The 54,940-nt window shown below is 63.5% G+C and carries 64 protein-coding genes and 1 pseudogene (1 of these 65 cut by a window edge); 22 read left to right on the forward strand and 43 right to left on the reverse strand.

Annotation, left to right across the window (positions count from 1 at the left end; all coding sequences use genetic code 11):
- From AC1DD3_RS16245 to glmS, 8 genes and pseudogenes are all read right to left on the reverse strand, one after another.
- Window positions 1-218 (reverse strand): annotated as a pseudogene (locus tag AC1DD3_RS16245) (inositol-3-phosphate synthase); the annotation flags it as partial.
- Between the two features lie 85 nt (window positions 219-303).
- Window positions 304-1,344 (reverse strand): L-glyceraldehyde 3-phosphate reductase, encoded by a 1,041-nt coding sequence (gene mgrA / locus AC1DD3_RS16250; RefSeq protein WP_230118151.1) that lies wholly within the window; start codon window positions 1,342-1,344, stop codon window positions 304-306.
- 103 nt (window positions 1,345-1,447) lie between these two features.
- Window positions 1,448-3,256: a malto-oligosyltrehalose trehalohydrolase gene (gene treZ, locus AC1DD3_RS16255; protein ID WP_230118150.1), complete on the reverse strand. Its 1,809-nt coding sequence runs from the start codon at window positions 3,254-3,256 to the stop codon at window positions 1,448-1,450.
- Window positions 3,253-5,586, reverse strand: coding sequence for a malto-oligosyltrehalose synthase (gene treY, locus AC1DD3_RS16260; protein ID WP_476882092.1), 2,334 nt, complete (start codon window positions 5,584-5,586; stop codon window positions 3,253-3,255). Before treY ends, treZ begins: the two co-directional genes overlap by 4 nt.
- A complete protein-coding gene (glgX, locus tag AC1DD3_RS16265; RefSeq protein WP_476882093.1) occupies window positions 5,583-8,009 on the reverse strand; it encodes a glycogen debranching protein GlgX in 2,427 nt (808 codons plus the stop codon). Before glgX ends, treY begins: the two co-directional genes overlap by 4 nt.
- Before the next feature lie 72 nt (window positions 8,010-8,081).
- The gene (locus AC1DD3_RS16270; protein WP_476876044.1) at window positions 8,082-9,653 is read right to left on the reverse strand and encodes an NAD(P)H-hydrate epimerase; all 1,572 of its coding nucleotides are present in this window, start codon (window positions 9,651-9,653) and stop codon (window positions 8,082-8,084) included.
- A 20-nt stretch (window positions 9,654-9,673) separates the two neighbouring features.
- Window positions 9,674-10,021, reverse strand: coding sequence for a holo-ACP synthase (locus AC1DD3_RS16275; protein ID WP_018776647.1), 348 nt, complete (start codon window positions 10,019-10,021; stop codon window positions 9,674-9,676).
- 4 nt (window positions 10,022-10,025) lie between these two features.
- Window positions 10,026-11,918, reverse strand: a complete 1,893-nt coding sequence (gene glmS, locus AC1DD3_RS16280) for a glutamine--fructose-6-phosphate transaminase (isomerizing) (RefSeq protein WP_476876045.1) — start codon at window positions 11,916-11,918, stop codon at window positions 10,026-10,028.
- A 180-nt stretch (window positions 11,919-12,098) separates the two neighbouring features.
- On the opposite strand from glmS, the gene coaA reads away from it, so the two are divergent.
- The 3 genes from coaA to mscL all read left to right on the forward strand — a co-directional run bounded on the left by coaA (window position 12,099) and on the right by mscL (window position 14,527).
- Window positions 12,099-13,064 (forward strand): type I pantothenate kinase, encoded by a 966-nt coding sequence (coaA, locus tag AC1DD3_RS16285; RefSeq protein ID WP_230118145.1) that lies wholly within the window; start codon window positions 12,099-12,101, stop codon window positions 13,062-13,064.
- Window positions 13,065-13,069: 5 nt separating this feature from the next.
- On the forward strand, window positions 13,070-14,068 hold the full coding sequence (locus AC1DD3_RS16290) for a M15 family metallopeptidase (RefSeq protein ID WP_476876046.1): 999 nt from the start codon (window positions 13,070-13,072) through the stop codon (window positions 14,066-14,068).
- Window positions 14,069-14,131: 63 nt separating this feature from the next.
- Window positions 14,132-14,527 (forward strand): large conductance mechanosensitive channel protein MscL, encoded by a 396-nt coding sequence (mscL, locus tag AC1DD3_RS16295; RefSeq protein ID WP_230118144.1) that lies wholly within the window; start codon window positions 14,132-14,134, stop codon window positions 14,525-14,527.
- Window positions 14,528-14,621: 94 nt separating this feature from the next.
- On the opposite strand, the gene glmM is transcribed toward mscL, so the two are convergent.
- The 3 genes from glmM to rplM all read right to left on the reverse strand — a co-directional run bounded on the left by glmM (window position 14,622) and on the right by rplM (window position 17,178).
- Complete coding sequence (gene glmM / locus AC1DD3_RS16300) at window positions 14,622-15,995, reverse strand: phosphoglucosamine mutase (RefSeq protein ID WP_476876047.1); 1,374 nt, start codon at window positions 15,993-15,995, stop codon at window positions 14,622-14,624.
- Between the two features lie 194 nt (window positions 15,996-16,189).
- A complete protein-coding gene (gene rpsI / locus AC1DD3_RS16305; RefSeq protein ID WP_230118142.1) occupies window positions 16,190-16,696 on the reverse strand; it encodes a 30S ribosomal protein S9 in 507 nt (168 codons plus the stop codon).
- 38 nt (window positions 16,697-16,734) lie between these two features.
- On the reverse strand, window positions 16,735-17,178 hold the full coding sequence (gene rplM / locus AC1DD3_RS16310; protein WP_015937805.1) for a 50S ribosomal protein L13: 444 nt from the start codon (window positions 17,176-17,178) through the stop codon (window positions 16,735-16,737).
- Window positions 17,179-17,493: 315 nt separating this feature from the next.
- Here rplM and AC1DD3_RS16315 point away from each other — a divergent pair, with 315 nt between their 5' ends.
- The 18 genes from AC1DD3_RS16315 (at window position 17,494) to AC1DD3_RS16400 (ending at window position 33,258) form a co-directional block, all read left to right on the forward strand.
- Window positions 17,494-18,150, forward strand: coding sequence for a prepilin peptidase (locus AC1DD3_RS16315; protein WP_476882118.1), 657 nt, complete (start codon window positions 17,494-17,496; stop codon window positions 18,148-18,150).
- Between the two features lie 270 nt (window positions 18,151-18,420).
- Entirely contained in the window at window positions 18,421-18,627 is a 207-nt protein-coding gene (locus AC1DD3_RS16320) for a Flp family type IVb pilin (RefSeq protein WP_476876048.1), read from the forward strand.
- A 93-nt stretch (window positions 18,628-18,720) separates the two neighbouring features.
- Window positions 18,721-19,110, forward strand: a complete 390-nt coding sequence (locus AC1DD3_RS16325) for a TadE/TadG family type IV pilus assembly protein (RefSeq protein ID WP_476882094.1) — start codon at window positions 18,721-18,723, stop codon at window positions 19,108-19,110.
- Complete coding sequence (locus AC1DD3_RS16330) at window positions 19,098-20,099, forward strand: pilus assembly protein TadG-related protein (RefSeq protein WP_476876050.1); 1,002 nt, start codon at window positions 19,098-19,100, stop codon at window positions 20,097-20,099. Before AC1DD3_RS16325 ends, AC1DD3_RS16330 begins: the two co-directional genes overlap by 13 nt.
- 19 nt (window positions 20,100-20,118) lie before the next feature.
- Window positions 20,119-20,883 (forward strand): Flp pilus assembly protein CpaB, encoded by a 765-nt coding sequence (gene cpaB / locus AC1DD3_RS16335; RefSeq protein ID WP_476876051.1) that lies wholly within the window; start codon window positions 20,119-20,121, stop codon window positions 20,881-20,883.
- Window positions 20,880-22,085: a CpaE/TadZ family protein gene (locus tag AC1DD3_RS16340; protein ID WP_476876052.1), complete on the forward strand. Its 1,206-nt coding sequence runs from the start codon at window positions 20,880-20,882 to the stop codon at window positions 22,083-22,085. The genes cpaB (AC1DD3_RS16335) and AC1DD3_RS16340 overlap by 4 nt, the downstream gene beginning before the upstream one ends.
- Window positions 22,082-23,578, forward strand: a complete 1,497-nt coding sequence (locus tag AC1DD3_RS16345) for a CpaF family protein (RefSeq protein ID WP_476876053.1) — start codon at window positions 22,082-22,084, stop codon at window positions 23,576-23,578. The genes AC1DD3_RS16340 and AC1DD3_RS16345 overlap by 4 nt, the downstream gene beginning before the upstream one ends.
- A 2-nt stretch (window positions 23,579-23,580) precedes the next feature.
- Window positions 23,581-24,525, forward strand: a complete 945-nt coding sequence (locus AC1DD3_RS16350) for a type II secretion system F family protein (RefSeq protein ID WP_476882095.1) — start codon at window positions 23,581-23,583, stop codon at window positions 24,523-24,525.
- 16 nt (window positions 24,526-24,541) lie between these two features.
- Window positions 24,542-25,420, forward strand: coding sequence for a type II secretion system F family protein (locus AC1DD3_RS16355; protein ID WP_476882096.1), 879 nt, complete (start codon window positions 24,542-24,544; stop codon window positions 25,418-25,420).
- Between the two features lie 306 nt (window positions 25,421-25,726).
- The gene (locus AC1DD3_RS16360) at window positions 25,727-25,942 is read left to right on the forward strand and encodes a Flp family type IVb pilin (protein WP_476882097.1); all 216 of its coding nucleotides are present in this window, start codon (window positions 25,727-25,729) and stop codon (window positions 25,940-25,942) included.
- 107 nt (window positions 25,943-26,049) lie between these two features.
- The gene (locus AC1DD3_RS16365) at window positions 26,050-26,430 is read left to right on the forward strand and encodes a TadE/TadG family type IV pilus assembly protein (RefSeq protein ID WP_476882098.1); all 381 of its coding nucleotides are present in this window, start codon (window positions 26,050-26,052) and stop codon (window positions 26,428-26,430) included.
- On the forward strand, window positions 26,427-27,329 hold the full coding sequence (locus tag AC1DD3_RS16370; RefSeq protein WP_476882099.1) for a pilus assembly protein TadG-related protein: 903 nt from the start codon (window positions 26,427-26,429) through the stop codon (window positions 27,327-27,329). The genes AC1DD3_RS16365 and AC1DD3_RS16370 overlap by 4 nt, the downstream gene beginning before the upstream one ends.
- 11 nt (window positions 27,330-27,340) lie before the next feature.
- Complete coding sequence (cpaB, locus tag AC1DD3_RS16375) at window positions 27,341-28,078, forward strand: Flp pilus assembly protein CpaB (RefSeq protein WP_476882100.1); 738 nt, start codon at window positions 27,341-27,343, stop codon at window positions 28,076-28,078.
- Complete coding sequence (locus AC1DD3_RS16380; protein WP_476882101.1) at window positions 28,075-29,283, forward strand: CpaE/TadZ family protein; 1,209 nt, start codon at window positions 28,075-28,077, stop codon at window positions 29,281-29,283. Before cpaB (AC1DD3_RS16375) ends, AC1DD3_RS16380 begins: the two co-directional genes overlap by 4 nt.
- A complete protein-coding gene (locus tag AC1DD3_RS16385) occupies window positions 29,280-30,773 on the forward strand; it encodes a CpaF family protein (protein WP_476882102.1) in 1,494 nt (497 codons plus the stop codon). The genes AC1DD3_RS16380 and AC1DD3_RS16385 overlap by 4 nt, the downstream gene beginning before the upstream one ends.
- Window positions 30,773-31,726: a type II secretion system F family protein gene (locus AC1DD3_RS16390; RefSeq protein WP_476882103.1), complete on the forward strand. Its 954-nt coding sequence runs from the start codon at window positions 30,773-30,775 to the stop codon at window positions 31,724-31,726. Before AC1DD3_RS16385 ends, AC1DD3_RS16390 begins: the two co-directional genes overlap by 1 nt.
- Window positions 31,727-31,756: 30 nt before the next feature.
- Window positions 31,757-32,638 carry a type II secretion system F family protein gene (locus AC1DD3_RS16395; protein ID WP_476882104.1) on the forward strand — a complete coding sequence of 294 codons (882 nt, stop codon included), beginning with the start codon at window positions 31,757-31,759 and terminating at the stop codon, window positions 32,636-32,638.
- Between the two features lie 158 nt (window positions 32,639-32,796).
- Window positions 32,797-33,258 carry an Hpt domain-containing protein gene (locus tag AC1DD3_RS16400; RefSeq protein WP_476882105.1) on the forward strand — a complete coding sequence of 154 codons (462 nt, stop codon included), beginning with the start codon at window positions 32,797-32,799 and terminating at the stop codon, window positions 33,256-33,258.
- Between the two features lie 30 nt (window positions 33,259-33,288).
- Here AC1DD3_RS16400 and AC1DD3_RS16405 read toward each other — a convergent pair whose 3' ends face one another.
- Complete coding sequence (locus tag AC1DD3_RS16405) at window positions 33,289-34,089, reverse strand: response regulator transcription factor (RefSeq protein WP_476882106.1); 801 nt, start codon at window positions 34,087-34,089, stop codon at window positions 33,289-33,291.
- Between the two features lie 262 nt (window positions 34,090-34,351).
- Here AC1DD3_RS16405 and AC1DD3_RS16410 point away from each other — a divergent pair, with 262 nt between their 5' ends.
- Entirely contained in the window at window positions 34,352-36,007 is a 1,656-nt protein-coding gene (locus AC1DD3_RS16410; protein ID WP_476882119.1) for a sensor histidine kinase, read from the forward strand.
- A gap of 23 nt (window positions 36,008-36,030) precedes the next feature.
- On the opposite strand, the gene AC1DD3_RS16415 is transcribed toward AC1DD3_RS16410, so the two are convergent.
- From AC1DD3_RS16415 to rplD, 31 genes are all read right to left on the reverse strand, one after another.
- Window positions 36,031-36,513: a sensor histidine kinase gene (locus AC1DD3_RS16415; protein WP_230118124.1), complete on the reverse strand. Its 483-nt coding sequence runs from the start codon at window positions 36,511-36,513 to the stop codon at window positions 36,031-36,033.
- Window positions 36,514-36,611: 98 nt separating this feature from the next.
- A complete protein-coding gene (locus AC1DD3_RS16420; RefSeq protein ID WP_476882107.1) occupies window positions 36,612-37,400 on the reverse strand; it encodes a response regulator transcription factor in 789 nt (262 codons plus the stop codon).
- Window positions 37,401-37,505: 105 nt separating this feature from the next.
- Entirely contained in the window at window positions 37,506-38,396 is an 891-nt protein-coding gene (gene truA / locus AC1DD3_RS16425) for a tRNA pseudouridine(38-40) synthase TruA (RefSeq protein WP_476882108.1), read from the reverse strand.
- A 31-nt stretch (window positions 38,397-38,427) separates the two neighbouring features.
- Complete coding sequence (gene rplQ / locus AC1DD3_RS16430; RefSeq protein ID WP_476882109.1) at window positions 38,428-39,015, reverse strand: 50S ribosomal protein L17; 588 nt, start codon at window positions 39,013-39,015, stop codon at window positions 38,428-38,430.
- A 77-nt stretch (window positions 39,016-39,092) separates the two neighbouring features.
- The gene (locus tag AC1DD3_RS16435; RefSeq protein ID WP_230118120.1) at window positions 39,093-40,103 is read right to left on the reverse strand and encodes a DNA-directed RNA polymerase subunit alpha; all 1,011 of its coding nucleotides are present in this window, start codon (window positions 40,101-40,103) and stop codon (window positions 39,093-39,095) included.
- A 131-nt stretch (window positions 40,104-40,234) separates the two neighbouring features.
- Complete coding sequence (rpsK, locus tag AC1DD3_RS16440) at window positions 40,235-40,636, reverse strand: 30S ribosomal protein S11 (RefSeq protein WP_011692779.1); 402 nt, start codon at window positions 40,634-40,636, stop codon at window positions 40,235-40,237.
- 52 nt (window positions 40,637-40,688) lie between these two features.
- Window positions 40,689-41,063, reverse strand: a complete 375-nt coding sequence (gene rpsM / locus AC1DD3_RS16445; RefSeq protein ID WP_230118119.1) for a 30S ribosomal protein S13 — start codon at window positions 41,061-41,063, stop codon at window positions 40,689-40,691.
- Window positions 41,064-41,246: 183 nt separating this feature from the next.
- Window positions 41,247-41,360 (reverse strand): 50S ribosomal protein L36, encoded by a 114-nt coding sequence (gene rpmJ / locus AC1DD3_RS16450; RefSeq protein WP_009358722.1) that lies wholly within the window; start codon window positions 41,358-41,360, stop codon window positions 41,247-41,249.
- A gap of 70 nt (window positions 41,361-41,430) precedes the next feature.
- Window positions 41,431-41,652, reverse strand: coding sequence for a translation initiation factor IF-1 (infA, locus tag AC1DD3_RS16455; protein ID WP_011775571.1), 222 nt, complete (start codon window positions 41,650-41,652; stop codon window positions 41,431-41,433).
- 170 nt (window positions 41,653-41,822) lie between these two features.
- A complete protein-coding gene (locus tag AC1DD3_RS16460; protein ID WP_476882110.1) occupies window positions 41,823-42,800 on the reverse strand; it encodes a P1 family peptidase in 978 nt (325 codons plus the stop codon).
- A 140-nt stretch (window positions 42,801-42,940) separates the two neighbouring features.
- The gene (gene map, locus AC1DD3_RS16465) at window positions 42,941-43,768 is read right to left on the reverse strand and encodes a type I methionyl aminopeptidase (RefSeq protein ID WP_476882111.1); all 828 of its coding nucleotides are present in this window, start codon (window positions 43,766-43,768) and stop codon (window positions 42,941-42,943) included.
- A gap of 124 nt (window positions 43,769-43,892) precedes the next feature.
- Window positions 43,893-44,462, reverse strand: coding sequence for an adenylate kinase (locus AC1DD3_RS16470; protein WP_230118152.1), 570 nt, complete (start codon window positions 44,460-44,462; stop codon window positions 43,893-43,895).
- A gap of 5 nt (window positions 44,463-44,467) precedes the next feature.
- Window positions 44,468-45,778: a preprotein translocase subunit SecY gene (gene secY, locus AC1DD3_RS16475; RefSeq protein WP_476876070.1), complete on the reverse strand. Its 1,311-nt coding sequence runs from the start codon at window positions 45,776-45,778 to the stop codon at window positions 44,468-44,470.
- A gap of 196 nt (window positions 45,779-45,974) precedes the next feature.
- Complete coding sequence (gene rplO, locus AC1DD3_RS16480) at window positions 45,975-46,472, reverse strand: 50S ribosomal protein L15 (RefSeq protein WP_230118115.1); 498 nt, start codon at window positions 46,470-46,472, stop codon at window positions 45,975-45,977.
- Window positions 46,473-46,679 carry a 50S ribosomal protein L30 gene (gene rpmD / locus AC1DD3_RS16485; RefSeq protein WP_056626615.1) on the reverse strand — a complete coding sequence of 69 codons (207 nt, stop codon included), beginning with the start codon at window positions 46,677-46,679 and terminating at the stop codon, window positions 46,473-46,475.
- A gap of 3 nt (window positions 46,680-46,682) precedes the next feature.
- A complete protein-coding gene (gene rpsE, locus AC1DD3_RS16490; RefSeq protein ID WP_214968822.1) occupies window positions 46,683-47,411 on the reverse strand; it encodes a 30S ribosomal protein S5 in 729 nt (242 codons plus the stop codon).
- The gene (rplR, locus tag AC1DD3_RS16495; protein WP_011692796.1) at window positions 47,408-47,791 is read right to left on the reverse strand and encodes a 50S ribosomal protein L18; all 384 of its coding nucleotides are present in this window, start codon (window positions 47,789-47,791) and stop codon (window positions 47,408-47,410) included. The genes rpsE and rplR overlap by 4 nt, the downstream gene beginning before the upstream one ends.
- Before the next feature lie 2 nt (window positions 47,792-47,793).
- Window positions 47,794-48,330, reverse strand: a complete 537-nt coding sequence (rplF, locus tag AC1DD3_RS16500; RefSeq protein WP_230118114.1) for a 50S ribosomal protein L6 — start codon at window positions 48,328-48,330, stop codon at window positions 47,794-47,796.
- 18 nt (window positions 48,331-48,348) lie between these two features.
- The gene (gene rpsH, locus AC1DD3_RS16505) at window positions 48,349-48,747 is read right to left on the reverse strand and encodes a 30S ribosomal protein S8 (protein WP_230118113.1); all 399 of its coding nucleotides are present in this window, start codon (window positions 48,745-48,747) and stop codon (window positions 48,349-48,351) included.
- Window positions 48,748-48,829: 82 nt separating this feature from the next.
- Window positions 48,830-49,411, reverse strand: coding sequence for a 50S ribosomal protein L5 (rplE, locus tag AC1DD3_RS16510; protein ID WP_230118112.1), 582 nt, complete (start codon window positions 49,409-49,411; stop codon window positions 48,830-48,832).
- On the reverse strand, window positions 49,411-49,770 hold the full coding sequence (gene rplX, locus AC1DD3_RS16515) for a 50S ribosomal protein L24 (protein WP_230118111.1): 360 nt from the start codon (window positions 49,768-49,770) through the stop codon (window positions 49,411-49,413). Before rplX ends, rplE begins: the two co-directional genes overlap by 1 nt.
- Window positions 49,771-49,773: 3 nt before the next feature.
- Window positions 49,774-50,142, reverse strand: a complete 369-nt coding sequence (rplN, locus tag AC1DD3_RS16520) for a 50S ribosomal protein L14 (protein WP_024366126.1) — start codon at window positions 50,140-50,142, stop codon at window positions 49,774-49,776.
- A 433-nt stretch (window positions 50,143-50,575) separates the two neighbouring features.
- A complete protein-coding gene (rpsQ, locus tag AC1DD3_RS16525; RefSeq protein ID WP_230118110.1) occupies window positions 50,576-50,884 on the reverse strand; it encodes a 30S ribosomal protein S17 in 309 nt (102 codons plus the stop codon).
- On the reverse strand, window positions 50,881-51,210 hold the full coding sequence (gene rpmC, locus AC1DD3_RS16530; protein WP_290369733.1) for a 50S ribosomal protein L29: 330 nt from the start codon (window positions 51,208-51,210) through the stop codon (window positions 50,881-50,883). Before rpmC ends, rpsQ begins: the two co-directional genes overlap by 4 nt.
- Before the next feature lie 2 nt (window positions 51,211-51,212).
- Window positions 51,213-51,629, reverse strand: a complete 417-nt coding sequence (gene rplP / locus AC1DD3_RS16535) for a 50S ribosomal protein L16 (protein ID WP_013601829.1) — start codon at window positions 51,627-51,629, stop codon at window positions 51,213-51,215.
- Complete coding sequence (rpsC, locus tag AC1DD3_RS16540) at window positions 51,630-52,475, reverse strand: 30S ribosomal protein S3 (RefSeq protein WP_230118109.1); 846 nt, start codon at window positions 52,473-52,475, stop codon at window positions 51,630-51,632.
- A complete protein-coding gene (gene rplV / locus AC1DD3_RS16545; RefSeq protein ID WP_003803798.1) occupies window positions 52,476-52,841 on the reverse strand; it encodes a 50S ribosomal protein L22 in 366 nt (121 codons plus the stop codon).
- Between the two features lie 38 nt (window positions 52,842-52,879).
- Complete coding sequence (rpsS, locus tag AC1DD3_RS16550; protein ID WP_011692805.1) at window positions 52,880-53,161, reverse strand: 30S ribosomal protein S19; 282 nt, start codon at window positions 53,159-53,161, stop codon at window positions 52,880-52,882.
- 12 nt (window positions 53,162-53,173) lie between these two features.
- Window positions 53,174-54,013 (reverse strand): 50S ribosomal protein L2, encoded by an 840-nt coding sequence (gene rplB, locus AC1DD3_RS16555; protein ID WP_078027238.1) that lies wholly within the window; start codon window positions 54,011-54,013, stop codon window positions 53,174-53,176.
- A 29-nt stretch (window positions 54,014-54,042) separates the two neighbouring features.
- Window positions 54,043-54,348, reverse strand: coding sequence for a 50S ribosomal protein L23 (gene rplW / locus AC1DD3_RS16560; protein WP_230118108.1), 306 nt, complete (start codon window positions 54,346-54,348; stop codon window positions 54,043-54,045).
- Window positions 54,345-54,940: the 3' portion of a 50S ribosomal protein L4 gene (rplD, locus tag AC1DD3_RS16565; protein WP_230118107.1), read on the reverse strand. The gene runs 25 nt beyond the window's last position; only the last 596 of its 621 coding nucleotides appear in the window; the start codon falls outside the window, past its right edge — the gene reads right to left on this strand; its stop codon occupies window positions 54,345-54,347. Before rplD ends, rplW begins: the two co-directional genes overlap by 4 nt.

Below are 54,940 nucleotides of genomic sequence, written 5' to 3' on the forward strand. Positions count from 1 at the left end.
TTGCCGAACTCAACATGCATCAGACCCGGGATCGTTGCCTGGGGGTCGGCATCCCGGTAGTAGTGGACACCCTGCACCAGGGAAGCAGCGCAGTTACCCACGCCGACAATGGCAACACGAATCGGATTTGAAGACACGGAACTCCTTTGAGAACAAACTTCAGTGCCCTGCGCGTCGGTACCCTGTTGTACGACGGCGGCTGACGGACACAGCGCCACGCGGCGCCCTAACAGTCTAACCAACTGCGCCGGGGCCGGCTTTGTTCCCGCCGGCCCCGGGCAGTTCATTACATTTGCGTGAGCGTCACACCTTCTGCGCCCAGAGATTGATGTCAGACTCGACGGCGAACTCGTCGATCGCGGTGAGCTCCTCCGAGCTGAACTCCAGGTTGCTGATCGCCGAGAGGCTGTCTTCAAGCTGTTTGACGCTGGACGCTCCGACCAGTGCCGAGGTGACCGGCGTGCCCCTCTGCTGGTCGCGGAGAATCCAGGCGATGGCCATCTGGGCCAGGGTCTGGCCGCGGCCCGAAGCAATCCGGTTCAGCCCGCGGACCCGGTCCAGCTTGTCCTCGGTAATGGCCGATTCGGACAGGAACCGGTCCTTGGCCGCACGGGAATCCGCCGGTATGCCGTGGAGGTAGCGGTCGGTCAGCATGCCCTGGGCGAGCGGCGAGAAGGCGATGGAGCCGGCGCCCACCTGCTCAAGTGCCTCGTACAGGTTGGGGCTGCCGTCCTCGGTCCACCGGTTCAGCATGGAGTAGCTGGGCTGGTGGATGAGCAGCGGAGTGCCGAGTTCTTTGAGGATGCGCGCGGCCTCCAGCGTCTGTTCCGGGGTGTAGGAGGAGATGCCCGCGTAGAGGGCCTTGCCGGAGCGCACGGCGTGGTCCAGGGCGCCCATGGTTTCCTCCATCGGCGTCTCGGGATCCGGGCGGTGGCTGTAGAAAATGTCCACATAGTCCAGGCCCATGCGCTGGAGCGACTGGTCCAGGCTGGAGAGCAGGTACTTGCGTGAGCCCCACTCACCGTAGGGGCCGGGCCACATGTAGTAGCCGGCCTTGGTGGAGATGACCAGCTCGTCGCGGTAGGGCTTGAAGTCGTCCTGCAGGTGCCTGCCGAAGTTGGTTTCCGCCGATCCGTCCGGCGGGCCGTAGTTGTTGGCGAGGTCGAAGTGGTTCACGCCGAGGTCGAAGGCACGGCGCAGGATGGCGCGCTGCTCGTCAAAGCGCTTGTCGTCACCGAAGTTGTGCCAGAGCCCCAGCGAGACGGCGGGAAGCTTCAGGCCGCTGCGTCCGACGCGGCGGTACGGCATGGTTTCGTAGCGGTTGTCCGCTGCCAAATAAGTCATACGATCCATCCTGCCAGTTGTGACGCAGGCTACAGCCCGCAAGTCCGTTGTTACGCCGCGGGCTGACAGAATCAGCCCGCGGCGCACGATAAGGCCGCCTGTGTCAGTCGCTAAGGACGACGGCGCTCAGCGCCGGCAGCTCCACCTTGCCCCCGTCGACGCGGACGGCATCATCGGTGGCCAGCAGTACGCTCGCTCCCGGCCGGTCCAGGGTGACGGCCTGATCGCCGAAGTTCAGCAGGACCTGAACCGCTCCGCGCCGGTACCGCAGCCAGCGGGCGTCGTCGTCGAACTCCACTGCTGTGTCTTCGAAGCCCAACTTGGTGAGATCCGGACTCGAGCGCCGCACCGCAATCAGGGAGCGGTACAGCTCCAGCAGCCTGGCGTGCTCCCCGTCTGACGCTTCCGCCCAGTTCAGTTTGGAGCGGGTGAAGGTTTCTGGATCCTGCGGATCGGGCACGACGGCGGGGTCCCACCCCATGCGCTCGAACTCCTTGATCCGGCCCTCGGCCGTGGCTTTGCCAAGCTCCGGCTCCGGATGGGAGGTGAAGAACTGCCAGGGCGTGGTTGCCCCGTACTCCTCGCCCATGAACAGCATGGGCGTGAACGGCCCGGTCAGGGTCAGCACCGCGGCCAGGGCAAGGCTGCCGTACGGGAGTGTCTGGGACAGCCGGTCGCCGGTGGCCCTGTTGCCGATCTGGTCATGGTTCTGTGAGCAAACCACCAGTGCGGACGGAAGGACGGCGCTGAAGTCGATGGGCCTGCCGTGGTGGCGTTCCCGGAAGCTGGAGTAGCTGCCGTCGTGGAAGAACCCGTCCTGCAGCACCTTGGCCAGCGCCCCGAGCGAATCGAAGTCGCTGTAGTAGCCGGTGGTTTCCCCGCTGACGTTGACGTGGACGGCGTGGTGGAAGTCATCGCTCCACTGGCCGGCCAGCCCGTAGCCGTTGGCGTCCCGGGGGTACAGCAGGCGCGGGTTGTTGAGGTCGGATTCGGCGATGAGGGTCAGCGGACGCCCGGCCTCGGCCGACAGTTCGTCGGCCAGTGCACCGAAGTCCTCCAGGATGTGGACGGCCCGCTCATCCTTGAGGGCGTGCACGGCGTCCAGGCGGAGGCCATCCACCCGGTAGTCGCGCAGCCACATGGTGAGGTTGTCCAGGATGTACTTGCGCACGTGGTCCGATCCCGGACCGTCAAGATTGACCGAGTCACCCCATGTGTTGCCCTCGCCGTGCTTGAGGTACGGCCCGAATCTGGGCAGGTAGTTCCCGCTCGGGCCGAGGTGGTTGTAGACCACGTCCTGGATGACGCCGATGCCCGCGGCGTGGGCGGCGTCCACGAACCGCTGGTAGGCGGCCGGTCCACCGTAGCCCTCGTGGACGGCGAACCACTGCACGCCGTCGTAACCCCAGTTGTGGGTGCCATTGAAGGCATTCACCGGCAGCAGTTCCACAAAGTCGATGCCCAGCCCGGCGAGGTAGTCCAGATTCCCGGCGGCGGCGTCGAGCGTCCCTTCCGGCGTGAACGTTCCCAGGTGCAGTTCGTAGATCACGGCACCCTGGAGCTCCCGGCCCTGCCACGCGGCTTCCTGCCAGCTGTGGGCACTGGGGTCGAAAGTGCGGGAAAGGGCGTGGACGCCGTCGGGCTGGCGGCGGGTCCGGGGGTCGGGCAGCGGCGTTTCGTCGCCGTCGAGCAGGTACCCGTAGTCCACGTCGGCGCCGGTCGGTGCGTCCGGGGCCGTCCACCAGCCCTGGTCCGCCGGCGCGTTGCCGGGCCGGCGGCTCATCGGGTAGCGCTCCCCTCCGGCCAGCAGCGTGACGGCGCCCGCCTCCGGCGCCCAGACGTCGAACCTTTCTGCTCCCCGCACGGGTTTGGCGGCTTGGTGGGGCTGTGCTGCAACGTTGGTCTGTGTCATGGCTTTGCTCCTGTCTCGGGAACCAGCAATGCCACCGGGTAGGCCCGGAAGACCTCCGAAAGCGGCGCCGGGCCCGGTCCGTAGCTGGTACCGGTCAGTTCGTCCTTCATAGCCGTTTCAAGTTCGACGGCGGTGTCCCGCCAGCCGCCCGACTGTTCCAGTCCGTAGGGAAGCCGGGTTGCCAGGGTGAGTGCTCCCGGGCCTGCAGCCCCGCCGGCCCCGCGGCCGAACGCCAGCAGGTGGGAGACAGCGGGACCGCTGGCCTGCAACGGACGGTAACCGGCGAAGAGCTCCGGCCGTTCGCGGCGCAGCCGCAGGGCACGGGACGTCACCAGCAGCTTGGCCCGCTCGTCGAGGAATGATTCCGGACGGGATCCGGCATCCAGCTGTTCCAGGGCCTGCTTGCGGTCCTCGAAACTGAACGGGCGGCGGTTATCGGGGTCCGTCAGTGAACGGTCCCAGAACTCGGTTCCCTGATACACGTCGGGTACCCCCGGCATGGTCAGCTGCACGAGCTTTGCTGAGAGTGAGTTCGATGCCCCGTACGGTTCCAGCAGCGCCACGAGGGCTTCCAGTTCCGTGCGGACCTCCGGATTGTCGAAGGCGGAGTCTACGGCGGCCGCCAGTTTCTCCTCGAACGCGGGATCGGGATCGGTCCAGTTGGTCGAGTTCCCGGCTTCGCGTGCGGCCTTGAGGGCGTACGACTGGAGGCGTTCCCGGTCGGCGGGCCACGCGCCGGCGACGGCCTGCCAGAGCAGGACGGACAGCGGCCCGTCAGGCAGCGGCGCCAGGGCGCTCAGCCTGTCGAGTGCCTTTTCCCATTCAGGCGCCACCTCGGAGATGACCGAGATCCGGGCCCGGGTGTCCTCGCTCCGTTTGGTGTCGTGGGTGCTGAGCGTGGTCATGGACAGCGGAAGCTCCGCCTGGCGGCGGGCCATCCGGGCATGGAACTCCTCCGGTTCGAGCGCGAACTCGGTGGGGTCGGCGCCCACCTCCGTGAGGGTTCCCAAGCGGTTGTACCGGAAGAACGCGGTGTCCTCCACGCCCTTGGCCATGACCATTCCGGAGGTCTGCTGGAAGCGGCGCGAGAGCTCCAGGTCGGTATCCAGCAGCAGCGGATGCAGAACCTCAATGGCCTGGTCCAGCTCCGGGCGCCACCGGGCTGCCAGCTCGCAGGCTTCCTTCTGGACTTCCGCACCCTCGGGCAGGTACGTGCGGTAAACCGGGAAGGCGGCGATGATTTCCGCGATGGCATCCGCTGCCGCCTCCTGCGGGATTCCGGCGTCGCCAGGCACCAGCCTGGCGAGCCGCAGGATCTCCGAGTGGAGGATGCCGTCGGTGATCCGCCGCTTGGTGCCGCGGATCATGGCCTGGTAATCCGCAGCTTCGCCGCCGCGGAGCTGTGCGTCGAGCCGGTCCAGCGCTTCGCGTCCCTGCGGATCGACGAAGATCCGGTCGACGTCGGCGAGGGCGTCGTAGCCGGTGGTGCCTTCGCACTCGAAACCGGCAGGCAGCTGCTCTCCCGGCTCCAGGATCTTTTCGATGAGCAGGTACGCTCCCCCGGTGGCTCTGCGGAGCCGTTCGAGGTATCCCTCCGGATCGGCGAGGCCGTCCGGGTGGTCGATCCGCAGTCCGTCCGCAAGACCCTCTTTGAACCAGCGCACCACTTCCTCATGTGCCTCGTCAAAGACGGACGGCACCTCGACGCGAATGCCGGCCAGCGTGTTTACCGCGAAAAACCGACGGTAGTTCAGCTCATTGTCTGCACGGCGCCAGCCGATGAGTTCGTAGTGCTGCCGGCCATGGACGTCCCTCGGCGAGTCGCCCTCGGCATAGCTGCCCTCGGCCAGCGGGAAGCGGTGGTCGTAGTACCGCAGCTCGCCGTCCTTGATCTCGAGCTGGTCCAGATCGTCATCGCTGCCCAAGACGGGGATACGGATTCGGCCCCCGGCCAGGTCCCAGTCGACGTCGAACGCCTCGGCATAGCGGGACCCGCGGCCCTCCTTGAGCAGCGACCACCACCAGGGGTTCTGCACCGGCGAGGCCACGCCCACATGGTTGGGCACGATGTCGATCAGGACACCCATGCCCGCTGCGCGCGCTGCCTTCGAAACCGCCGCCAGCCCCTCCGGGCCGCCGCGCTCCGGATCCACCACGGACGGATCCGTGACGTCATAGCCGTGGTCGGAACCGCTCTCCGCCTTCAGGATGGGCGACAGGTAGACCCAGTCCACGCCGAGCGACTTCAGGTAAGGCACCGTTTCGGCGGCATCAAACAGCGTGAACCCCTCCCGGATCTGCAGCCGGTAGGTGGAGACGGGCGTCCTCATGAGCGCGTCCCGCCCTGCTTGCCCGCCGGCTTGCGGCTCCGCTTGGTTGCCGGCTTCTGTACAGGAGCCTCCGCCGGCTTCTGTTCAGGATCTGCCGGCTTCTGTTCAGGAGTCTCCTCAACAGGAGTCACGTCCGGCTCGTCAACAGGAGTCTCTTCCGGCTTCTCATCCGGAGTCTCTTCAGGATTGGCCCAGGCTTTCTTGGTCTTCTTCGGTTCCGGAAAGGTGGGTGCCGTGAGTGCCGCAGTCTCGGTCGTCGCCGTCTGCGTCAGCGCCGCAAGGGAGGCGGCCACCGAGTGGTCCGGTTCCTCCTCCGGCGCGCTGTGGGCACGCAGCACCACGAGCGATTTCGCTGCGACGTTGAGCTTGCCGCCAGCCTGCACGGGTTCGGAATCGGCACCCGCGCCGGCGGTGTCGATGATGACGTCCCAGGCCGGGGCGTATTCATCCGACGGGAGTCTGAACACGACGTCGCCGTCGTGCGCGTTGAAGTACAGCACGAAGTTGACATCCGTGATGCGGCGCCCGCGGTTGTCCTTGCCCTGGATGCCGTCACCGTTGAGGAAAACGCCTACGGACCGCCCGAACCCGCTGTCCCAGTCCTCCGGCTGCATGGTGTTGCCGTCCGGGTCCAGCCATTCGATGTCCGGCAGACGTTCGCCTTCACCGCGCCGGACGGGCCGGCCGTCGAAGAACCGGCTGCGCCTGAACGTGGGGTGCTTGGCCCGCAGCGAGTTTACGGCGGCCGTGAACTCGATCAGCGGCTGGTCCACGTTGTCCCAGTTGATCCAGGTCAGTTCGGAGTCCTGGCAGTAGCCGTTGTTGTTTCCGCGCTGGGTGCGGCCCAGTTCGTCGCCGTGCAGGAGCATGGGCACGCCCTGCGAGAGCAGCAGCGAGGCGATGAAGTTCCGCTGCTGCCGGGCGCGCAGTCCCAGCACCTTCGCGTCCTCCGTGGGGCCTTCGGCTCCGCAGTTCCAGGACCGGTTGTGCGATTCGCCGTCGTTGTTGCCTTCGCCGTTGGCGTCGTTGTGCTTCTCGTTGTAGGAGACCAGGTCCGCGAGGGTGAAGCCGTCGTGGGCGGTGACGAAGTTGATGGAGGCGACGGGGCGGCGGCCGGAGTGCTCGTAGAGGTCTGCGGATCCGGTGATGCGCGAGGCGAATTCGCCCAAGGTGGCTGGCTCGCCGCGCCAGAAGTCACGGACGGTGTCGCGGTACTTTCCGTTCCATTCCGTCCACTGCGGCGGGAAGTTGCCCACCTGGTAGCCGCCGGGGCCGACGTCCCACGGCTCCGCGATGAGCTTCACCTGCGAGACAACGGGGTCCTGCTGGATGAGTTCGAAGAAGGTGGACAGTTTGTCGACGTCGTAGAACTCGCGGGCCAGCGTGGACGCGAGGTCGAAGCGGAACCCGTCCACGTGCATCTCGGTCACCCAGTAACGCAGGGAGTCCATGAGCAGCTGCAGGGAGTGCGGCTGGCGGACGTTCAGCGAGTTGCCGGTGCCGGTGTAGTCCATGTAGTGCTTTTCATCGCCGTCCATCAGACGGTAATAGGCGGCGTTGTCGATGCCCTTGAAGGACAGCGTGGGCCCGAGGTGGTTGCCCTCTGCGGTGTGGTTGTAGACCACGTCGAGGATGACTTCGATGCCGGCGCGGTGGAGCGAGCGGACCATCGCCTTAAAGTCCTGCACCTGCTGGCCGGTGTCGCCGGTGGAGCTGTAACTGTTGTGCGGGGCGAAGAACCCGATGGTGTTGTAGCCCCAGTAGTTGTTCAGCCCCTTGTCCTCAAGGATGCCGTCGTTGACGAACTGGTGCACCGGCATGAGCTCGATGGCGGTGATGCCGAGCTTCTGCAGGTGGGAGATGACCGAGGGGTGGGCCACGCCGGCGTAGGTGCCGCGCTGCTCCTCGGGGATCTCGGGGTGGAGCTGCGTGAGGCCCTTGACATGGGCTTCGTAGATCACGGACTGGTGGTACGGGATCCGCGGGAGGTGGTCGCCGTCCCAGTCGAAGAACGGGTTGATGACCACGCCCATCATCATGTGGGGCGCCGAGTCCTTGTCATTGCGGGAGTCGGGGTCGCCCATGTTGTACGAGAACAGGGCGGGATCCCAATCGATCTGGCCGTGCACTGCCTTGGCGTACGGGTCCAGGAGGAGCTTGTTCGGGTTGAAGCGGTTGCCTGAGTCCGGGTCATAAGGGCCGTGGACGCGGAAGCCGTATTTCTGGCCGGGCTGGACCTGCGGCAGGTAGCAGTGCCACACATACCCGTCCACTTCCCCGACCTCTACGCGGGTTTCAGTGCCGTCCTCCTCGAAGAGGCACAGCTCGACTTTCTCTGCCCTTTCGCTGAACAATGCGAAGTTGGTTCCGGTTCCGTCGAAGGTGGCGCCAAGGGGGTACGCCGTTCCGGGCCAGATTTCCATTCGTGCTCCTATTACGTTGTCCAACACTTGTGTCCGGCCGGTATGTCGTGCGTCACCGCCGGGAACTAGGTCTTACCGTAGCCGGTAGGTGTGACTATTACGATTACCGGCCGGCTGATTACTAAGCGTGCTGACTTTATCCCAGATTCCGGGGAGGGCGTCGGCAATCCGCCCCGAGGTCAGCGGCGCGCCGTCCGATGCGGCGGCTCCGGCGCGGCCGTGCAGGCTGGCTCCCATGGCGGCGATCGCCGCCCACCGCTCGTCCGGGTCGATGCCAAGTTCCCTGAAACGGCCGACGTCGGACCCCACCTGGGCGAGCAGCGCACCGATAACCCCGGCCAGCACGTCGCCGCTGCCGGCCGTTGCCAGCCACGGCGTACCGTCGGCCTGGCTGTAGAAGTCCTGGTACGGCGATGCCACCAGCGTTGTGGCGCCTTTCAGCAGCACGGTGGCCTCGGTGAGACCTGCGGCCTGGCGGGCCGCTGCGAGCGTCGAGGCCTCCACGGCGGCGCGGTCCAGGCCGGCTCCGAGGCGCGTCAGCAGCGTTGCCAGCTCGCCGGCGTGCGGGGTGAGCACCACCTGCGGCGCGAGGACGTCAGGCAGTGCGGGCAGCGCTCCGGCGTCCGCCACGGTAGGCAGGCCTGAATCCGCGGCGTCACGGACCCGCTGCATCTGCTCGTCATCCGAGCCGTCCATGCCTGAACCCACGAGCCACGCCTGGACGTGGGTTTCGGCCACGGTCCCGGAGCTGCACACCACCTCGGGGCAGGTGTGCCGGATGAGGTCGGCGACGTCGGGCGGGCCGACATACCGGACCATGCCGGCCCCGGCGGCGAGGGCCCCGCGGCAGGCGAGCACGGCGGCGCCCGGATACGCCGGGGACCCGGCAACCACCCCGAGGACGCCCCGGGAATACTTGTGTGAGCGGCGACCGGGTTTGGGCAGGAGCGCGGCCAGATCGGAAGCTTCCAGGCGCCGCAGCGCCGGCCAGGGAAGCCCTTCCTCGATCCCGATCGGGATCACTCGGACAGTCCCGGCAAAGTCGGCGCCCGGGTCCGCCAGCAGGCCGGCCTTGGCGCCGCCGAACGTGACGGTGAGATCGGCCGGGAGCACCGGTTCCGCCGCTTCCCCGGTATCGGAGTTCACGCCGCTCGGCACGTCGCAGGCCACCACCAGGCCATGCGGACCGGCGGCAAGCAGGGATACGAGCCCGGCGGAGGCTCCGCGGAGCCCGCCCTGCGCGCCCGTTCCCAGCAGGGCGTCAATCACGACGTCGGCCCTGCCGGTTTCCGCTGCCAGCTCGCCGAGGTTGGCGTCGGTCAGGTGCCGGACCCGGCCACCGGCCCGCTCGAAGGCCGCCAGCGCTTCGGGATGGGCGCTGCCCGAGGCGAGGACCGCCGTCGTCCGCATGCCCCGTCCGGCAAGGCCCGCGGCCGCGAAAAGGCCGTCGCCGCCGTTGTTCCCCTTGCCGGCCAACACCACAACGCTGGAACCGTAGAGCCGGCGGCCCCCGGAGCGCAGCTCCCCGATGACCGCATTGGCAAGGCCGTGGGCTGCCCGCTGCATGAGAACAGCGCCCATTCCTGAATCCAGTAAAGGCTTTTCAGCCTCTCGTATCTGGGTTCCGGTATAGGCGCTGATCATTCAGTCCAATCCGTCCGGTATCAGCCCTCGGCCAGGACAGTGGCAGTGGCGATGCCGCCGTCGTGGCTCATGGACAGGTGCCAGCGCTTGACGCCCTTAGCCTCCGCCACGGCCAGCACGGTGCCCTTGACCTGGATTGTTGGGCCGTTCTGGTCCAGCCCGATCCAGCAGTCCTGCCAGTTCATGCCGGCCGGGGCCCCGAGGACCTTGGCCACGGCTTCCTTGGCGGCAAACCTGGCAGCCAGGGAGCGGGTGTTCAGCTCGCGCTCGGCCGGAACGAACAGCCGGTCGCGCAGCCCGGGGGTGCGCTCCAGCTGACGGCCGAAGCGCTCAATGTCCACGACGTCTACGCCGATGCCAACAATCATGGGCTTACTCTACGGTGACGCTCTTGGCCAGGTTGCGTGGCTGGTCCACGTCGTATCCCTTGGCCGTGGCGAGTTCGAGGGCGAAGATCTGCAGCGGCACGGTGGCCAGCAGGGGCGCCAGGAGGGTGGGGGTCTCCGGGATGTAGAAGACGTGCTCGGCGTAGGCCTTCACGGCCTCGTCGCCTTCCTCGGCGATGACAATGGTCTTCGCGCCGCGGGCCCGGACTTCCTGGATGTTTGAAACCACCTTGGAGTGCAGCGAGTCGCGCCCGCGCGGGGACGGGACCACCACGAACACCGGCTGACCTTCCTCGATCAGCGCGATCGGGCCGTGCTTGAGCTCACCGGCGGCGAAACCCTCGGCGTGGATGTAGGCGAGCTCCTTGAGCTTGAGGGCGCCTTCCATGGCCACCGGGAACCCGACGTGCCGGCCCAGGAACAGCACGGACTTCGCGTCCGCCATGGCCCGGCCGAGTTCCTTGATCTGGCCCTCGTTGTCCAGGATCCGCTGGATCTTGGCCGGGATCTTGCCCAGGTCGGCCAGGATGTCCTTGATCTCGCCCTGGAACTTGTTCCCGCGCAGCTGTGCCAAATACAGGCCCAGCAGGTAGGCGGCCGTGATCTGAGCCAGGAACGCCTTCGTGGACGCCACCGCGATCTCCGGCCCGGCGTGCGTGTACAGCACGGCGTCAGACTCACGCGGGATCGTGGAACCGTTGGTGTTGCAGATCGACAGGGTCTTCGCGCCCTGTTCCTTCGCGTAGCGGACCGCCATCAGCGTGTCCATGGTCTCCCCGGACTGGGAGATCGACACGATCAGGGTGTTCGCGTCCACGATCGGGTCGCGGTAACGGAACTCATGGGAGAGCTCCACCTCGGTGGGGATCCGGCACCAGTGCTCGATCGCGTACTTCGCGACCTGCCCGGCGTACGCGGACGTCCCGCAGGCCAGCACGATGATCTTGTCCACGCTCTTGAGCAGCGCCGGGTCGATCCGCAGCTCATCCAGCGTCAGCTTCCCGTGAATGTCCGACCGTCCCAGCAGGGTCTGGGCCACGGCGTCGGGCTGGTCATGGATTTCCTTCTCCATGAAGGACGGGAAGCCGCCCTTTTCCGCCGATTCCGGGTCCCAGTCCACGTGGTATTCCTTGCCCTCCGCGGGCGCGCCGAAGAAGTCGGTGATCACCACGGAATCCGCGGTGATCGTCACGATCTGGTCCTGGCCGAGCTCCACCGCCCGGCGGGTGTAGTCGATGAACCCGGACACGTCCGAGCCCAGGAAGTTCTCGCCCTCGCCCAGGCCAACCACGAGCGGTGAGTTGCGGCGGGCCGCGACCACCACCTCGGGCTGGTCCGCGTGCACTGCCAGCAGCGTGAACGCACCATCGAGGCGCTGGCAGGCCAGCTCCATGGCCTTGGTCAGGCCGCCGTCGGAGACGTCGCCGCCGAGCTTGTTGCGGAAGATGTCGCCCAGCAGCGCCGCGGCCACCTCGGTGTCGGTCTCGGAAGCGAACTCCACACCCTTGGCCACGAGCTCAAGCTTGAGCTCCGCGAAGTTTTCAATGATGCCGTTGTGGATCAGCGCCAGCTTCCCGCCATCAGACAGGTGCGGGTGCGCGTTCTGATCCGTAGGGCCGCCGTGCGTGGCCCAGCGCGTGTGACCGATCCCGGTCATCGACTCCGGCAGAGGCCGCGCCTCCAGTTCAGCGAGCAGATTGCTCAGCTTCCCGGACTTCTTCCGCGAGGAAATCTCCCCGCCGGCAACCACGGCGACGCCCGCCGAGTCATAGCCCCGGTACTCCAGGCGGCGCAGACCCTCAAGAACAACATCCAGCGCAGTGTGCCCGGCATCAGCCCGGCCCGACGTACGCCCTACATAACCCACGATTCCACACATGGGTATAAGCCTAACCGGCTTTGGGGAGACCGGACGTCGGACAACCTCCGCCGCAGCATGCCGGAAGGGCGCCAAACGGCCGCCGACAAAGCACACGGGCGGCCCCAACCGGCCCGTCATCAGGCAGTTTACGTCCGGACGCATTTCGCTCTCGGCGTCGCGGAGGGCAGAATCTCTAGGGTGACTTCGCAACGCAATGAAGCGAACGGGGAGGGTGTCTCGCCGTTCGTGGAGCTGGACCGGCAGACCTGGTCCCGGCTCGCAGCCCAGATGGAACAGCCCCTTAACGAAGAGGATGTGCTGCGCCTTCGTGGGCTCGGTGACCCCCTGGACATGAAGGAGGTCCGGGAGGTCTACCTGCCGCTGTCCCGGCTGTTGCACCTGTATGTGGAGGCGGCAGGCCAGCTGCACGCGGCCACCACAACGTTCCTGGGGGAGCAGACCCAGCGGACCCCGTTCGTCATTGGTGTCGCCGGTTCGGTGGCCGTGGGCAAGTCCACCATCGCCCGTGTGCTCCGGGAAATGCTGCGGCGCTGGCCGGGCACCCCCAACGTTGAGCTGATCACCACCGACGGGTTCCTGTACCCGCTCGCCGAACTCAAGCGCCGCCAGTTGCTCGAGCGCAAGGGCTTTCCGGAGTCCTACGACCGCAGGGCGCTGCTGCGTTTCGTGAGTGAGATCAAGGGCGGCGCCGAGGAAGTCCGGGCTCCCTGGTACTCACACGTCACCTACGACATCGTGCCCGGCAAGGAAGTGGTGGTCCGCCGCCCGGACGTCCTCATCGTTGAAGGCCTGAACGTCCTGGCGCCCGCGCGTCCCCGGCATGACGGCCGGCAGGGACTGGCACTGAGCGACTTCTTCGACTTCTCCATCTACGTGGATGCCAAGACCTCCTACATCGAGGAATGGTATGTGGACCGGTTCCGGAAGCTGCGCTCCACCGCGTTCGCCCAGCCGGAGTCATACTTCCACCGCTACGCCACCCTCTCCGATTCCGAGGCCGAGACCACGGCCCGCGAAATCTGGAAGCGGATCAACGAGCCGAACCTTGAAGAGAATGTGCTGCCCACGAGGGGACGGGCCCAGCTAGTGCTCACCAAGGAAGCCGACCACTCCATCCGCCGCATGCTGCTGAGGAAGGTCTAGCACAGGTGTGCTACGACTGCTCCCCCACGCCGGGCCAGGCGGCACAGGACGCGGGGACACAGGAAGCCGCGGCCCCTGAAGCGGCTGCGCCGGGCCGCCGCATTGTCACCCGACTCCTCCTCGCCGGCGCCGGCCTGTCCGCGCTGGCGGCCTGCACACCCGCAGGTCCTGCCGCGGCACCTTCCGCTACGGGAAGTACGACGCCGGCACCCCCGTCAGCGTCCGGGTCTCCCGGCGCTTCTGCCGGCAGCTCCTCGGCGCGGGCTTCCGCCACCGCGTCGCCCTCTGCCACCGCTGCTTCCAGCGGTTCAGCCGCTGCGTCCGCGTCAGCACCGCCGTCGGCAGCCACCGCCCCCGCGGCAGCGCCGGCGCCGCCGTCGGCCGCCTCCCGGCTGCCCAAGCAGCACTCACTGACCGACCCAACCAGCCCCTGGGTGGTGGTCAACAAGCGGCGCCCGCTGAAGCCGGCCAACTTTGTTCCGCGGGATCTTGTCCAGCCGAGCGTTGCCCTTGCCGTTTCCGGCGAGGCAGCGCTGCTGAACCGCACCACGGCGGCCGCCGCGGAAAAGATGTTCGCGGCAGCGGCGGCGGACGGCGTGACCATGACGCTGGCCAGCGGCTACCGGTCCTACGCCACGCAGACAGCCACCTACAACGGCTACGTCAGCGCGCGGGGGCAGGCCGCGGCCGACACCGCCTCGGCGCGGCCCGGGCATTCCGAGCACCAGACGGGCTGGGCGTTCGACATCGGCGACGGCGGCGGCGCGTGCAGTTTCCAGCCCTGCTTCGCCGAACAGCCGGCCGCTGTGTGGGCCAAGGCCAACGCGTACCGGTTCGGCTTCGTGGTGCGGTACCCGTGGATGCTGCATCCGATTACGGGGTACTACTACGAGTCGTGGCACTTAAGATATGTCGGCGTCGAGGCGGCCAACGACATGCGGAAGCGCGGAATCGCCACCCTCGAGGAGTACTTCGGGCTCGAAGCCGCACCGGGTTACCCGTAACCGCTGCCCGCCGGCCCCGTAACCGCTGCCCGCCGGCGACGGCCGGTGCGATAGTTTGGACCCATGCTTACCGGATTCAAAAAGTTCATTCTCAAAGGCAATGTCATTGACCTGGCCGTGGCCGTGGTCATCGGCGCAGCGTTCAGCTCCGTGGTGGACGCGCTGGTCAAGAGCGTCATGATGCCCCTGATCTCGCTGCTCGTCGGACAGCCCAACTTTGATGATTTCCTGGCCTTCGGCGACGTCCGGATCGGCGTCCTGCTTACCGCTGTGGTCAACTTCCTGCTGGTTTCGGCCGCGATCTACTTCGTCATCATCCTGCCGATGAACCGGCTGATCGAGCACCGGAACCGCAAGCTGGGCATTGGACAGGAAGTGAAGAAGGAAGCAGCCGAGGATCCCCAGATCGCTTTGCTGAAGGAAATCCGGGACGAGCTGCGCAAACAGCCCACCCGGTAATCGCCCCGGCGAGCAATCCAAGGAAACAAAAGCGGTCCGCCTCCCGAGAGGGAGGCGGACCGCTTTCTTAATTCTCGGTGCTGCGGGAGCTGCCCTACCGGACGAGCTCAGTCGGGACGGGATCCAGCGCCAGCTCGCGCTTGACCACCTGGGCCAGTCGCTCGGCGATGACCTGGGCGGTCTCCTGGGTGCCGGCTTCCACCATGACGCGGACCACGGGTTCGGTGCCGGAAGGGCGGAGCAGCACACGCCCGGTGTCGCCGAGCTCGGCTTCGGCCAGCTTGACGGCGGCTGCGAGGGCTTCGTCGCCGCTGACCCGGCTGCGGTCCACGCCCTTCACGTTGATGAGGACCTGCGGTAGCTTGGTCATGACGGTGGCGAGCTCTTTCAGCGGGCGGCCGGTGAGGGCCACCTGCGCTGCGAGCTGCAGGCCGGTCAGGACGCCGTCGCCGGTAGTGGCGTAGTCGGCGAGGATCACGTGGCCGGACTGTTCGCCGCCGAGGTTGAAACCGCCGTCGCGCATTTCCTCAAGGACGTAACGGTCGCCCACCCCGGTCTCGCGGACCTCGATGCCGGCGTTGCGCAGGGCGATCTTCAGTCCGAGGTTGCTCATCACGGTGGCAACCAGGACGTTGTCCGTGAGCTTGCCGGCGGCCTTGAGCGCGATGGCGATGATGGCCATGATCTGGTCGCCGTCCACCTCGTTGCCCTCGTGGTCCACGGCGAGGCAGCGGTCGGCGTCGCCGTCATGGGCGATGCCCAGGTCTGCTCCGTGCGCCACCACCGCGGCCTTGAGCGGGCCCAGGTGCGTGGAGCCCACGCCCTCGTTGATGTTCAGGCCGTCCGGCTCGGCTCCGATGACCACAACATCGGCTCCGGCATCCTTAAACACCTGAGGGGAACAGCCGCTGGCGGCACCGTGGGCGCAGTCCAGGACCACCTTCAGGCCGTCGAGGTTGTGCGGAAGGGTGCCCAGCAGGTGCACGATGTAGCGGTCCTCGGCGTCGGAGAAGCGCTGGATGCGGCCCACTTCGCCGCCGACAGGCCGGAAGGGCTCCTTGCCCATCTGTTCCTCGATGGCGTCCTCCACCTCGTCGGGGAGTTTCTGGCCGCCGCGGGCGAAGAACTTGATCCCGTTGTCAGGCGCTGGGTTGTGCGAGGCGGAAATCATCACGCCGAAGTCCGCGTTCAGGTCCGCCACGAGGTAGGCGGCTGCGGGAGTGGGAAGTACGCCGGCGTCGTAGACGTCGATTCCGGAGCTGGAAAGCCCTGCCTCCACGGCCGCGGCAATGAACTCACCGCTGGCGCGGGGGTCCCTCGCCACCACGGCGCGCGGCCGCGCACCCTCGCTGGTGCGTTCATGGCCAAGCACGACGGCGGCGGCCTGGGCCAGCTGCAGTGCGAGCTCGGCAGTCAGCAGGCCGTTCGCCAGGCCACGGACACCGTCTGTTCCAAATAATGTAGACATCGGGTCAAGTTTAGACGATGCAGGTCCCCGCCCCTGCCTCGGGCGGCCCTCGGCAAGGGGACCGCCGGGCGTCCGGGGACGTTTGGCCTGCTCAAGAGGGCATCCCGCCAGGTCATAAAGGCTTAACGGCAGAAGCCCGCCCCGCCGAACGGCGGGACGGGCTTCTGTGAAGCGGCAGCGCTTCGGAAGCGGGATTAGCGCTTGGAGTACTGCTGAGCCTTGCGGGCCTTCTTGAGACCGGCCTTCTTACGCTCGATGACGCGGGCGTCACGGCGCAGGTAACCGGCCTTCTTCAGGGTGGCGCGGTTGTTCTCGGTGTCGATCTCGTTCAGTGAACGGGCGATGCCGAGGCGCAGGGCGCCGGCCTGGCCGGAAATGCCGCCACCGTGGATGCGGGCAATGACGTCGTAGGCGCCGTCAAGATCGAGGATCTTGAAGGGCTCGTTGACGTCCTGCTGGTGCAGCTTGTTCGGGAAGTAGTTGGCCAGTTCGCGGCCGTTGATGATCCACTTGCCGGTGCCGGGCACGATGCGAACGCGTGCGACGGCTTCCTTGCGACGGCCAACTGCTGCGCCGGCGACGGTCAGTGCCGGGCGTTCCTTCTTCGGCGCTTCTGCTTCTGCAGGACCGCTTTCCGAGGTGTAGCTGGTCGGGTTTTCCTCTGCCACAACGGCTTCGGTGGTCTCTTCGTTCTGAGCCACGGTTCTCCTTGTATAGATAAGTTGGTTGGTGGCCAGGACTACTGGGCGACCTGGGTGATTTCGAAAGTCTTGGGCTGCTGGGCGGCGTGCGGGTGCTCAGCACCGCGGTACACCTTCAGCTTGCCCAGCTGCTGTGCAGCGAGGGAGTTCTTCGGGAGCATGCCCTTGATGGCCTTCTCCACGGCGCGGACCGGGTTGGATTCCAGCAGCTCCGCGTAGTTGACGGAGGTCAGGCCGCCCGGGTAGCCGGAGTGGCGGTATGCGCGCTTCTGCTCCAGCTTGGCGCCGGTGAGGGCTACCTTTTCAGCGTTGATGATAATGACGAAATCGCCCATGTCCATGTGGGACGCAAAGGTGGCCTTGTGCTTGCCGCGCAGCAGGATTGCGGTCTGGCTGGCGAGACGACCAAGGACAACGTCGGTGGCGTCAATGACGTGCCACTGGCGGTTGATATCGCCGGGCTTCGGGGTGTACGTACGCACGGTGTTTGCCTCGTTCTTGTTCTGGCGTTCTTGTTTTAGGCGTCACTCTAAGGTGCACCTACTATCTATGCGCTACCGGAACAGAGGTGAGGGCTCTATGAATCCAGTGGTCCAGGAGTCCCGAATATGCCCGAGGAGTAGTTATCCTGCAACCGGATTCTCAGCGGGCACGCATCATCGGAAAAGGACACGCACAACGACTACCAAGAATAGCGTGAACCGGGCGTCAGGGTCAAAATGGGGTATCCGGTCTCGGGGTGCAACGCGCCTTGGCCTGCGCCGGGCCGTACCAGCCAGGGAGTCTCTGTGTCCATTATGAGTGGTGCCACCGGCGCCGGACCGCTGCTTGTGCTTGCCGCCGGCCTGCTCGGAACTCTCCTGTGCATACTGACTGAGCTGGTAATCGCACGCCTGCTCCCCCGCCTCGGCGGGCTCCCGCGCATAAGGACAAGAATTACGACGGCGGCCCTCACTGGAGTTCTCTGCGCCGCCCTCGCGCTGCGGTTCGGGATGGACTGGTCTCTCCCGGCATTCCTGGCGCTGGGGGTACTCGCGGTGCAGCTGGCCCGGATTGATCTGGCCCACCATCTGCTGCCCAATCCCCTGGTTTTGTCCCTGCTGGTTGCCGGCCTGGGACTGCTCACGGTGAGCAGCACGGCCACTTCTGGCTGGGCCGAGCTGCTTCGTGCGGCCGTCGGGGCCGCCATCCTGTTCGTAGTGTTCCTGATTTTGGCGATTGTCTCGCCCAGCGGCATAGGAATGGGCGATGTGAAGCTTGCTGCTCCGGTCGGCCTCTACCTGGGCTACTTGGGCTGGAGCCAGCTGTTCTACGGCGGAGCCCTGGGCTTCGTGCTGGGCGGTATTTTCTCCGCCATCTTGATTTCGCTTAGGCGCACCGAAAAATCATCAGAGGTGGCCTTTGGGCCGTCCATGCTGGCTGCTGCCCTGGGGATGGTCTTGTTCGCCTCCTGACGTATTGCGGCCACTGTTCTGCTCATTGTTTTTCCGATAACAAAGCCAAGCCAGCTTATCAATCCAAGTAGTTACGAAGCCTTGGAACTTTCTGAGCGAGTACCTTTTTGAGGGGCCCACTAAGTGCCCCCCCACAAAAGTCGGGTACGGCTACGCATTGTTGCATTTCTGCCCCGGTGGAATTCTTTAGCTATCGAAGAACCAGCCCTTCGCGGACATGGGGGGAGCTGGAATTCGGTGAAATATTCCATCGAATTTAAGGAAATCACAATGACTACTCTCATGGTCTCGGTGCTTGCTTTCGTTTCGGGAGTCAAGGACCGGCTTTCATCAGAAAAGGGCGCCACCGCAACCGAGTATTCGCTGCTCATTGCTTTTATTGCATTCGCTGTAATCGGCGGAGTTACGGCTTTCGGCGGCGCACTCAATACGTGGTTCACCGACCTCGGCACCACCGTTACGGGCTGGGCCAACTAGCCTGCGACGTGCGAACCAATAGGTGTGCCGCGTTCGCCAGGTCGGACGCGGCACACCGTCCTCTTCCAGCTGTAGCTAAACGCGGGGGTTCCAGTGAAACGCAGCAGATCCAGAACCGCCCGGCGGGACCGCGGAGCGGCGGCCGTAGAGTTCGCCCTCGTCGCGCCAATTCTCTTAGCCCTGGTCGCCGGCATCGTTGAGTTTTCCTACGCCTACAATCTGCAGATTTCGGTGACCCAGGCGGCCCGCGAAGCGGCCCGCACCATGGCTATCCAAGACAATCAGGGCGAGGCGGAACTCGCCGCCGCGGCCGGAGCGCCGGGGTTGAACACCGGCGCCTTTCAGTACTCGTTCACGCCGGCCGCCTGCACCGCCGGCGACAACGTGACTGTGGGCATCACCTACCAGGCCGCAACCCTCACCGGAATCTTCGGCGGCAGCGTCACGGTGAGCGGGCTAGGAGCAATGCGATGCGGCGGCTGACGAACTCTCCCAACGACAACGACAACGAGCGCGGCGCAATAGGCGTTTTGGTTGCCGTCATGATGCTGGTCCTGATCGGGGTCGGGGCGCTGGCCGTCGACGTCGGCCAGATCTACGCCGAACGCGCCCAGCTGCAGAATGGAGCAGACGCGGGGGCATTAGCCGTGGCAGATAGCTGCGCGGAAGGTTCTTGCGACGACGCCCTGGCCGGGCCGCTGGCGGATGCCAATTCGAATGACGCGCACAGCGACGCCACCGTGGACGCGACCTCGGTGCCCGGCCAGGTGACAGTCACCACAAGCACCCGAAACGGCAGCAAGAGTTTCCTCACGAATCTCTTTGCGAGCGCCCTCCCCGATCCTCCAGCAATAACAGTCGGCGCCAAGGCCACTGCCACCTGGTCTGTAGACGCCGCTGCGGGTGCCTTCCCTCTGGTTTTCGACCAATGCCAGATCGGAGTCGTGTACGCGCCACCCGGCGTAACAGTCCTGATGAAGGAACATGGCAAGAGCCCCTGCGTCGGCAGCCCTTCCGGGCATCACATTCCGGGCGGCTTCGGTTGGCTCGATGAAACTGGCGCCTGCGACGTGGCGGCCGACGCCGCCGGCTGGGTCGGTTCCAACCCGGGCAACAGCAAGACACCGACCAGCTGCGGCCCTACCCTCGATTCCTGGCGTGGGCAGATTGATTTTTCCAAGAATCAATTCGCCTATGCATTTTTCCCAATTTTCGATGATGGGCAGGATAACGGGAGTCACGGCAAGTTTCATCTTTCCGGTTACGCCAAGGTTCAAATCCATGGTTGGTCCTTTGTCAAGGATCCAGACAATCTCACGGGACTTAGGGCGGACCCCGTCTGCACCCTGCTTTTCAAAAAGGGAACCGATCGCGGTATTTGCGGCCGATACGTCGAGTTTATTCCTTGGTCCCTCAGGTCGTCCGAGCAGGGACCGTATTTTCAGAATTCAATTGTAAAACTCATCAAATGATGATTAGAGGGGACTGAAAGTGAAAACTCGAATGCTGGGAGGCATCGCCGCGCTGCTTGTAGCCATCATCGGTACGGTACTGCTGGTCTCATACGTTCAGAATGCGGACAAAAGGGCCATGGCCCAGACGGAAACGGAGTCAGTCTACGTCGTCGACGAGGCTGTTGCCGCCGGCACTGGCATCGATAAGGTAGCGGGCGCCGTCGTCAAGAAGGACGTTCCGAAGTCGGCCGTTGCCTCGGGTGCCGTAACGGACCTGTCCGACGTCGGGCAGCGGGTCACTGCCGTGGCGCTGGTTCCCGGGGAGCAACTGCTGTCATCGCGGATGGTCGACGCCTCCACCCTCCTCGGTCCCTCCAGGGTGGCAGTGCCGCAAGGGCTTCAGGAAATCACCCTGAAGCTCCCCATCGAACGCGTGGTCGGCGGCACGGTGGCCGCCGGCGACTCCGTTGGAATCTTCCTTTCGGTTGCTGACCCCGCCTCCAGTTCCGGGGAGACTCAGCTGACCTTCCAGAGGGTCCTGGTGACCGCTGCCCAGTTCAGCAACGGCAGCGCGGCGAAGACCCAGGAGGCCACTTCTGAGGATGGTTCCACAAAAGGGGCGCTTGCATCCAAGAAGGCGACGTCCGATGACACCTACCTGATCACGGTGGCGCGCAACGCCGCTGACGCGCAGCGGATCATCTTCGCCACAGAGTTCGGCAAGGTTTATCTATCCAAAGAACCGGTGGGCGCGGTCGAGGGCACGTCGGGCGTCGTGAACAGGGCCAGGTTGTTCCGATGAGCCGCTTCGTCCTCATCACCCCCAACACCGACTTCGAAAGACGAATGCAGCTGGCAGTGGCCGGCATGCACGGTTCGCTCCATGTCTTCCAAGCGGACTACCTGCCGGAGAGCCCCCATGATTTCCTCCGCCAGCTCGCCGGCGAACCGCCCGAAGTGTTGATACTTGGCCCCGGGTTGCCAATCGACGGGTCCCTGAAGCTGGCGTCGGTCATGGACCTCCAGTATCCGGAGATCAGCGTGGTCCTGGTGGTGCCGGAAACGAAGGAAGTGGTCCTGCAGGCCATGCGATCCGGGGTGAGGGACCTCCTCGACCCGGCCGCGGATCCGGACTCGATCCGCGTCATGCTGGAGCGTGCTGCGCTTGCGGCCGCGGGCCGCCGTCGGGGTCTGGGTCCCGGTACGTCCGAGCACGCCGATCACGGTGCCGGCGGCAGGATCATTGCCGTCATGTCGCCCAAAGGCGGGGTCGGCAAGACCACGGTGGCGACCAATCTCGCCGTCGGGCTTGGCAAGTCCGCCCCGATGACCGTGGTGATCGTGGATCTGGACCTCCAGTTTGGTGATGTGGCCAGCGGCCTGATGCTGGATCCGGAACACACGATTACGGATGCCGTGGTGGGCGCCGCCAGCCAGGATTCCATGGTCCTTAAGACGTACCTGACAGTCCATCCGGCCGGCATCTACGCCCTTTGCGCGCCGCGGAACCCTGTGGAGATGGACAGGATCACCGGTGAACACGTCACCCGGCTTCTCATCCAGCTGCGAGAGGAGTTTCACTACGTGGTGGTGGATACGGCTCCGGGCTTGGGTGAGCACGTGCTCGCGACCCTGGAACAGGCGACGGACGCCGTCTGGATCTGCGGCATGGACATCCCGAGCATCCGCGGCCTCCGGACGGGCTTCAAGATCCTGACCGAACTTAACCTGGTCCCCGAGCAGCGCCACGTGGTGCTCAACATGGCCGACAGGCGGGCCGGCCTCACGCTTCAGGACATCGAAGCGACCATCGGCGCCCCGGTGGACGTGGCACTTCCCCGCTCCAAGTCCATGCCCTATTCGACGAACAAAGGCGTTCCCGTCCTGCAGGACGGGAACCGCGACCCCGCGGCGAAAGGCCTCCGCCAACTGGTGGAGCGCTTCAAGCCGAATTGGGAAGAACGACCTCATAAGAAGCTGCACAGAAGGGCGGTAGTACAGTGAGCCTCTCAGACCGGTTCCAGCTCCTCCTTGGGGAGGCCAAGGCTGAGCCAGACACCACCAAACCGCCAGGCGACGTCTTCCAGCCGAAGTCACCCGCCACTCTCGGGCGGAAGCATGACGCCCAAACCGCCGAGGCAGCGGCCAGTGCGGAGGCGGCGCTGGAGCTCCCGCCGCCCGTTTCGGTCGCCAGCGAAGCACTGAATGCCCTGAAGGAAAGAGCCACGCAGGCCCTTTTTGAGCGACTGGGGTCGCGGCTCACAGATTCGTCGCTGGCAGACGACGACCTGCACCAGTTCGTTCGGGACGAACTGAAGATCGTGGTGGACGAGGAGCAAGTGCCGCTCTCAACGGCCGAGCGGCAGCGGCTCATCCGGGAGATCATCGACGATGTTCTGGGCCACGGGCCAATCCAGCGGTTCCTGGATGATCCGTCCATCACGGAGATCATGGTGAACCGTTTCGACCAGGTCTACGTTGAACGACAGGGCCGCCTCTTCGTCACTGACACAAAATTCAGTTCGGATGACGCGCTGCGCAGGGTGATCGAACGCATCGTCTCCAAGGTGGGAAGGCGCATTGACGAGTCCTCGCCCCTGGTTGACGCCCGGCTCGCTGACGGCTCCCGCGTCAACGCCATCATCCCGCCGCTCGCAGTCAACGGGCCGGCACTCACCATCCGCAAGTTCGGCCGGGATCCGCTGACGGTTCAGAACCTCGTTTCCCTTGGAAGCCTCTCGCCGGAGATGGCTGAACTCCTGCAGGCCTGCGTGCTCGCCCGGATGAACATCATCGTCTCGGGCGGCACCGGAACGGGCAAGACCACCCTGCTCAACGTGCTCTCCTCCTTCATCCCCGCTGACGACAGGATCGTGACCATCGAGGATGCCGTCGAGCTGCAGCTGCAGCAGGACCACGTGGTGCGCCTCGAGAGCCGCCCCCAGAATATCGAGGGCAGGGGCGAGGTCTCCATTCGGGACCTGGTGCGGAACTCACTGCGCATGCGTCCGGACCGGATAGTGGTGGGTGAGGTGCGTGGCGGCGAATGCCTGGACATGCTCCAGGCCATGAACACCGGCCACGACGGCTCGATTTCCACTGTCCACGCGAACTCCCCCCGGGACGCCATCGCCAGGCTCGAGACCCTGGTCCTCATGGCAGGCATGGATATTCCGCTGAGGGCGGTGCGCGAGCAGGTTGCCTCGGCGGTCAACCTGATCGTGCACATTTCGAGGCTGCGCGACGGCTCCCGGCGGGTCACCCACATCACCGAGGTCCAGGGCATGGAAGGGGACGTCGTTACGCTTCAGGACGCCTTCGTCTTCGACTATGCGGCCGGGGTCGACGCCAACGGACGGTTCCTCGGAAAGCCCGTCCCGACCGGTGTGCGTCCACGGTTCACGGACCGCTTCGCGGAACTCGGCATAGAGGTATCTCCTGCTGTGTTCGGTACATCGCCCGCCTTGTCCGGCGCCTTGCAGCCAAGGGGGCGGTGACGATGGCTGGCGAAACCGGCATCTTCGTGGCGGCTCTGTTTCTCCTGTATCTCGCCATGTTCCTTATCTATGGGGTGGTGCTCAGGCCCAAGTCGGCTCTCCCGCTGTCCAGGCGCCGGCCCGACTCCCCGGCCCAGCAGTCCATCCTGGCGAGCCTGATCGGGCACGCAGTCGGGGCGTTGAACAAGGGCGTGAAAAGACGCGGTCCAGGTCTATTGACCCGCGACCGGCTGGACGAATGCGGGCTCAAGAAGGAGCCTGGAGATTACCTTTTGATTGGCGGGATCTTCACCCTGATGGCCGCGGTCTTCGGTTTCTTTTTGGGTGGCCTTTTTGCCACCGTTCTGCTGGCGCTGCTGACTCCTCTCGGACTCCACCTGCTGTTGAACGTCCTTTCCTCGCGCCGCCGGGCAAAGTTCGACCAGCAGGTACCGGACACGCTGCAGATGTTCTCCGGAGGCCTCCGCGCCGGGCACAGCCTGCTCAGGGCAGTTGACGCGGCAGCACAGGAAAGCCAGCCGCCGATGTCCGAGGAGCTGAGCCGGATCATCAACGAAACCCGGATCGGCCGGGATCTGGGCGAGTCGCTGGCCGACGTCGCCAGACGGACTCGAAGCGAGGACTTCCTCTCGATCTCACAGGCAATCGAGATCCACCGCGAAGTGGGAGGCGACTTGGCGGAAGTGCTGGATCACCTCGGCGATACGGTTCGCGACCGCACCCAGGTGCGGGGACAGATTCGTGCTCTCAGTGCAGAAGGCCGGATGTCCGCCATTGTCCTCATGGCGCTTCCGATCGTGATGTTCATCGGCCTCACGTTGTTCAACGACATGTACTCACGCGTCTTTACCAGCACGCTGCCCGGCTTCCTCATGATCGCGGCGGCTGTGGTGCTTCTGTCCGCGGGCGGCTTCTGGCTCAGCCGCATCATCAAGCCGAAGTTTTAGAAAGAAGGTGATCAGCTTGCAGCCTCTTGCTTATGCCGCGATTCTTGCGGTGATAGCCCCGCTCACGGTGATGACGTGGTTCGTCTTCACCGGCGACCGGGCCGGCCTGCGGAACATCAGGGCGAACCTCGGCCAGACGTCCAAGGCCAAAGGCCCGGCGCTCTCAGCCAACGACAAACTGATGCTGGTGAGCCGGCGCATCACGCCGAAAGGCTATGTCGCCTGGCTGGACAAGCAACTTGCTGGTGCGGGACGTCCCAAGGACTGGCCGCTGGCTCGGATCATCATGGTCAAGCCGCTACTGGCCTTAGCCGGTGCAGTCGCAGGTTACTTGTACTTCGCCGGAGAGCCATCGGCTCAGCGGTTCCTCATCATGGTGGGTGTCGCCGCGCTCAGCTACTTCACGCCTGATCTGCTGGTGAGGAGCCGTGCGCAAAAGCGGCGGGAGGCCGTCCGGCTGGAGCTGCCCAAGTCGCTGGATCAGATGCTGATCTCCGTCCAGGCCGGTCTCGGGTTTGAAGCAGCCATGGGACGGGCCGGCACCAACGGCAGCGGTCCTCTGGCTGAGGAACTGGTCCGGACGCTTCAGGACATCCAGGTGGGTCGGTCCCGCAAGGAGGCCTACCTCGCTCTGGCTGAAAGGGTGGATGTGCCCGATGTCCGAAGCTTCATCCGGGCAGTGGTCCAGGCGGACGCATACGGTGTGGCCATTGCCGGAGTGCTGAAGATGCAGGCTCAAGACATGCGCATCAAACGGAAGCAGCGGGCAGAGGAACACGCGATGAAGATGCCAGTCAAGATGCTCTTCCCGCTGATCTTCTTCATTCTGCCGACGCTTTTCATCGTGGTGCTTGGGCCGACCGTCCTGAGCATTGTCGACATGTTCACCGGCTAATTGCGCAGAAAAGATCGTCGACGCCGGCCGGCAAGCTGAAATAACCCGCTCGCCGTCGATTACAAAGACCGGACCCCCTCGGATCCCAGCACCGAGGGGGTCCTTTTGTGCGCGGATCTCTCTCTCGCCGGCGCACTGGAAGCGCATCGCAGCCGCAGGATTGGCGCAGGAACCACTGGAAACGCACGGCTTGGCAAGGCTTGGCACAGGATGCTGCAAGATCCATACTCCAGTACAAAATGGGTTGCTAAATTTTTTGTAGAGCTGGCATGGGGCCAGCCACTCTCACCCTTCCAGGAGCATTTCATGGTCTCTCTCATCGCCACCCTGCACGTCCTCGGCCACAACCTCAAGCAGCGGCTTACCCGCGAAGAAACCGGCGCCACCGCCGTTGAATACGCACTCATGGTCGGCCTCATCGCCGTCGTGCTGATCGGTGGCCTTACTGTGTTCGGCCCCCAGCTGAGCGACTTCTTTGATGGCTTGGGCGGCAAGCTCGGCATCGTTCCGGCGGCCGGCTGAATTCCCATACGGGAATGTGCGGAGCTAAGTGGCTCCGCCTAATCGAACGACGCGTGAGGCAGCGGTCCCAACGGCCGCTGCCTCACCCAGCACGAGAAGACAGAGCGATGAAAAAACTCAGGAACGAATCCGGCGCCGCCGCGGTCGAGTTCGCATTGGTCGTTCCCCTTCTCTTACTCCTCCTGCTCGGCATCGTAGAATTCGGCAGGGTCTTCAACGCCCAGATGCAGGTTACTGCAGCAGCCCGTGAGGGCGTGCGGGTGATGGCCATCCAGAAGCAGGTGGATGCGTCGATCGCCACAGCTGTGGCCGGCGCCCCCGGCCTTAGCCCCGCTTTGGCGTCAGGCCAGGTGAGCATCATGCCGGGGTCATGCACCACGAACATCGATGCCACTGTCACCGTTACCTATTCACTGGATCTGGTGGCAGGCCTCTTCGGTAAATCCATCCCGCTCACCGGACGAGCTGTCATGCGGTGCGGCGGATGACCCGCAGCGAGGACGGCGCCGTGGCTGTGATGATGGCCCTACTAATGGTCGTCGTGCTGGGAATGTCGGCCATTGTTGTTGACATCGGCATGCTTTATGCGGAGCGTGCCCAATTGCAGGCCGGGGCCGACGCGGCCGCGCTGGCTATTGCGCAGGACTGCGCCGCTGCCCGTTGTGGGAACTACGCTGCCACGGCGTCGAGACTAGCCAATGCAAATGCGAACGACGACCATTCAGCGGCTTCTCCCGTTATCGCCGGCAACACCGTCACAGTCCAGACGAGCACCGTCACACGCGATGGCGGGACGGCCGTGCGTCACTGGTTTGCGCCCATCCTTGGAATCGACTCAACCCGCGTTGGAGCCGTCGCGAAAGCGTCTTGGGGAAGCCCGTCTAAGGCCACAGTCTTTCCGTTCACCGCACCCAAATGCATGTTTGACCAGGCCCCGACCGACGTCGAGTTCTGGATCACCAGTGAGTCGACCTGCGTTGGGGCCTCGGGTATAAGGCTCCCCGGAGCATTCGGCTGGCTAGATGAGGACGGGCACAAAAACTGCCGCGCCAGCGTGGATGTTGACCAAATCATCATCGGTGGGGCTCCGGGCAAGAGTGGCCCACAGAACTGCAACATCGACGGCGTCACCATCCTGCTCCCCGTCTACGATCAAAAGTCCGGTCAGGGCAACAACGTCAGCTACGTTATCCATGGGTTCGCGGCGTTTAGGGTGACCGCCCACAGCTGGCCGAGCCAGCAGCTCAACCAACCGGGCTGCAACAAGTGCACCGGAGTCAAGGGAAAATTCATCACCTTGGTCTCTCTCCAAGACCTGCAATCGTTCGGCGTCGAAGAGCTGGGTGGTCCGGCCCTTAATGCCTTTTTCGTCACCCTCAGCCAATAGGAGCCGTTACCGTGAAAAGTCGAATCATCGCGGGTGCAGTTGCGGTTCTGCTGGCGGCAGTCGGTACCGTCCTCCTCGTCTCCTACGTCGGCGGGGCCGACAAAAGAGCCCTTGCCGGCGTCGAGACCGTTGACGTGCTGGTCGTAAACAAAACTGTGCCGGCGGGGACCACTGCCAAGGCTCTGGCGAACTCTGTCGGTCTGCAGACCGTGCCCGCCAAGACGCTTGCCAAGGATGCCGTGGGGTCGCTCGCGGAGCTTGGTGATCAGGTCACAACCGTCGAACTGGTGCCTGGCGAACAGCTCATCAGGGCTCGCTTCCTCGATCCGGCAGCCGTTAAGACCGAAGGAACCATCACAGTTCCCAATGGAATGCAGGAAATTTCCATCCAGCTGGAACCGCAGCGCCTCGTTGGAGGCCAGCTCAAACCAGGCGACACCGTGGGAATTTTCATGTCGCTGAAAGCCGGGGATTCGGGATTGGCGGTAACTCACTTGACACTGCAAAAGGTCCTGGTCACGGGTATTCAGGGGCTCGCTCCGAACCCGGAACCAACTGACTCAGGAAATTCTCCAACGGCGGCTCCTGTGCCGCCCGGCAGTGTCATTGTTACGCTGGCACGCACAGGGCCCGACGCGGAGAAGATTGTCTTCGCGCAGGAATTCGGCACGATTTGGCTGTCAAAAGAACCATCGAACGCATCTGAAACTGGAACCCGAGAGCTTACCGCGAAGGATCTGTACAAGTGAGCCGCTACGCAGTGGTCAGCACCATTCCCGATTACCACGAACGCGTGCTCGCGGCGGCAACCGGCGTGCTGGAAGGGGAAGTCCATTCATGGAACGGGGAGGCTTTCCCCCTCGAGCCCGTGGAATTGCTGAACCAGCTCTCGGACCCGGAGCTCCTGGATGTCGTCATGCTCGGGCCAGGAGTCCCGTTGGACGCCGCGCTTCGCCTCGCGGGCGACTTCGAAATTCAGAGGCCCGAGGTGTCCGTTCTGCTGGTGGCGCCCTCGAGTCCGGAACTTTTACTTTCTGCCATGCGTGCAGGCATTCGCGATGTTCTCGAGCCAGACGCGGATGTCAGCAGCGTCGGCGCGCTGCTCCACCGGGCCACCCGCAGTGCCTCGATCCGGCGGCGTGCGGCAGGATTTCCCGCTGACCATTCTGGCAGCGATACGAGAGGGCGCGTGGTTGCCGTGATCTCTCCGAAAGGCGGGGCCGGCAAGACTACGGTCGCCAGCAATCTCGCCGTCGGACTGGCTGGGGCCGCACCCCACGCCACGGTGCTCCTTGACCTCGACCTTCAGTTTGGGGACATCGCAAGCGCGCTGTCGATATCGCCGGACCACTCTGTGAATGACGCTGTCCAGGGCCCAGCGGGGCGCGACACCATGGTGCTCAAATCGTATCTGAGCTCCCATGCCAGTGGACTCTATGCGCTCTGCTCCCCGGAAGCGCCGGGCATGGCCGACCAAGTCACGGGCGACCAGGTTGCCCATCTCGTGGACCAGCTGGCCAGTCTGTACCGGTTTGTCGTCATCGACACAGCCCCCGGCCTTTCGGAACACACCCTTGCCGCTCTCGATCACGCCACCGATCTAGTGATGGTCAGCAGTATGGACGTGCCCGGCGTCCGCGGAATGCGCAAGGAACTGGACGTGCTCCGGGAACTGGGCATGGGGGCTACCAAGCGCCACCTGGTGCTCAACGTGGCAGACCCCCGCGACGGACTCACACTGCACGACGTTCAAACCACTCTCGGCGTCGACGTCGACGTCCTTGTCCCGACGTCACGGCAGGTGCGCCTATCCACCAATCAGGGTGTGCCGCTGCTGTCCCGTAACGGGCGTGACCCTGCCAGTAAGGCCCTGCGCAAACTGGTAGGCCGCTTTACCCCCACGACGACACCCGCCCGTAGACGCGGGGCCCGACACCGGATTGGAACGCCATGAACCTGGCCGAGCGACTTGAAGCTGTCCGCGGGCAGTCAGTTACTTCGGATGCACCTGCCCGCAAGGTCCCCAGCATTACCGACACACCGGCGCTGGGCACTGCTAGTGTCAATACCGCCGTCCAAGAATCGAGGCCGCTACCAGTAGCGCCTGCTGAGAAGCCGGCCCGGCAGATAAAGGCGCCCGCCGTCGCCGCGCCGGCCCATGATGCCTTGGCAAAGCTCAAGGACCGGGCCGGGGCAATCCTCTTTGAGCGACTCGGAACACGGCTGCTCGATGCGTCGCTCACCGAAGACCAGCTCCACTCGCTGGTTCAGGAGGAGTTGGTCCAGGTGGTGGAAGAGGAAGAAGTTCCCCTCACCAAAGAGGAACGGCAGCGTCTCATCCGGGGCGTCAGCGATGACGTGCTGGGCTACGGCCCCTTACAGCGGTTGTTGGACGACGAGGACATCACGGAAATCATGGTTAACGGGCCAGACATGATTTATGTGGAACACAGGGGCAAGCTCACCCGCAGCGCTGTCCGGTTCGCCTCGGAAGAGCATCTTCGCAAGGTCATCGAGCGCATCGTTGCCCGCGTCGGCAGGCGCATCGATGAGTCGTCGCCACTGGTGGACGCGAGGCTCGCAGACGGGTCCAGGGTCAACGCGATCATACCTCCGCTGGCCGTGAACGGGTCTTCCCTGACCATCAGAAAATTTGCCACCGATCCCTTCCAAGTCAGGGACCTCATCGGCTTCGGCACGCTTTCCCCTGAAATGGCTGAGCTGCTGGACGCGTGCGTCAAAGCCCGCCTGAACATCATCGTGTCCGGCGGAACCGGCACGGGAAAGACAACTCTTTTAAATGTGCTGTCCTCGTTCATCCCCGATGGCGAACGGATTGTGACCATTGAAGACGCGGTTGAACTGCAGCTTCAGCAGGACCACGTCGTGCGCCTCGAGAGCAGGCCGTCCAACATCGAGGGAAAAGGCGAAATTACCATCCGGGATCTCGTCCGGAACTCGCTGAGGATGAGGCCCGACCGGATTGTGGTGGGCGAGGTCCGCGGCGGCGAGACCCTCGACATGCTTCAGGCGATGAACACGGGACACGACGGGTCGCTGTCGACAGTCCACTCGAACTCACCGAGGGATGCTATCTCCAGGCTTGAGACTCTTGTGCTTATGGCGGGCATGGATCTGCCTCTGAGGGCAGTGCGTGAGCAGATCGCGTCCGCCGTCGATGTGATCGTACAACTCACGCGGCTTAGGGACGGCACGAGGCGTGTTACCCACGTCACGGAAGTTCAAGGCATGGAGGGGGAAGTGGTCACGCTCCAGGATGCGTTTGTCTTTGACTATTCGGCGGGGCTTGACCCCAACGGCCGCTTTCTGGGGAAGCCGGTCCCGACTGGCGTCCGGCCCAAGTTCACAGAGCGGTTCAATGAGCTGGGCATCCAACTTTCTCCCAGCGTTTTTGGTGCCGCCCCGGCGAGGAAGATCGCCTGATGATTCCGGAGCCATCGCCCTTTATCCTCATTGCGGGCTGCCTGCTGTGCTACGCAGGGCTGGCCGTCGTCGGATTCTTCGTCGTCGTCCCTCGATTGCCCAAGAACTCCCTTGCCCGGGATCCAGCATCCAACTCCCGCTCCGGAACCCAACTCAGTAGCCTCACCATCCGGGTGACCGGGTTTATCGAAGGGTTGCTTAAACGCCGCAACCGGTCCGCTGGCCTCGCGGGGTCGCTGGAAGCGGCCGGTCTGAAGTTCCGGCCTGCTGAATTTGTCCTACTGGTCGCCGTGGGCTGCGTGGTGCTGACCGGCATAGGTCTGGTCATCGGCGGTGCATTTTTCGCCTTCATGCTGGCCCTCGCCACGCCCCTGTTTGCGCGGTTCGGATTGCGTATTTTGGCCTCGCGCCGGCGGAAACAGTTTGCCGATCAGCTGGACGACACCCTTCAGTTGTTGGCTGGCGGTCTTCGGGCCGGCCACAGCCTTCTTCGGGCCATCGACGCGGTGTCTGGCGAATCGGAGGCGCCCACATCGGAGGAGTTCACTCGGATCATCAATGAGACAAGACTGGGCCGTGACCTGGGCGAGGCTCTAAACGACGCCTCGGAGCGCACAAAATCAGAGGACTTTTCCTGGGTAGCGCAGGCCATCGCGATCCACCGGGAGGTCGGCGGCAACTTGGCCGATGTGCTGGACCAGGTGGGGCAGACCATTCGTGAGCGGAACCAGATCCGGAGGCAGGTCAAGGCTTTGAGCGCGGAAGGAAAAATTTCCGCCATTGTTTTGATGGTCCTCCCCTTTGGTTTGGGCGGCATTCTCCTGGTGATCAGTCCTGGCTACATGGATCCGTTCGTGGAAAGTCCGGTGGGCCTGGTACTCATGGGCGTCTCATGCGTGTTGCTGACACTTGGTGCGCTGTGGCTGCGCAAAGTCGTCAGCTTCAAGTTCTAGCCACATGGAAGCAATACGAAAGGATGCGGAATGTCGCCGATGGCGTTGAGCGGCATTTTTGCCGTTACCGCAGCGATTCTCCTGTTGACTTGGTCCGTTCAAGGACACAGACCCCCGGGTCGACGGATTATTCAGGAGAATCTCTCACGTGGCCTCACGGCCGGTAAGAAGCAGCAGAAGCAAAAGGGCCAGCGTTTTGAAGCCCTTGCGAGCCGATTTACACCCGGAAGGCTGATCTCCGGGCTCGACCGGAGGCTTGCCCTGGCTGGCAGGCCAGCCTCTTGGCCGCTGAAAAGGCTAGTAGGAGCCAAGATCGTTCTTGCAGTTTCGGGGGGCGTATTGGGAATTCTCTATTCAAACAGTGCCCCGGGGGGGAAGTCGGTGATGCTGGCACTATTCGTGACGGTCGTGGCCTATTTTGTTCCCGACCTCCTCATACATAGCAAGGGAACCGAGCGGCAGAAAGCAATCACGCTTGAGCTTCCGGATACATTGGATCAAATGACCATCGCAGTGGAAGCCGGGCTGGGCTTCGACGCGGCAATGGCGCGTACTGGCCAAAATGGCCGAGGACCGCTGGCCGCCGAATTTGTCCGCACGCTTCAGGATATGCAGTTGGGGATGTCCCGCCGGGAGGCGTACGCCACCATGCTGGAGCGGACTAGCGCCCCCGATCTTAGGCGTTTCGTTAACGCCGTTATTCAGGCCGACCGATACGGAATCTCTATCTCAGGTGTGCTTCGAACACAGGCCAGCGAGATGCGACTCAAGCGGAGGCAGCGGGCTGAGGAAAAAGCGATGCAGATTCCGGTCAAAGTGCTCTTCCCACTGATGGTCTGCATCATGCCTGTACTGTTCATCGCACTTCTGGGTCCCGCAGCCATCAATGTTATGGAAACGCTCGCAAAGTAGCGTGGCCGGCGTGCAAACACGTTCTCGCATCGAAACCTTCAGCGCCCAGTAGAGTCGAGATTCCGGATGTGTTCCACTCACCACAAGGAACCCGCAGGGTTTCCACAGGATCCAAGGTTGATCAGGTTTTTCCCAAGGTCAGAAAGTAGCCTTAAGTCATGTCCGATTCAGGGTCCAGTGCGGGTGACGGCGGCGCCAATGGCGTCTGCATCCCTTCCTCTGGCGATCCTGCCAATCATTCGGCGGACGCTCAGCCAAAGGGCGGTCTTCCCTTGCTGGACCTAACTGTGCTTCAGGAACTTGAGGATGACTTGGGCGGCACGGGCGTCGCCCGCTCCTTCGCCAAGGATTACATCGGTATCTGGGACAAGAGGCTTGGCTACCTGCAGCGATCAGTCGCAGCGAGCGATGCCGAACTCGCCATGGACGCCGTCCTCAGCGTGAAGAATTCCGCCTTCATGGTGGGCGGCGCCAGGCTGGCGTGCCTGGCGGTGGAACTCGAGCGCTTGATCAAGAGCGGGGACCTGCCCGCCGTGGAGCAGCTTCTGCCGATCGTCGCGCAAACGGGCGAAGAGACGGTCAGGGAGTTGAAGCTCGGTTACCTCCCGCCGGAGACCTAGGCGCCCGAAGCCTAGCCTTCACCAGCAGAACTACTCAGCCTTCTTCGGGGCCAACCGGTAGCCCACTCCGCGAACGGTGACCAGCCACCGGGGGTCCTGCGGATCCTCATGAAGCTTGCGGCGCAAATTTCCGATATGGACTTCAACAGCCCGTTCATCGGCCTCGCTGATGTAAGTGTCCTCGCCGTAGTACTCCCCACGGACCACACGGACCAGGTCCGCCCGCGTACGGACAGCCCCGGTCCCCTTCAGCAGCTCCTGGAGAAGATCGAATTCGCTGCGGGTTAGCCCCAGCGGCATGCCTCGAAGATCCACGGTCCGCGTTTCCGTATCGAGCGCCAGGCCGTTGTGGTGCAGCACCTTGCCGCGGCGCGCGCTCGCGACGCCAGCGCCAGTGCCGCCACCAGCAGCGGCGGCAATCTGCTCCGAAGGTTCGGCCACAACCTCCCCAACTACACCCTGCCGGGGCCGGCGCATCATTGCCGAGATGCGTGCACGCAGCTCACGGGGCCGGAAGGGCTTGACGATGTAATCGTCCGCGCCGCCCTGGAGGGCGCTAATGGTGTCCAGTTCCTCGTTGCGGCCGGTCAGCATCACCACGTAGGCGTCACTGAACTGCCGGATCCTGCGCAGCACCTCGAAGCCGTCGATGTCCGGGAGACCGACGTCGAGTGTGATCACATTCGCCTGACGATGCCTGGCAACGTCCACGCCGTCGCGGCCAGTTGCTGCAGAATGCACCTCAAAGCCAGCCTGCTGCAGGACCGCGTCAAGAAGATTGCGGACGTCGTCATCATCTTCGATCACCACGGCCACACCTAAATCGCCCACGACTATCCCCATATCCGATAAAACACCGCAACGCCCAGCGCAATGCGGGAAGCATTACCAGATTACCCACGCTACCCCGTGATTAGGCCCACACACCCGAAATTCGCGATATGTTTTGATCGAAACCACGAAGCGAGGGCCCGCCCTCCAATTGCGGAAGAACCGCCGTGCATAATTGGCTTCATGTCATGGTTTATGCAGGCGCTGTTCCGGAACGCCGAAAAGCTGAACAGGGGGTACGGCCGCGTTGGGTGAGCACGTGATGGTCCGTGACACGGACCGATTCTTCAGGCGCCTCGGGCCGCGGGTCCGGGTGGCCCTCTGCCAGCTCCCGGTAACACTCATTCTCGCCGCGCTCGCTGTTGCGGCCCCGGCCGTCTGGCCAACGCTGATAGCGAATGCCGTCTTTATTGCCTCCATCGTGATGATGGGGCTCCTCTTCCTTTCCTGTTTCCTGATTCCCTGGGAACGGCTTCCGGCCAATGCCTACCTCGTCATTCCCATTCTTGACCTCGTGGTCATCGGCCTTGCCCGCAACGGTGCAGTTCCGGCGGTGGCCGGGCTTGGTGTGCTGGCCATATTCCCCGTGATCTGGTTATCAGCGTCGGGATCCTTCGCGCGCACCACGATTTTCATCAGTTTCTTTGGGCCCCTCCTCATCAGCCTGCCCTCGCTGATGCAAAAGTTTCCCAACATTTCACCTTCGGAAATCGCCGGAGCCATTCTGTTGCCGCTCATGATGCTGGCCGTATCGCTGGCCATCCGGTTTGCCAGCGCCAATGTCAGGGTCCAGCGCCAGCGCCTGGAAAAGAAGGACGCCGAGCTGCGCGAACTGCTCATAGAAAGCAGAAACCGCGAGCGGCTGCTCAAAACGGTTCTGGACACGATCGACGTCGGCATTGTGGCCATCGATGCCGACGGCCAGAAAGTGCTGGTCAACGACCAGCAGAAGGCGTTCCGACAGGCAGCCGCTCCCGCCGGCGCCGTGGAGGTGCCGCTGGAAGCGCAGCAGGTCATGTTCGGCCAGGACAGGGTCACCCCACTCGCGGTGGACAAACGGCCCATCCGCCGGGCGGCGGCCGGCGAGACGTTCGCGAACTACCTGGTGTGGCTCGGCGAGGGAACGGCACAGCGTGCGGTTTCCACCGCGGCCCGGATCATCAAGAACGACGACGGCGGGTTCAGCGGGGCGGTCATCGTTTACAGCGATGTCACTGGGCTCGTGGAGGCGCTCTCCGCCAAGGAAGAGCTGATCTCCAACGTGTCCCACGAATTCCGCAGCCCGCTCATGTCCGTCCTTGGCAACGTAGACCTGGTGCTGGGCGACGCGGACGGCTTGTCACCCGCCGCGGTGCAGCGCCTCGAAGTGGTGCAGCGCAATGCCGAGCGGCTCCTTTCGCTCGTGTCGGAACTGCTTGTCTCCGCCTCAACAGTGCTCGCGGTCCATCCCCGGCGGACGGACCTTGCGGGCCTCATCGAGACCACCATCGGCTCCGCACAGGCACAGGCGGATGCCTCCAACGTGTCCCTCAGCGCCGACGTCCCGGTGCCGCTGTGGGCCTACGCGGATCCTCTGCGGATATCACAGGCCCTCGACAACCTGGTGTCCAACGCCATCAAATACTCTCCCGACGGCGGAGCCGTCACCGTGAGCGCCCGGAGCAGCGACTCCTGGGTGCAGCTCAAGGTGCAGGACACGGGGATGGGCATCAGCGAAGAGGAATCGTCACGGATTTTCACCCGGTTCTTCCGGACCCAGTCGGCCAGGAAGGCTGCGATCCCCGGCGTTGGACTCGGCCTCTCGATCACTAAGACCATCGTGGAGCGGCACGGCGGGGACATCACCTGCGTCAGCAAGCCCGGAGCCGGGACCACGTTCACCGTGACGCTGCCGGCGGAAGACGCCAAAGTCCTCTAGGTCAGGCTCGAAGGTTTTGTCAGTTAGTCCAGCGGCAGGGTGACAGTCACACACGTTCCCGCGGTGGACGAGTCGATGGTCACGTGACCGCCCACCGTTTCCAGGACGAGGCGCATGAGCCGAAGCCCCATCCCCGAATGCCTGCCGTGGGTGGCTGCTTCAATATCGAAACCAGCTCCATTGTCGGACACTTTAAGCTGAACCTCGTGGCCGGCCGCTGGATGGCTCACACACCCCAGCCGAACGGTAACAGCTGATGCTCCGGCAAATTTGTGGACATTGCTCAAGAGCTCCTGCGCCGCCCGGTACAGCAGCGTCGCGGACTTACGATCGACTTCCATGCCGTGGTGCGGTGTTTCCAGGTGCACCACGACTCCACGTTCGCGCAACGGAAGGGTCAATCGGTCAATCGCCCCCGCGACGCCAAGCGCATAGAAATCGACCGGATGCGTATCAGTAAGAACGCCTCGGACTGCGACAACCTCGTCGCTTGATAGTGATTTCATGCCTCTACCGTGCGCCTGCGCCCTTGGCATTTTCTTAGGCTTCTCCCAGCTACTCCCCCGTTTGCAGGGGCCAACTCTGCGGGTAGATCCCGGGCCGGTCAGGCCAGCGTGTAGCCCGCGCCCCGCACGGTCTTGAGCCACTTCGGTGACCTGGCATCGTCCCCCAGCTTCCGCCGCAGGTTGCCGACGTGCGCTTCGATGATGCGGCCGGCGTCGTAGGCCCCGGACGGCCCAACTTCGTGCTGCGCCAAGTCCTGTTGAACAAGACCCAGGAGACCGGCCAGCTCGGCCTTGCTCACCACTCCCGTGCCGCGCTCCAGCAAAATGCGGAGCAGGTCAAACTCGGTCCGGGTGAGCTCCAGGGACCTGCCGCGGATACTGGCGGCGCGCGTGGCGCTGTCTATCTGCAGGCCCTTGTGCTCCAGGCGGTGCGCGGCCTGTGCCGGCCGCGAAGGCCGGTCCCGCGGCGAAACCAAGGGCGGCACCCGTGGCGTCACCATCGGAGGGATGGTGAGCTGCCGCGGCCGCCGCAGCATGCCGTCCACCCGGACCCGGAGTTCCCGCGGACGGATCGGCTTGACCATGTAGTCATCCGCCCCGGCATCGAAGCCCATCAGCGTGGCCGCAAGGTCGCTGCGGCAGCTGACTATCAGAAGGTACGTGTGGCTGAATTCGCGGATGCGCCGCGCCACCTCGTAGCCGTCCATGTCCGGCAGGACCACATCCAGAGTGACGGTGTCGGGTTGCTTGGCCCGCACCAGTTCAAGCCCGGACTCGCCGTTTTCGGCGCAGTGCACCTCGAAACCGGCATCACCGAGGGTCGACCGCAACAGGGCCCGGACTTCCTCATCCTGTTCGATAACGACAACAACGCGACGATCATTCATCCCTTACCCCCTGTAAGGACCGCATGACTAAAGACTGCGGTTTAGCCTACTAGCTGCGTGGAGTAAAGTGATGCGCCACCCTCAGAACGGCGTTAACGTTGGGACTTACTCCCGCAGGGCCCGCGTCAGCTCGGCCCGGGCCAGCAGCTCACCGTCCGACGGGTAGGCCACCTCCTCCAGCACCAGCGGATGCGGCGCCGCCAGCACCGAACGGGCATCGCGTTTCCTCGCCAGCAGCCGATCATGCAGCCATCCCGGCGGTTCCAGCCCCTCGCCCACGTACAGCGCCGACCCCACCAGCGCACGCACCATGTTGTGGCAGAACGCGTCGGCCTGGACAGTGGCGACAATGACGCCGTCCTCGCCGCGGGCAAACTCAAAGCGCTGCAGTTCGCGGATGGTGGTGGATCCCTCGCGCGGCTTGCAGTAGGAAAGGAAGTTCTGCAGGCCCAGCAGCTTCGATGAGCCCTCGTTCAGGAGGTCGACATCCAGCGGGGACTTGTGCCACAGCGTGTCATACCGTCCCAGCGGATCCCACAGCGCCTGCCCGTCCGCGATGCGGTAGCTGTAGCGGCGCCACAGCGCCGAGAAGCGGGCGTCGAAGCCCTCCGGAGCGATGGATACCTGATGCACCACGATGGCGCCGGTCAGGTCCCCGAGCCCGTGGCTGAGGGCGCCCCGCAGCCGACGCAAAAGTGCGACGGCGGGATCCAGTTCCGCGCCGCGGTTCAGTCCGAGCCACTCGGTTTCCGTCAGGTCGAGGTGCACCACCTGGTCACGGGCGTGGACGCCGGCATCCGTACGGCCCGCAACGGTGACCCGGACGGGACGGCGGATGAGCAGTTCCAGGGCCTCTTCCAAGGTCCCCTGAACTGTGCGGAGACCGGGCTGCAGTGCCCACCCGCTGAAGGGGCCGCCGTCGTACGCCAAATCAAGCCGGACACGCAAAAACCCGCCGCCCCCCAAAACGGGGGCAGCGGGTTTTTGGTCGTTCATAGACTTAAGTCTATGCGAAGGAATCAGCGAATTACTTCGCGTCCTTTGCGGACTCGTCAGCAGCTTCCTCAGCCGGAGCTTCCTCAGCGGCCGGAGCCTCTTCGGCAGCGTCAGCTGCAGGAGCCTCTGCAGCTTCGGTCTCGACGACCTCGGCCTCGGGAGCTTCCTCGGCAGCCGGGGCGGCAGCAGCGGCGTCCTTCTTGTCGGCGTCGCGCTGGGCAGCGGAAGTAGCCTCGGCTACAACGGCCTGCTTGGCGGAAACCGGCTCAAGAACCAGCTCGATGACAGCCATGGGGGCGTTGTCGCCCTTGCGGTTGCCGATCTTGGTGATGCGGGTGTAGCCGCCGTCGCGGTTCTCCACTGCCTGTGCAATGTCGGTGAACAGCTCGTGGACGACGCCCTTGTTGCTGATCAGGCCGAGTACACGACGGCGGGAAGCGAGGTCGCCGCGCTTGGCGAAGGTGACCAGGCGCTCTGCGTACGGCTTCAGGCGCTTGGCCTTGGTCACCGTGGTGGTGATCCGCTTGTGCTCGAACAGTGCTGCTGCCAGGTTCGCGAGCATGAGACGCTCGTGAGCCGGGCCGCCTCCGAGGCGCGGACCCTTAGTGGGGGTAGGCATAGTTGTTTCTCCTCATATGGAAGCCGGTGGGCTGCGCACAACGTGGTGCATCCAGCCCGCCGGCCAAGATCTGCTTGTTAGAGCTCGTCGTCGCTGAACGCGGCGTCGTCCTCTTCGATGGCTGCGGCGCGGGCGGCGAGGTCGAAGCCGGGAGGCGAGTCCTTGAGGGACAGTCCCAGTTCAACCAGCTTTGCCTTGACCTCATCAATGGACTTCGCACCGAAGTTACGGATGTCCATCAGGTCAGCCTCGGAGCGGGCAACGAGTTCACCCACGGTGTGGATGCCCTCACGCTTGAGGCAGTTGTAGGAACGGACCGTGAGGTCCAGGTCCTCGATCGGCAGAGCCATGTCTGCTGCCAGGGCAGCATCCGTCGGCGACGGGCCAATCTCGATACCTTCAGCTGCGGTGTTCAGCTCGCGGGCCAGACCGAACAGTTCCACCAGGGTGGTACCTGCCGAAGCAACGGCATCGCGCGGAGCGATGGCCTGCTTGGTCTCGACGTCGACAATGAGCTTGTCGAAGTCGGTGCGCTGCTCAACACGGGTGGCTTCCACGCGGAAAGTAACCTTCAGCACCGGCGAGTAGATGGAATCGACCGGGATACGGCCGATCTCTGCGTCGCCGGACTTGTTCTGAGCTGCCGAAACGTAGCCGCGGCCGCGCTCGATGGTCAGTTCGAGTTCGAACTTGCCCTTCGAGTTCAGCGTGGCGATGTGCAGATCCGGGTTGTGGAATTCGACGCCGGCCGGCGGAGCGATGTCCGCGGCGGTGACGACTCCGGGGCCCTGCTTGCGCAGGTAAGCAACAACCGGCTCGTCGTGCTCGGAGGACACGGACAGGTTCTTGATGTTCAGGATGATCTCGGTGACATCTTCCTTGACACCCGGAACCGTGGTGAACTCGTGCAGCACGCCATCGATCCGGATGCTCGTTACAGAGGCACCGGGGATGGAAGAGAGCAGGGTACGGCGGAGGGAGTTTCCGAGAGTGTAACCGAAGCCCGGCTCCAGCGGTTCAATGATGAAACGGGAGCGGTTATCGGTGACGACCTCTTCGGAGAGGGTGGGGCGCTGTGCAATGAGCACTTAGGTTTCCTTTCGGCGAGCATCCGCTATATGACGCAACACAGGTGGTGGAAAATCGGTCTGAAGACTTAACGCGCTGGGCTTGCCCGGACCCGGCAAGGGTCCGGGCAAGCTTTTGCGGCGGAAAGGCCTTAGACGCGGCGGCGCTTCGGCGGACGGCAGCCGTTGTGCGCGGCGGGGGTGACGTCCTGGATGGAGCCAACCTCGAGGCCAGCGGCCTGCAGCGAACGGATGGCGGTCTCGCGTCCGGATCCCGGTCCCTTGACGAACACGTCAACCTTCTTCAGGCCGTGCTCCTGTGCACGCTTGGCAGCAGCTTCGGCAGCCATCTGTGCAGCGAACGGGGTGGACTTACGTGAGCCCTTGAATCCAACCTCACCGGCGGAAGCCCAGGAGATGACAGCACCGTTCGGATCCGTGATGGAAACGATGGTGTTGTTAAAGGTGCTCTTGATGTGCGCCTGGCCAAGCGCGATATTCTTCTTGTCCTTCTTACGCGGCTTGCGAACCGCGCCACGAGTCTTCGGGGGCATTTTTTCTCCTACAGAAAGTTATCGGGGGAAAGAGCCGCTAATCCCTCAGGGATTAACGAGCCTTCTTCTTGCCTGCAACGGTGCGCTTCGGACCCTTACGGGTACGTGCGTTCGTCTTCGTACGCTGTCCGCGCACTGGCAGGCCCTTACGGTGGCGAATACCTTCGTAGCTGCCGATTTCAACCTTGCGGCGGATATCTGCGGCCACTTCGCGGCGAAGGTCACCCTCAACCTTGTAGTTGCCTTCAATGTAGTCACGCAGCTGTACCAGGTCGGCGTCGCTGAGGTCCTTTACGCGGACGTCAGCGCTGATGCCGGTGGCAGCCAGGGTTTCGTGTGCACGGGTCTTGCCCACGCCGTAGATGTAAGTAAGCGCAATTTCCAGCCGCTTTTCGCGGGGAATGTCTACGCCAGCGAGACGAGCCATAGTGGCAGTGCTCCTTGAATAAACCGGAGGTCGTAGGCAGTACACCCGCACTTTCAGTGCGGCCCCAGCCTCCGACCGGGGGTTAGCTGTCCGGACTCTTTCGAGCTAAATGTTCCAGATCAGCTTGTGCTGCCTTTTATTTACTTGCGTGGGTTAGCAACCCAGGGATTCCCGAAAAGGGAATTAGCCCTGGCGCTGCTTGTGGCGCGGGTTCTCGCAGATCACCATGACCCGGCCATTACGGCGGATCACTTTGCACTTTTCGCAGATCTGCTTGACGCTCGGCTTGACCTTCATGGCGTTCCTTTGCGTGATAGCAGTTGGTCCGATGGACCGGCCTTCGGCAGTTGCTCTGGCCGCCCAGCGTTTACTTGTAGCGGTAGACGATACGACCACGTGTCAGGTCGTAAGGGCTCAGCTCCACCACTACCCGGTCCTCAGGGAGAATCCTGATGTAGTGCTGACGCATTTTTCCAGAGATGTGTGCCAGAACGACGTGCTTGTTGGTGAGCTCAACACGAAACATCGCGTTGGGCAGCGCCTCAGTCACTACGCCCTCGATCTCTATGACCCCGTCCTTCTTGGCCATATCCTCCGCTAACTGTTGTTTGCCTCAGCCCTCCGGATTGCACCGGGCATGACTGCGGACGTTTTTTGATGTGATTGATCGTCACCCTCCGGCCGCAAATGGGCGTGGCAGGGCAGACAACCAACAAGCAACACTACGGCATTTGGTCCGGAATGTTAAATCCAGCCATGTTAGCGCACATCGCCGCCGAACGCATCAAATCGGTACGCCTCAAAAGAGCCGGCAGCAGTTGTCACGGCCTCCGCGCTGCTGATCCCGTCCAGGATCGCCAAGCGCACGACGTCGGCTGCCGCGCTCTGCAGGGTAATGAGACTCACCTGCCGGGCAGGTTCCGAACTCCGGTCCAGAGTGGCCTCGCCGGTCGCCAGGCAGAACACCGTGTCCCCGTCCGCCAGGGTGTGGCTCGGGTTGAGTGCCCGGGCGAGGCCGGCGTGGGCAGCCGATGCGGTGCGATTGCACTCGGCCACATCGAGGGCGGCGTTCGTGGCGACGACGACGAGCGTGGTGTTCAACTGCTGCCGCTGATTGAGCTTGTCGAAATCACCGGCCTCGGTTTCGGCAGGCTCAACTTGCGTGGTGAACGGTATGCCCAGCGCGTTGACTACTGCCAGGGCTCCTACTACTACGCCCTTCTCCAACGTGACTGAGGCTGTCCCTACTCCGCCTTTGTATGCTCCCCGTCCTATGACGGCTCCGGTGCCGGCTCCCACGTTGCCGCGTTCGACGTCGTGCCCGTCCTTTTGGGTACCGGCGGCTGCTGCGGCGGCGTAACCCATGGCCGCGTCGGGGCGGGCGGAGAAGTCACCGCCGCGGCCGAGGTCGAAGATGGCCGCCGCCGGGACAATCGGGACCACTCCCCCGGTTACCGGGAAACCGCGGCCCTGTTCCTCGCACCAGCGCTGGGCGCCGTGGGCGGTGACCAGTCCATAGGCGCTTCCGCCGGTCAGAACCACCGCATCAACTATGGAGACCAGGGTGGTGGGGTCCAGCGCATCGGTCTCGTGGGTGCCGGGGCCTCCCCCGCGGACATCCACCGAGCCCACGGTTCCCGGCGGCGGCAGGACCACCGTGACGCCGCTCAGCCAGCCGCCGTCGGACTTCTGCTGGTGCCCGACCCGCAGGCCAGGCACATCGGTGATCGCTCCCATGGGCACCATTCTGCCCCCTGACACTCCCCGGACCTGACGCGCCGACGCAGGGAATTCCCCATGACGCGCAAAATCCCTGTCGACACTGGAATTCCGGTGTCGACAGGGACTTTGCGCATCGTGAAGCTAAAGGCGAGTCGTCAGGGGATCGGAACGGGGACCACGCCGAGCGGCGCCAGCTGGGCCGCTCCGCCGTCGGGCGCTGAAAGCACCCAGATGCCCTTCTCATGGACGGCCACGGAGTGCTCCCACTGGCAGGAACGTTTGCCGTCCGTGGTGACAACTGTCCAGTCATCGTCCAGGACGGCCGTTTCGATGCTGCCCCGCACCAGCATGGGTTCAATGGCGAGGCACAGCCCGGGCCGGATCTTCGGGCCGCGGTGGCTGGTGCGGTAGTTGAGCACGTCCGGGGCCATGTGCATCTCGGAGCCGATGCCGTGCCCCACGTAGTCCTCGAGGATGCCCAGCGGCTTGCCCGGCACCGAGGAGACGTAGTCGTCCACGGCGCAGCCGATGTCGCCGACGAACTTGCCGGTGGCCAGCGCGGCAATCCCCCGCCACATGGCGGCCTGGGTGACGTCCGAGAGCCGCTGGTCCTCGGGGTCAACCGTGCCGACAATGACCGTGCGGGCGGAATCCGAATGCCAGCCGTCCACGATTGCGCCGCCGTCGATCGAGATGATGTCGCCGTCCTGCAGGACCCTGGACCCCGGGATGCCATGGACCACTTCCTCGTTCACGGAGGTGCAGATCGTGGCGGGGAAGCCGTGGTAGCCCAGGAAGTTGGACTTCGCCCCTGCCTCGAGGAGCACGGCGGCGAACACCTCGTCGAGCTGCTTCGTGGTGACTCCCGGTGCGGCCGCGGCCACGGCAGCGTCCAGGGCGCGGCTCAGGACGAGCCCGGCCTCGTGCATGGTGCGCATCTGGGCGTTGGTCTTGTACTCAATCCGGGGCTGGCCGAATGCCATCTGCGGTTTTCCTCTCAATGGTGCCGCCCCCGGCCGATATGCCGGGCGCGCTAGCCGTGTGCGGGCTAAAAGCCGGAGGCCCCTCCCAATAAACCGGGAGGAGCCTCGTAGCGTTGTTACTGAATCAGGCTGTCTGAGCCTCTTTGATGGCCTGCATGACGCGGTCGGTGACCTCGTCAATGCCGCCGATGCCGTCCACCTGGGTGAGGATGGCGCGCTCGGCGTACTTGGCCACAACGGCCTCGGTCTGCTCGTGGTAGAGATCCAGGCGGTGGCGGATGACGGCTTCGTTGTCGTCGCTGCGGCCGGTTTCCTTGGCACGGCCGAGGAGGCGTGCAACGAGTTCCTCGTCGTCAGCGGTCAGCTGCAGGACGACGTCGAGCTTCTGGTCACCATTGGCCAGGATCTCGTCCAGGTAGTCAACCTGGGCCGTGGTGCGCGGGTAGCCGTCCAGCAGGAAGCCGTCTTCGACGTCGGATTCGCTGAGGCGGTCACGAACCATTTTGTTGGTCACGCTGTCCGGAACGAAGTCACCCGCGTCCATGTACTTCTTGGCTTCGACGCCGAGCGGCGTCTCACCCTTGACGTTCGCCCGGAAGATGTCGCCAGTGGAGATCGCAACGACGCCGAGGCGCTCCGAGATGCGTTCCGCCTGAGTACCCTTGCCGGAACCCGGTGGTCCGATAATCAACATTCTGGTCATCGCAATAGCCCTTCGTAGTGACGCTGCTGTAGCTGCGCGTCAATTTGCTTGACGGTTTCCAAGCCAACGCCCACCATGATCAGGATCGAGGTGCCACCGAACGGGAAGTTCTGGCTTGCGTTGATCAGCACGAGCGCCACCAGCGGGATCAGTGCCACGAAGCCAAGGTAAAAGGCGCCGGGCAGCGTGATCCGCGACAGGACGTACTGCAGGTAATCCGCGGTCGGCTTGCCGGCACGGATACCCGGAATGAAGCCGCCGTATTTCTTCATGTTGTCCGAGACCTCTTCAGGGTTGAAGGTGATCGCGACATAGAAGTATGTAAAGAAAACAATCATGGCGAAGTAGAGCGCCATGTAGATGGGGTGGTCCCCGCGGGTCAGGTTGTTGTTGATCCACTCAACCCACGGCTGCAACTGCTCCCCGGCCTTGGGCTGGTTGAACTGTGAAATCAACGCCGGCAGGTAGAGCATGGACGAGGCAAAGATCACCGGGATAACGCCAGCCATGTTGACCTTGATGGGAATGTAGGTGCTGGTGCCGCCCACAGTCCGGCGTCCGATCATCCGCTTGGCGTACTGCACCGGGATGCGGCGCTGGGACTGCTCAACGAACACGACGAGCGCAACCGTCAGCAAACCGATGACGAGGACCAAGAAGAACGTTCCCGGGCCCTGTGCCGTCCAGATAGCGCCCAGAGACGTGGGGAAGCCGGCAGCGATGGCGGTGAAGATCAACAGGGACATACCGTTGCCCACGCCCTTTTCGGTCACGAGCTCGCCCATCCACATGATGAGGCCGGTGCCGGCGGTCAGCGTGATGATGATCAGGATCGTGGTGATGACGCTGCTGTCCGGGATGATGGGCAGCGCGCAACCGGGCAGCAACTGACCGGAACGCGCCAGGGACACCAAGGTGGTTGCGTTCAGCAGGCCAAGGGCGATGGTCAGATAACGCGTGTACTGCGTCAGCTTGGACTGCCCCGAGGCGCCCTCTTCGTACAGCTGCTGGAAACGGGGAATGACCACCCGAAGCAGCTGCACAATGATGCTGGCCGTAATGTACGGCATGATTCCCAAAGCGAAGATGGAGACCTGCAGCAATGCACCGCCGCTGAAAAGATTGACGAGCTGGTAGATCCCGCCCTGGGTCTGCCCGTTCGACAAGCATTGCTGGACATTCTGGTAGCTCACACCAGGCGAGGGGATGAAGGCTCCCAAGCGGAAGATTGTGATGATTCCCAGCGTGAACAACAACTTGCGACGCAGATCAGGCGTTCGAAAAGCCCGGCCGAATGCGCTAAGCAAGCGTCCTCCTCAGTAGTTAATAAGTCTTGTGATGCAGGTCAATAAACCCAACAACCGAGTCTAACGGTTGTTTGCGCTATGCGAACAATCCGGAAGACCCGCAGATATGAAAAAACTCCCGGCACGGGGGCCTCGGCCCCGCGTACCGGGAGTTTGCGCAACGGGCATCAGCCCACTGCTCCTGGAGAAAATTCTCCTAGAGAGCGGTGGTGCTTCCGCCTGCTGCGGCGATCTTTTCAGCGGCACTGGCTGAGAAGGCGTGGACGGTGACGTCGACCTTGACGGTGATGTCGCCGGTGCCAAGCACCTTCACGGGCTGGTTCTTGCGAACGGCACCCTTTGCAACCAGGTTCTCCACGGTGACAGCGCCACCTTCCGGGAACAGCTCGTTGAGCTTGTCCAGGTTTACAACCTGGAACTCAACCCGGAACGGGTTCTTGAAGCCGCGCAGCTTCGGCAGGCGCATGTGCAGCGGCAGCTGGCCGCCGGCAAAGCCAGCCTTGATCTGGTAGCGGGCCTTCGTACCCTTGGTACCGCGACCGGCGGTCTTACCCTTGGAACCTTCACCACGACCAACACGGGTCTTGGCGGTCTTGGCACCCGGGGCGGGACGCAGGTGGTGAACCTTCAGCGCGTTCTGCTTGTCAGCAGATGCGTCGCTTTGTGCCTTCTCGGCAGTGTTCTTCTCGGCCATTTATTTCGCCTCCTCTACCTTTACCAGGTGCGGAACCGTGTTGAGCATTCCAACGGTCACGGCGTCGGCGGTGCGGACAACGGTGTGTCCGATCCGCTTCAGGCCGAGGGACCGCAGGGTGTCGCGCTGGTTCTGCTTGCCGCCAATGGCGGACTTGATCTGAGTGATCTCCAACTGGGCGTCGGACGGAATCAGGTTCTTAGCCATGACTCAGACACCTGCCTTCTGGTTCATGAGCGCCTTCACCATTGCCGGCGGAGCGATCTCATCGAGCGGGAGGCCGCGGCGTGCTGCCACTGCTGCCGGCTCTTCGAGGCGCTTCAGGGCATCAACGGTCGCGTGAACGATGTTGATGGCGTTGGAGGAACCGAGCGACTTGGAGAGGATGTCGTGGATGCCCACGCACTCCAGTACTGCACGGACCGGGCCACCGGCGATAACACCGGTACCGGCGGAAGCCGGACGCAGCATGACGACGCCTGCGGCGGCCTCACCCTGAACGCGGTGCGGGATGGTGCTGCCGATGCGGGGAACGCGGAAGAAGGACTTCTTGGCCTCTTCTACGCCCTTCGCGATTGCGGCAGGAACTTCCTTCGCCTTGCCGTAGCCAACGCCGACCATGCCGTTACCGTCACCAACGACGACCAGTGCGGTGAAGCTGAAGCGACGACCACCCTTGACGACCTTGGAAACACGGTTGATGGTAACAACGCGCTCTACGAACTGGCTCTTCTCGGCTTCGCGGCCACCGTCGCGGCCGCCACGGCCACCACGGTCGCCGCGGCCCTGGCCACGGTCGCCACGCTCGCCGCGACGAGCGCCACCACGGCGGTCATCGGCAGCTGCGGGGGCAGTGGTCTCAGTGGCCTCAGCAGCTACGGCAACAGGTGCCTTCTGATCTGCAGACACAGTGTCCTTTTCCTTGTTTGCTTCCGTCACAGTGACAGCCCACCTTCACGTGCACCGTCAGCGACGGCGGCGATCCGGCCGTGGTACTTGTTACCACCGCGGTCGAAGACAACAGCTTCGATTCCGGCAGCCTTGGCACGCTCGGCTACGAGCTCGCCAACGCGCTTGGCCTTGGCAGTCTTGTCACCGTCGAATGCACGAAGGTCGGCTTCAAGTGTGGACGCGCTCGCTACGGTCAGGCCCTTGGTGTCATCGACAACCTGGACGAATACGTGGCGTGCGGAGCGGTTGACGACCAGGCGAGGACGCACAGCCGTTCCGGAGATGCGCTTGCGGATACGAAGCTGGCGGCGGCTGCGTGAAGCAGACTTGCTCTTGTTCGTACGCTTCTTATTAATTGCGATGGCCATGGTTACTTACCAGCCTTTCCGACCTTGCGGCGGATGACTTCGCCGGCGTAGCGAATGCCCTTGCCCTTATAGGGGTCCGGCTTCCGCAGCTTGCGAATGTTGGCAGCAACCTCGCCGACCTGCTGCTTGTTGATACCTGAAACAGAGAGCTTGGTCGGGGTCTCAACTGCAAAGGTGATGCCGTTCGGTGCCGAGACGTTAACCGGGTGGCTGTAGCCCAGAGCGAACTCCAGGTCAGAACCCTTTGCCTGGACGCGGTAACCGGTACCGACAATCTCAAGCTTTTTCTCGTAGCCTGCGGTGACACCCTGGATCATGTTGGCGATCAGGGTGCGGGTCAGGCCGTGCAGTGAACGGGAGGCGCGCTCGTCGTTCGGGCGGGCGACAGTCAGGGTGCTTTCGACCAGGGAGACCTCGATCGGGCTGGCCACAGTGTGGCTCAGCTCGCCTTTGGAACCCTTGACGCTGACGACAGAGCCGTCAACCTTGACCTCAACGCCGGCAGGAACGGTGATGGGGAGACGTCCAATACGTGACATTATTCTCTTCCTTTCCCGTTACCAGACGTAAGCGAGGACTTCGCCGCCCACGCCCTTCTTGCCGGCCTGCTTGTCAGTCAAGAGGCCGGAAGAGGTGGACAGGATTGCGACACCCAGGCCACCGAGCACGTGCGGCAGGTTGGTGGACTTTGCGTAAACGCGCAGTCCCGGCTTGGAAATACGACGAACACCGGCGATTGAACGCTCGCGGTTCGGACCGAACTTGAGCTCGATGGTCAGCTTCTTGCCGACTTCAGCGTCTTCTTCTTTCCAGGAGGCGATGTAACCTTCGGCCTTCAGGATGTCGGCAACGCGTGCCTTGAGCTTGCTGTACGGCATAGTCACGGATTCGTGGTACGCCGAGTTTGCATTGCGCAGACGCGTAAGCATGTCTGCGACAGGATCTGTCATTGTCATTTGGGCTCTTGCCCTTCCTCGTAACGGTTTCCTTCGCGCTGATCCCTCAGGGTCAGTGCAGCCGGACCTTTTACGTAGCTAATTAAGCTTCGGTTTTGAACGGGAAACCAAGCGCCTTGAGCAGCGCGCGGCCTTCGTCGTCGGTCTTGGCAGTGGTCACAACCGTGATGTCCATACCGCGAACGCGGTCGATGGAATCCTGGTCGATCTCGTGGAACATAACCTGTTCGGTCAGACCGAAGGTGTAGTTGCCGTTGCCATCAAACTGCTTGCCGCTGAGGCCGCGGAAGTCACGGATACGCGGCAGAGCCAGCGTGACCAGACGATCCACGAATTCCCACATGCGGTCGCCACGCAGGGTCGCGTGTGCACCGATGGGCATGCCTTCGCGCAGCTTGAACTGTGCGATCGACTTGCGGGCCTTGGTTACCTGCGGCTTCTGGCCGGTGATCAGGGTGAGGTCGCGGACAGCGCCGTCGATCAGCTTGGAGTCCTTGGCGGCATCTCCAACACCCATGTTCACAACAACCTTGACCAGACGGGGAACCTGGTTAACGTTCTCGTACTTGAATTCCTCAAGAAGCGTGCTCTTGATGGAATCGGCGTACTTGGTCTTCAGACGAGGAACGATCTTGCTTGCCGGAGTCTCGAGAGTCTCAGTCATTAGATGTCCTTCCCTGAGCTCTTTGCCACGCGTACGCGCACTTCACGCTTCACGCCATTGCGCTCAACGGTCTCGGTGCGGAAACCTACGCGAGTGGGCTTCTTGGTGGACGGGTCAACCAGAGCCACGTTGGAGATGTGGACCGAAGCTTCTACGACCTCGATGCCACCGGTCTTGGTGCCGCGCTGCGACTGACCGACCTTGGTGTGCTTGGTTACGCGGTTAATGCCTTCAACCAACACGCGGTTGGTCTCCGGGAATACGCGCAGAACCTTGCCCTGCTTGCCACGGTCGCCGCCGCGCTCAGCCTTGGCGCCAGTGATGACCTGAACCAGGTCACCCTTTTTGATCTTAGCCATGGACTAGAGCACCTCCGGAGCCAGAGAAACGATCTTCATGAACTTCTTGTCGCGAAGCTCACGACCAACCGGTCCGAAGATGCGGGTACCGCGGGGGTCACCGTCAGCCTTCAGAATCACGGCCGCGTTCTCGTCAAACTTGATATAGGAACCATCCGCACGGCGGCGTTCCTTCTTGGTACGGACGATGACAGCCTTGACGACGTCGCCCTTCTTTACGTTGCCGCCCGGAATTGCGTCCTTGACGGTAGCGACGATAACGTCGCCAATGCCTGCGTAGCGACGGCCAGATCCACCGAGAACGCGAATGGTAAGGATTTCCTTAGCACCCGTGTTGTCGGCGACCTTGAGTCGCGACTCCTGCTGAATCACTATTTACTCCTTGCGTCGCGCCGGTTCTCAGACCGAAAATCTTCCTACGGAATGAGCCTTGCGGAACGGTTGATCGGGGTGTCTCTTGACCTGCCTGGATTTTGCCAGACCAGGCCTAAACGCCCGTGCCAAAAACATTTGCTTCCCAAGCGGATTTAGACGCAGTCCAAGCGCAAGGGGGCACTATGCCGTGGCACGATTGTTTACGAGGTTTGATGACGGCGCACAGAAGGCGCCATACAAACTCAAAATCTTAGCACATTTCGGGCCCAGCCCCATATCACAGCAGCTGCCCTCCCGTTAAGCCGGTTCCGTTAGCCGACGACGGCGGCGGCCGGTGCCTGTTGCCAGCCAAAACGCGGAAAACCCCCGCTCCCAAAGGGAACGGGGGTTTCCGGACAAACCTCACCGGTTACGGCGAGAGCTGCAGGTGTTACTTGGCCTTTTCGAGGATCTCAACCAGGCGCCACCGCTTGCTAGCGGACAGCGGGCGGGTCTCGGCGAGGAGAACGAGGTCGCCGATGCCGGCGGTGTTCTCTTCGTCGTGAGCCTTGATCTTCGAGGTGCGGCGGATGACCTTGCCGTAAAGGGCGTGCTTCACGCGGTCTTCAACCTGGACAACGATGGTCTTTTCCATCTTGTCCGAGACCACGTAGCCGCGCTTCGTTTTACGGTCACCGCGCTCAGCAGCCGTAGCTGCAGCGGAAACAGTTTCCGTCACGTTCTCGTCCTTTTCACTCACTTGGCGTCCTCCTCAGTCTCAGCTTCGGCCGGCGTTTCGGCCTTCTTCGCTGCGGACTTCTTGGACTTCTTTTCTTCCTTGGCTTCCGCAACAGGCGCGGCAACCTCGGCACGAATGCCCAGCTCGCGTTCACGGAGAACGGTGTAGATGCGTGCGATGTCCTTCTTTACCGCGCGCAGACGACCGTGGTTCTCCAGCTGACCGGTGGCGGACTGGAAACGCAGGTTGAACAGCTCTTCCTTAGCCTTACGGAGTTCTTCAACGAGACGCTCGTTGTCGAAACCGTCCAGCTGTGCGGATGCAAGTTCCTTGGATCCTACTGCCATTTCTATTCACCACCTTCGCGACGCAGAATGCGTGCCTTCAACGGGAGCTTGTGGATTGCCAGGCGCAGTGCCTCGCGAGCAACCGATTCTTCGACACCGGAGATCTCAAAGAGAACCCGGCCCGGCTTGACGTTTGCGACCCACCATTCCGGAGAACCCTTACCGGAACCCATGCGGGTTTCGGCCGGCTTCTTCGTCAGGGGACGGTCCGGGTAGATGTTGATCCAGACCTTACCGCCACGCTTGATGTGGCGGGTCATCGCAATACGGGCAGACTCGATCTGACGGTTCGTGACGTAAGCCGGGCTCAGGGCCTGGATGCCGTACTCACCGAAGGAGACCTTGGTGCCGCCCGTAGCAGCGCCGGAACGACCCGGGTGGTGCTGCTTACGGTGCTTGACTCGACGTGGGATAAGCATTTAAGCCTGTCCTCCTTCTGCTGCCTGTGCCGGTGCGGCAGAAGCGGCATCGGCTGCCGGAGCTGCAGCAGCAGGAGCTGCTTCGGCTGCCGGACGGTCGGTACGACGGCGGCGGTCACCACGGTCAGCGCCACCCGGGCGGCCCGGACGGTCGCTGGCACCGCGTCCACGGGACGGAGCAGCAGCTGCCTGCTGAGCCAGTTCCTTGGACGTGACGTCACCCTTGTAGATCCAGACCTTCACGCCGATGCGGCCGAAGGTGGTCTTGGCTTCGTAGAAGCCGTAGTCGATGTTCGCGCGGAGGGTGTGCAGGGGCACACGGCCTTCGCGGTAGAACTCCGAGCGGGACATTTCTGCGCCACCCAGACGGCCGGAGCAAGCGATACGGATACCCTTGGCACCGGCACGCTGTGCGGACTGCATGGCCTTCTTCATCGCACGGCGGAAAGCCACGCGGGAAGTCAGCTGCTCAGCAACGCCCTGCGCTACAAGCTGGGCTTCCATCTCGGGGTTCTTGACCTCGAGGATGTTCAGCTGGACCTGCTTGCCGGTGAGCTTTTCGAGCTCGCCGCGGATGCGGTCTGCTTCTGCACCGCGGCGGCCGATAACGATGCCCGGACGTGCCGTGTGGATATCCACGCGGACACGGTCGCGGGTGCGCTCGATTTCGACCTTGGCGATACCGGCGCGCTCCATGCCCGTGGACATGAGCTGGCGGATACGGATGTCTTCGCGAACGAAGTCCTTGTACCGCTGGCCAGCCTTGGTGCTGTCAGCAAACCAGTGCGATACGTGATCGGTGGTGATGCCGAGTCGGAACCCGTGCGGGTTAACTTTCTGTCCCACTTAGCGAGCCTCCTCTTTCTCCGGGGTAGCGACTACCACGGTGATGTGGCTCGTGCGCTTCTTGATCTGAAATGCACGACCCTGAGCACGCGGCTGGAACCGCTTCATGGTCGGGCCTTCATCAACAAACGCTTCGCTGATGATGAGGTCACCTTCGTCAAACGCAACACCGTCGCGGTCCGCGAGGACCCGGGCGTTGGAGATTGCCGACTGAACTACCTTGAATACCGGCTCTGAAGCTGCCTGGGGGGCAAACTTCAGAATTGCCAGAGCCTCGTTCGCTTGCTTACCACGAACAAGGTTGACGACGCGCCGGGCCTTCATAGGCGTTACGCGGATGTGACGCGCAATTGCCTTGGCTTCCATTGCTTTCCTTCTCTCGTCTTTGACGTAAGTGCAGGCGCCTAGCGGCGCTTGCCCTTACGGTCGTCCTTGACATGGCCGCGGAATGTCCGCGTGGGAGCGAATTCGCCGAGCTTGTGCCCGACCATCGACTCGGTGACAAACACCGGAATGTGCTTGCGTCCGTCGTGCACGGCGATCGTGTGCCCGAGCATGTCGGGGATGATCATCGAGCGGCGGGACCAGGTCTTGATGACGTTCTTGGTGCCCTTTTCGTTTTCCCTGTCCACCTTCACAAAGAGGTGCTGGTCAACGAAAGGACCTTTTTTCAGGCTGCGTGGCATGTGTCCAGGCTCCTATCGCTTGTTCTTGCCAGTACGACGACGACGCACAATAAGCTTGTCGCTCTCTTTGTTCGGGCGGCGGGTGCGGCCCTCACGCTTACCGTTCGGGTTGACGGGGTGACGTCCACCGGACGTCTTACCCTCGCCACCACCGTGCGGGTGGTCAACCGGGTTCATGGCGACACCACGGACGGTCGGGCGGACGCCCTTCCAGCGCATACGGCCGGCCTTGCCCCAGTTGATGTTCGACTGTTCGGCGTTGCCGACCTCGCCGATGGTTGCGCGGCAGCGCACATCAACGTTGCGGATTTCACCGGAAGGCAGACGCAGCTGGGCGAAACGGCCTTCCTTGGCGACGAGCTGAACAGAAGCTCCAGCGGAACGTGCCATCTTGGCGCCGCCACCCGGACGCAGTTCAACTGCGTGGATAACGGTACCCACAGGGATGTTGCGCAGGGGCAGGTTGTTGCCGGGCTTGATATCAGCGTCGGCACCGGCCTCTACGAAGTCACCCTGGGAGAGCTTGTTCGGGGCGATGATGTAACGCTTGGTGCCATCAACGTAGTGCAGGAGGGCGATGCGAGCCGTGCGGTTCGGATCGTACTCGATTTCGGCAACGCGGGCGTTGACGCCGTCCTTGTCGTGGCGACGGAAGTCGATCAGACGGTACTGGCGCTTGTGTCCACCACCCTTGTGACGGGTCGTGATCTTGCCGGAGTTGTTACGGCCACCCTTTTTGGGCAGCGGACGTACCAACGACTTTTCCGGCGTCGACCGCGTGATTTCGGTGAAGTCAGCTACGCTCGAGCCGCGACGGCCCGGGGTAGTCGGCTTGTATTTACGGATTCCCATAATTTATTTCCTCGTTAAAGTGGTCTCCGCTACGCGAGCGGACCGCCGAAGATGTCGATAGTGCCTTCTTTGAGGGTGACAATCGCACGCTTGGTGTTCTTGCGGATACCCCATCCGAATTTGGTGCGCTTGCGCTTACCGGCACGGTTGATGGTGTTGATCGATTCGACCTTGACGGAGAAAATTTTCTCCACGGCCAGCTTGATCTCGGTCTTGTTCGAGCGGGGGTCCACCAGGAAGGTGTACTTGCCCTCATCGATCAGGCCGTAGCTCTTTTCCGAAACAACGGGTGCAAGCACGACGTCGCGCGGGTCTTTGATGGTGGCTGCGCTCACTTGGCATCCTCCTCGTTCTTTGCAGCCTTGTCAGCAACGAATGCTTCATAGGCAGCCTTGGTGAAGACTACGTCGTCAGAAACGAGAACGTCGTAGGTGTTCAGCTGGTCTGCGTACAGAACGTGAACTTCCTCGAGGTTGCGCACGGACAGTGCAGCAACATCGTTGGCGCGCTCAATGACAACGAGCAGGTTCTTGCGCTCGGAGACGCCGCGCAGCGTTGCCAGTGCTTCCTTGGAGGACGGCGTGGAGCCGGCGACCAGGTCAGCAATGACGTGGATGCGTCCGTTACGGGCGCGGTCAGACAGTGCGCCGCGAAGTGCAGCAGCAATCATCTTCTTGGGGGTGCGCTGGCTGTAGTCGCGAGGAGTCGGACCGTGGACAACGCCACCGCCGGTCATGTGAGGAGCACGGATGGAACCCTGACGGGCGCGGCCGGTACCCTTCTGCTTGAACGGCTTGCGGCCTGCACCGGAAACTTCGGCGCGGGTCTTGGTCTTGTGGGTACCCTGGCGAGCAGCAGCGAGCTGTGCAACGACGACCTGGTGCAGCAGCGGCACGTTGGTCTGTACGTCGAAGATCTCTGCGGGCA

Source organism: Arthrobacter sp. 05T444 (genome assembly GCF_056395905.1).

What these genes read in the sequence shown, in the direction of transcription:
- mgrA (WP_230118151.1), bottom strand. Translation starts at nt 1,344, where the DNA reads ATGACTTATTTGGCAGCGGACAACCGCTACGAAACCATGCCGTACCGC.
- treZ (WP_230118150.1), bottom strand. Translation starts at nt 3,256, where the DNA reads ATGACACAGACCAACGTTGCAGCACAGCCCCACCAAGCCGCCAAACCC.
- treY (WP_476882092.1), bottom strand. Translation starts at nt 5,586, where the DNA reads ATGAGGACGCCCGTCTCCACCTACCGGCTGCAGATCCGGGAGGGGTTC.
- glgX (WP_476882093.1), bottom strand. Translation starts at nt 8,009, where the DNA reads ATGGAAATCTGGCCCGGAACGGCGTACCCCCTTGGCGCCACCTTCGAC.
- AC1DD3_RS16270 (WP_476876044.1), bottom strand. Translation starts at nt 9,653, where the DNA reads ATGATCAGCGCCTATACCGGAACCCAGATACGAGAGGCTGAAAAGCCT.
- AC1DD3_RS16275 (WP_018776647.1), bottom strand. Translation starts at nt 10,021, where the DNA reads ATGATTGTTGGCATCGGCGTAGACGTCGTGGACATTGAGCGCTTCGGC.
- glmS (WP_476876045.1), bottom strand. Translation starts at nt 11,918, where the DNA reads ATGTGTGGAATCGTGGGTTATGTAGGGCGTACGTCGGGCCGGGCTGAT.
- mscL (WP_230118144.1), top strand. Translation starts at nt 14,132, where the DNA reads ATGCTTACCGGATTCAAAAAGTTCATTCTCAAAGGCAATGTCATTGAC.
- glmM (WP_476876047.1), bottom strand. Translation starts at nt 15,995, where the DNA reads ATGTCTACATTATTTGGAACAGACGGTGTCCGTGGCCTGGCGAACGGC.
- AC1DD3_RS16315 (WP_476882118.1), top strand. Translation starts at nt 17,494, where the DNA reads ATGAGTGGTGCCACCGGCGCCGGACCGCTGCTTGTGCTTGCCGCCGGC.
- AC1DD3_RS16320 (WP_476876048.1), top strand. Translation starts at nt 18,421, where the DNA reads ATGACTACTCTCATGGTCTCGGTGCTTGCTTTCGTTTCGGGAGTCAAG.
- AC1DD3_RS16330 (WP_476876050.1), top strand. Translation starts at nt 19,098, where the DNA reads ATGCGGCGGCTGACGAACTCTCCCAACGACAACGACAACGAGCGCGGC.
- AC1DD3_RS16340 (WP_476876052.1), top strand. Translation starts at nt 20,880, where the DNA reads ATGAGCCGCTTCGTCCTCATCACCCCCAACACCGACTTCGAAAGACGA.
- AC1DD3_RS16350 (WP_476882095.1), top strand. Translation starts at nt 23,581, where the DNA reads ATGGCTGGCGAAACCGGCATCTTCGTGGCGGCTCTGTTTCTCCTGTAT.
- AC1DD3_RS16360 (WP_476882097.1), top strand. Translation starts at nt 25,727, where the DNA reads ATGGTCTCTCTCATCGCCACCCTGCACGTCCTCGGCCACAACCTCAAG.
- AC1DD3_RS16365 (WP_476882098.1), top strand. Translation starts at nt 26,050, where the DNA reads ATGAAAAAACTCAGGAACGAATCCGGCGCCGCCGCGGTCGAGTTCGCA.
- AC1DD3_RS16370 (WP_476882099.1), top strand. Translation starts at nt 26,427, where the DNA reads ATGACCCGCAGCGAGGACGGCGCCGTGGCTGTGATGATGGCCCTACTA.
- AC1DD3_RS16385 (WP_476882102.1), top strand. Translation starts at nt 29,280, where the DNA reads ATGAACCTGGCCGAGCGACTTGAAGCTGTCCGCGGGCAGTCAGTTACT.
- AC1DD3_RS16390 (WP_476882103.1), top strand. Translation starts at nt 30,773, where the DNA reads ATGATTCCGGAGCCATCGCCCTTTATCCTCATTGCGGGCTGCCTGCTG.
- AC1DD3_RS16395 (WP_476882104.1), top strand. Translation starts at nt 31,757, where the DNA reads ATGTCGCCGATGGCGTTGAGCGGCATTTTTGCCGTTACCGCAGCGATT.
- AC1DD3_RS16400 (WP_476882105.1), top strand. Translation starts at nt 32,797, where the DNA reads ATGTCCGATTCAGGGTCCAGTGCGGGTGACGGCGGCGCCAATGGCGTC.
- AC1DD3_RS16410 (WP_476882119.1), top strand. Translation starts at nt 34,352, where the DNA reads ATGGTCCGTGACACGGACCGATTCTTCAGGCGCCTCGGGCCGCGGGTC.
- AC1DD3_RS16415 (WP_230118124.1), bottom strand. Translation starts at nt 36,513, where the DNA reads ATGAAATCACTATCAAGCGACGAGGTTGTCGCAGTCCGAGGCGTTCTT.
- AC1DD3_RS16420 (WP_476882107.1), bottom strand. Translation starts at nt 37,400, where the DNA reads ATGAATGATCGTCGCGTTGTTGTCGTTATCGAACAGGATGAGGAAGTC.
- truA (WP_476882108.1), bottom strand. Translation starts at nt 38,396, where the DNA reads ATGAACGACCAAAAACCCGCTGCCCCCGTTTTGGGGGGCGGCGGGTTT.
- rplQ (WP_476882109.1), bottom strand. Translation starts at nt 39,015, where the DNA reads ATGCCTACCCCCACTAAGGGTCCGCGCCTCGGAGGCGGCCCGGCTCAC.
- rpsK (WP_011692779.1), bottom strand. Translation starts at nt 40,636, where the DNA reads ATGCCCCCGAAGACTCGTGGCGCGGTTCGCAAGCCGCGTAAGAAGGAC.
- rpsM (WP_230118119.1), bottom strand. Translation starts at nt 41,063, where the DNA reads ATGGCTCGTCTCGCTGGCGTAGACATTCCCCGCGAAAAGCGGCTGGAA.
- rpmJ (WP_009358722.1), bottom strand. Translation starts at nt 41,360, where the DNA reads ATGAAGGTCAAGCCGAGCGTCAAGCAGATCTGCGAAAAGTGCAAAGTG.
- infA (WP_011775571.1), bottom strand. Translation starts at nt 41,652, where the DNA reads ATGGCCAAGAAGGACGGGGTCATAGAGATCGAGGGCGTAGTGACTGAG.
- AC1DD3_RS16460 (WP_476882110.1), bottom strand. Translation starts at nt 42,800, where the DNA reads ATGGGAGCGATCACCGATGTGCCTGGCCTGCGGGTCGGGCACCAGCAG.
- map (WP_476882111.1), bottom strand. Translation starts at nt 43,768, where the DNA reads ATGGCATTCGGCCAGCCCCGGATTGAGTACAAGACCAACGCCCAGATG.
- AC1DD3_RS16470 (WP_230118152.1), bottom strand. Translation starts at nt 44,462, where the DNA reads ATGTTGATTATCGGACCACCGGGTTCCGGCAAGGGTACTCAGGCGGAA.
- rplO (WP_230118115.1), bottom strand. Translation starts at nt 46,472, where the DNA reads ATGGCCGAGAAGAACACTGCCGAGAAGGCACAAAGCGACGCATCTGCT.
- rpmD (WP_056626615.1), bottom strand. Translation starts at nt 46,679, where the DNA reads ATGGCTAAGAACCTGATTCCGTCCGACGCCCAGTTGGAGATCACTCAG.
- rplR (WP_011692796.1), bottom strand. Translation starts at nt 47,791, where the DNA reads ATGGCCATCGCAATTAATAAGAAGCGTACGAACAAGAGCAAGTCTGCT.
- rplF (WP_230118114.1), bottom strand. Translation starts at nt 48,330, where the DNA reads ATGTCACGTATTGGACGTCTCCCCATCACCGTTCCTGCCGGCGTTGAG.
- rpsH (WP_230118113.1), bottom strand. Translation starts at nt 48,747, where the DNA reads ATGACAATGACAGATCCTGTCGCAGACATGCTTACGCGTCTGCGCAAT.
- rplE (WP_230118112.1), bottom strand. Translation starts at nt 49,411, where the DNA reads ATGACTGAGACTCTCGAGACTCCGGCAAGCAAGATCGTTCCTCGTCTG.
- rplX (WP_230118111.1), bottom strand. Translation starts at nt 49,770, where the DNA reads ATGGCTAAGATCAAAAAGGGTGACCTGGTTCAGGTCATCACTGGCGCC.
- rpmC (WP_290369733.1), bottom strand. Translation starts at nt 51,210, where the DNA reads ATGGCAGTAGGATCCAAGGAACTTGCATCCGCACAGCTGGACGGTTTC.
- rplP (WP_013601829.1), bottom strand. Translation starts at nt 51,629, where the DNA reads ATGCTTATCCCACGTCGAGTCAAGCACCGTAAGCAGCACCACCCGGGT.
- rplV (WP_003803798.1), bottom strand. Translation starts at nt 52,841, where the DNA reads ATGGAAGCCAAGGCAATTGCGCGTCACATCCGCGTAACGCCTATGAAG.
- rpsS (WP_011692805.1), bottom strand. Translation starts at nt 53,161, where the DNA reads ATGCCACGCAGCCTGAAAAAAGGTCCTTTCGTTGACCAGCACCTCTTT.
- rplB (WP_078027238.1), bottom strand. Translation starts at nt 54,013, where the DNA reads ATGGGAATCCGTAAATACAAGCCGACTACCCCGGGCCGTCGCGGCTCG.